General features: G+C 57.4%; 48 protein-coding genes and 5 pseudogenes (2 of these 53 cut by a window edge). 30 read left to right on the top strand and 23 right to left on the bottom strand.

The genetic code is table 11. The annotated features are described in order from the left end of the window. Both ACQQZ8_RS14905 and ACQQZ8_RS14910 read right to left on the bottom strand, forming a co-directional pair. Nucleotides 1-20, bottom strand: partial view of a 2-hydroxy-3-oxopropionate reductase gene (locus ACQQZ8_RS14905; RefSeq protein ID WP_431710586.1) — the beginning only. The gene continues 865 nt to the left of window position 1, outside the view; only the first 20 of its 885 coding nucleotides appear in the window; its start codon is at nt 18-20; the stop codon falls past the left edge of the window. A 48-nt stretch (nt 21-68) separates the two neighbouring features. Next, entirely contained in the window at nt 69-866 is a 798-nt protein-coding gene (locus tag ACQQZ8_RS14910; protein ID WP_431710587.1) for a hydroxypyruvate isomerase family protein, read from the bottom strand. A gap of 590 nt (nt 867-1,456) precedes the next feature. Between ACQQZ8_RS14910 and ACQQZ8_RS14915 the strand changes: the two genes are divergently transcribed. The 4 genes from ACQQZ8_RS14915 to ACQQZ8_RS14930 all read left to right on the top strand — a co-directional run bounded on the left by ACQQZ8_RS14915 (nt 1,457) and on the right by ACQQZ8_RS14930 (nt 5,318). Further along, nucleotides 1,457-2,449 carry a siderophore ABC transporter substrate-binding protein gene (locus ACQQZ8_RS14915; protein ID WP_431710588.1) on the top strand — a complete coding sequence of 331 codons (993 nt, stop codon included), beginning with the start codon at nt 1,457-1,459 and terminating at the stop codon, nt 2,447-2,449. A gap of 97 nt (nt 2,450-2,546) precedes the next feature. Then, nucleotides 2,547-3,527: an ABC transporter permease gene (locus tag ACQQZ8_RS14920; protein WP_431710589.1), complete on the top strand. Its 981-nt coding sequence runs from the start codon at nt 2,547-2,549 to the stop codon at nt 3,525-3,527. Between the two features lie 4 nt (nt 3,528-3,531). Further along, a complete protein-coding gene (locus ACQQZ8_RS14925; RefSeq protein WP_431710590.1) occupies nt 3,532-4,566 on the top strand; it encodes an iron chelate uptake ABC transporter family permease subunit in 1,035 nt (344 codons plus the stop codon). Next, a complete protein-coding gene (locus ACQQZ8_RS14930) occupies nt 4,563-5,318 on the top strand; it encodes an iron ABC transporter ATP-binding protein (protein ID WP_431710591.1) in 756 nt (251 codons plus the stop codon). Before ACQQZ8_RS14925 ends, ACQQZ8_RS14930 begins: the two co-directional genes overlap by 4 nt. A 169-nt stretch (nt 5,319-5,487) precedes the next feature. On the opposite strand, the gene ACQQZ8_RS14935 is transcribed toward ACQQZ8_RS14930, so the two are convergent. The 6 genes from ACQQZ8_RS14935 to ACQQZ8_RS14960 form a co-directional block, all read right to left on the bottom strand. Then, a complete protein-coding gene (locus ACQQZ8_RS14935) occupies nt 5,488-6,384 on the bottom strand; it encodes a dihydrodipicolinate synthase family protein (protein WP_431710592.1) in 897 nt (298 codons plus the stop codon). A 65-nt stretch (nt 6,385-6,449) separates the two neighbouring features. Continuing rightward, the gene (locus ACQQZ8_RS14940; protein ID WP_431710593.1) at nt 6,450-8,009 is read right to left on the bottom strand and encodes a nucleobase:cation symporter-2 family protein; all 1,560 of its coding nucleotides are present in this window, start codon (nt 8,007-8,009) and stop codon (nt 6,450-6,452) included. A gap of 111 nt (nt 8,010-8,120) precedes the next feature. Beyond that, on the bottom strand, nt 8,121-8,927 hold the full coding sequence (xdhC, locus tag ACQQZ8_RS14945) for a xanthine dehydrogenase accessory protein XdhC (RefSeq protein WP_431710594.1): 807 nt from the start codon (nt 8,925-8,927) through the stop codon (nt 8,121-8,123). Beyond that, entirely contained in the window at nt 8,924-11,266 is a 2,343-nt protein-coding gene (gene xdhB, locus ACQQZ8_RS14950; RefSeq protein ID WP_431710595.1) for a xanthine dehydrogenase molybdopterin binding subunit, read from the bottom strand. Before xdhB ends, xdhC begins: the two co-directional genes overlap by 4 nt. Further along, a complete protein-coding gene (locus ACQQZ8_RS14955; RefSeq protein WP_431710596.1) occupies nt 11,263-12,759 on the bottom strand; it encodes a xanthine dehydrogenase small subunit in 1,497 nt (498 codons plus the stop codon). The genes xdhB and ACQQZ8_RS14955 overlap by 4 nt, the downstream gene beginning before the upstream one ends. 341 nt (nt 12,760-13,100) lie before the next feature. Further along, on the bottom strand, nt 13,101-13,487 hold the full coding sequence (locus tag ACQQZ8_RS14960; RefSeq protein WP_431710597.1) for a DUF6069 family protein: 387 nt from the start codon (nt 13,485-13,487) through the stop codon (nt 13,101-13,103). 230 nt (nt 13,488-13,717) lie between these two features. On the opposite strand from ACQQZ8_RS14960, the gene ACQQZ8_RS14965 reads away from it, so the two are divergent. Then, nucleotides 13,718-15,100 (top strand): MFS transporter, encoded by a 1,383-nt coding sequence (locus ACQQZ8_RS14965; RefSeq protein WP_431710598.1) that lies wholly within the window; start codon nt 13,718-13,720, stop codon nt 15,098-15,100. A gap of 7 nt (nt 15,101-15,107) precedes the next feature. Here the strand turns inward: ACQQZ8_RS14965 and ACQQZ8_RS14970 are convergent, their stop codons facing one another. Next, the gene (locus ACQQZ8_RS14970; RefSeq protein ID WP_431710599.1) at nt 15,108-15,818 is read right to left on the bottom strand and encodes a GntR family transcriptional regulator; all 711 of its coding nucleotides are present in this window, start codon (nt 15,816-15,818) and stop codon (nt 15,108-15,110) included. 74 nt (nt 15,819-15,892) lie between these two features. Between ACQQZ8_RS14970 and ACQQZ8_RS14975 the strand changes: the two genes are divergently transcribed. The 5 genes from ACQQZ8_RS14975 (at nt 15,893) to ACQQZ8_RS14995 (ending at nt 20,990) form a co-directional block, all read left to right on the top strand. Continuing rightward, nucleotides 15,893-16,381, top strand: coding sequence for a tripartite tricarboxylate transporter TctB family protein (locus ACQQZ8_RS14975; protein WP_431710600.1), 489 nt, complete (start codon nt 15,893-15,895; stop codon nt 16,379-16,381). Nucleotides 16,382-16,383: 2 nt separating this feature from the next. Next, complete coding sequence (locus ACQQZ8_RS14980) at nt 16,384-18,006, top strand: tripartite tricarboxylate transporter permease (RefSeq protein ID WP_431710601.1); 1,623 nt, start codon at nt 16,384-16,386, stop codon at nt 18,004-18,006. Between the two features lie 48 nt (nt 18,007-18,054). Beyond that, on the top strand, nt 18,055-19,047 hold the full coding sequence (locus ACQQZ8_RS14985; RefSeq protein ID WP_431710602.1) for a Bug family tripartite tricarboxylate transporter substrate binding protein: 993 nt from the start codon (nt 18,055-18,057) through the stop codon (nt 19,045-19,047). A 13-nt stretch (nt 19,048-19,060) separates the two neighbouring features. Then, on the top strand, nt 19,061-19,828 hold the full coding sequence (locus ACQQZ8_RS14990) for an SDR family NAD(P)-dependent oxidoreductase (protein WP_431710603.1): 768 nt from the start codon (nt 19,061-19,063) through the stop codon (nt 19,826-19,828). 244 nt (nt 19,829-20,072) lie between these two features. Beyond that, nucleotides 20,073-20,990, top strand: a complete 918-nt coding sequence (locus ACQQZ8_RS14995; RefSeq protein WP_431710604.1) for an LLM class flavin-dependent oxidoreductase — start codon at nt 20,073-20,075, stop codon at nt 20,988-20,990. Nucleotides 20,991-21,296: 306 nt separating this feature from the next. On the opposite strand, the gene ACQQZ8_RS15000 is transcribed toward ACQQZ8_RS14995, so the two are convergent. Both ACQQZ8_RS15000 and ACQQZ8_RS15005 read right to left on the bottom strand, forming a co-directional pair. Beyond that, a complete protein-coding gene (locus ACQQZ8_RS15000; protein ID WP_431710605.1) occupies nt 21,297-22,535 on the bottom strand; it encodes an acyl-CoA dehydrogenase family protein in 1,239 nt (412 codons plus the stop codon). 79 nt (nt 22,536-22,614) lie between these two features. Then, the gene (locus ACQQZ8_RS15005) at nt 22,615-23,772 is read right to left on the bottom strand and encodes an acyl-CoA dehydrogenase family protein (protein ID WP_431710606.1); all 1,158 of its coding nucleotides are present in this window, start codon (nt 23,770-23,772) and stop codon (nt 22,615-22,617) included. On the opposite strand from ACQQZ8_RS15005, the pseudogene ACQQZ8_RS15010 reads away from it, so the two are divergent. The 7 genes and pseudogenes from ACQQZ8_RS15010 to ACQQZ8_RS15040 form a co-directional block, all read left to right on the top strand. Next, a pseudogene (locus tag ACQQZ8_RS15010) lies at nt 23,708-24,516 on the top strand (IS3-like element ISAar44 family transposase); the annotation flags it as partial. The gene ACQQZ8_RS15005 and the pseudogene ACQQZ8_RS15010 sit on opposite strands and share 65 nt — an antisense overlap. Before the next feature lie 144 nt (nt 24,517-24,660). Continuing rightward, nucleotides 24,661-25,875, top strand: a complete 1,215-nt coding sequence (locus ACQQZ8_RS15015) for a tyrosine-type recombinase/integrase (protein ID WP_431710607.1) — start codon at nt 24,661-24,663, stop codon at nt 25,873-25,875. Beyond that, entirely contained in the window at nt 25,872-26,819 is a 948-nt protein-coding gene (locus ACQQZ8_RS15020) for a tyrosine-type recombinase/integrase (RefSeq protein ID WP_431710608.1), read from the top strand. Before ACQQZ8_RS15015 ends, ACQQZ8_RS15020 begins: the two co-directional genes overlap by 4 nt. Next, on the top strand, nt 26,816-27,808 hold the full coding sequence (locus ACQQZ8_RS15025; RefSeq protein ID WP_431710609.1) for a tyrosine-type recombinase/integrase: 993 nt from the start codon (nt 26,816-26,818) through the stop codon (nt 27,806-27,808). The genes ACQQZ8_RS15020 and ACQQZ8_RS15025 overlap by 4 nt, the downstream gene beginning before the upstream one ends. 109 nt (nt 27,809-27,917) lie before the next feature. Further along, a pseudogene (locus ACQQZ8_RS15030) lies at nt 27,918-28,544 on the top strand (transposase); the annotation flags it as partial. 540 nt (nt 28,545-29,084) lie between these two features. After that, nucleotides 29,085-31,391 (top strand): response regulator transcription factor, encoded by a 2,307-nt coding sequence (locus ACQQZ8_RS15035; protein ID WP_431710610.1) that lies wholly within the window; start codon nt 29,085-29,087, stop codon nt 31,389-31,391. A 231-nt stretch (nt 31,392-31,622) separates the two neighbouring features. After that, the gene (locus tag ACQQZ8_RS15040; protein ID WP_431710611.1) at nt 31,623-33,122 is read left to right on the top strand and encodes a SulP family inorganic anion transporter; all 1,500 of its coding nucleotides are present in this window, start codon (nt 31,623-31,625) and stop codon (nt 33,120-33,122) included. A 64-nt stretch (nt 33,123-33,186) separates the two neighbouring features. Here ACQQZ8_RS15040 and ACQQZ8_RS15045 read toward each other — a convergent pair whose 3' ends face one another. Further along, complete coding sequence (locus ACQQZ8_RS15045; RefSeq protein ID WP_431710612.1) at nt 33,187-33,663, bottom strand: pyridoxamine 5'-phosphate oxidase family protein; 477 nt, start codon at nt 33,661-33,663, stop codon at nt 33,187-33,189. 204 nt (nt 33,664-33,867) lie between these two features. On the opposite strand from ACQQZ8_RS15045, the gene ACQQZ8_RS15050 reads away from it, so the two are divergent. The 3 genes from ACQQZ8_RS15050 (at nt 33,868) to ACQQZ8_RS15060 (ending at nt 36,468) form a co-directional block, all read left to right on the top strand. Continuing rightward, a complete protein-coding gene (locus ACQQZ8_RS15050; protein WP_431710613.1) occupies nt 33,868-35,220 on the top strand; it encodes an MFS transporter in 1,353 nt (450 codons plus the stop codon). A gap of 41 nt (nt 35,221-35,261) precedes the next feature. Beyond that, nucleotides 35,262-35,678, top strand: coding sequence for a DUF1801 domain-containing protein (locus tag ACQQZ8_RS15055; RefSeq protein ID WP_431710614.1), 417 nt, complete (start codon nt 35,262-35,264; stop codon nt 35,676-35,678). Between the two features lie 115 nt (nt 35,679-35,793). Continuing rightward, entirely contained in the window at nt 35,794-36,468 is a 675-nt protein-coding gene (locus tag ACQQZ8_RS15060) for a class I SAM-dependent methyltransferase (protein WP_431710615.1), read from the top strand. A 56-nt stretch (nt 36,469-36,524) separates the two neighbouring features. On the opposite strand, the gene ACQQZ8_RS15065 is transcribed toward ACQQZ8_RS15060, so the two are convergent. Next, entirely contained in the window at nt 36,525-36,842 is a 318-nt protein-coding gene (locus ACQQZ8_RS15065; protein WP_431710616.1) for a hypothetical protein, read from the bottom strand. A gap of 38 nt (nt 36,843-36,880) precedes the next feature. Between ACQQZ8_RS15065 and ACQQZ8_RS15070 the strand changes: the two are divergent. After that, nucleotides 36,881-37,063 (top strand): annotated as a pseudogene (locus ACQQZ8_RS15070) (integrase core domain-containing protein); the annotation flags it as partial. 745 nt (nt 37,064-37,808) lie between these two features. Here ACQQZ8_RS15070 and ACQQZ8_RS15075 read toward each other — a convergent pair. Continuing rightward, the gene (locus tag ACQQZ8_RS15075; protein WP_431710617.1) at nt 37,809-38,309 is read right to left on the bottom strand and encodes a hypothetical protein; all 501 of its coding nucleotides are present in this window, start codon (nt 38,307-38,309) and stop codon (nt 37,809-37,811) included. Between the two features lie 737 nt (nt 38,310-39,046). Next, the gene (locus ACQQZ8_RS15080) at nt 39,047-39,406 is read right to left on the bottom strand and encodes a hypothetical protein (RefSeq protein WP_431710618.1); all 360 of its coding nucleotides are present in this window, start codon (nt 39,404-39,406) and stop codon (nt 39,047-39,049) included. 182 nt (nt 39,407-39,588) lie between these two features. On the opposite strand from ACQQZ8_RS15080, the gene ACQQZ8_RS15085 reads away from it, so the two are divergent. The 4 genes and pseudogenes from ACQQZ8_RS15085 to ACQQZ8_RS15100 all read left to right on the top strand — a co-directional run. After that, on the top strand, nt 39,589-40,731 hold the full coding sequence (locus ACQQZ8_RS15085; RefSeq protein WP_431710619.1) for an ABC transporter permease: 1,143 nt from the start codon (nt 39,589-39,591) through the stop codon (nt 40,729-40,731). Beyond that, complete coding sequence (locus ACQQZ8_RS15090; RefSeq protein WP_431710620.1) at nt 40,728-41,441, top strand: ABC transporter ATP-binding protein; 714 nt, start codon at nt 40,728-40,730, stop codon at nt 41,439-41,441. The genes ACQQZ8_RS15085 and ACQQZ8_RS15090 overlap by 4 nt, the downstream gene beginning before the upstream one ends. 102 nt (nt 41,442-41,543) lie before the next feature. Continuing rightward, nucleotides 41,544-42,119 carry a TetR/AcrR family transcriptional regulator gene (locus ACQQZ8_RS15095; RefSeq protein WP_431710621.1) on the top strand — a complete coding sequence of 192 codons (576 nt, stop codon included), beginning with the start codon at nt 41,544-41,546 and terminating at the stop codon, nt 42,117-42,119. A 280-nt stretch (nt 42,120-42,399) separates the two neighbouring features. Beyond that, a pseudogene (locus tag ACQQZ8_RS15100) lies at nt 42,400-43,484 on the top strand (IS3 family transposase); the annotation flags it as partial. Nucleotides 43,485-43,509: 25 nt separating this feature from the next. On the opposite strand, the gene ACQQZ8_RS15105 reads toward ACQQZ8_RS15100, so the two are convergent. Beyond that, nucleotides 43,510-44,313 carry a transposase gene (locus ACQQZ8_RS15105; protein ID WP_431710622.1) on the bottom strand — a complete coding sequence of 268 codons (804 nt, stop codon included), beginning with the start codon at nt 44,311-44,313 and terminating at the stop codon, nt 43,510-43,512. 212 nt (nt 44,314-44,525) lie between these two features. Then, a complete protein-coding gene (locus tag ACQQZ8_RS15110) occupies nt 44,526-44,942 on the bottom strand; it encodes a hypothetical protein (RefSeq protein WP_431710623.1) in 417 nt (138 codons plus the stop codon). A gap of 117 nt (nt 44,943-45,059) precedes the next feature. Between ACQQZ8_RS15110 and ACQQZ8_RS15115 the strand changes: the two are divergent. After that, nucleotides 45,060-45,197, top strand: a pseudogene (locus ACQQZ8_RS15115) (IS3 family transposase); the annotation flags it as partial. 282 nt (nt 45,198-45,479) lie between these two features. On the opposite strand, the gene ACQQZ8_RS15120 reads toward ACQQZ8_RS15115, so the two are convergent. The 5 genes from ACQQZ8_RS15120 to ACQQZ8_RS15140 are packed head-to-tail and all read right to left on the bottom strand — an operon-like array spanning nt 45,480 to nt 51,875. Then, on the bottom strand, nt 45,480-46,955 hold the full coding sequence (locus ACQQZ8_RS15120; protein ID WP_431710624.1) for a rhamnulokinase: 1,476 nt from the start codon (nt 46,953-46,955) through the stop codon (nt 45,480-45,482). After that, entirely contained in the window at nt 46,952-49,000 is a 2,049-nt protein-coding gene (locus ACQQZ8_RS15125) for a bifunctional aldolase/short-chain dehydrogenase (protein ID WP_431710625.1), read from the bottom strand. Before ACQQZ8_RS15125 ends, ACQQZ8_RS15120 begins: the two co-directional genes overlap by 4 nt. Before the next feature lie 8 nt (nt 49,001-49,008). Beyond that, nucleotides 49,009-50,316, bottom strand: coding sequence for an MFS transporter (locus tag ACQQZ8_RS15130; protein WP_431710626.1), 1,308 nt, complete (start codon nt 50,314-50,316; stop codon nt 49,009-49,011). Between the two features lies 1 nt (nt 50,317). After that, nucleotides 50,318-51,490, bottom strand: a complete 1,173-nt coding sequence (gene rhaI, locus ACQQZ8_RS15135) for an L-rhamnose isomerase (RefSeq protein ID WP_431710627.1) — start codon at nt 51,488-51,490, stop codon at nt 50,318-50,320. Nucleotides 51,491-51,539: 49 nt separating this feature from the next. Beyond that, nucleotides 51,540-51,875: an L-rhamnose mutarotase gene (locus ACQQZ8_RS15140; protein WP_431710628.1), complete on the bottom strand. Its 336-nt coding sequence runs from the start codon at nt 51,873-51,875 to the stop codon at nt 51,540-51,542. Between the two features lie 242 nt (nt 51,876-52,117). Between ACQQZ8_RS15140 and ACQQZ8_RS15145 the strand changes: the two genes are divergently transcribed. Next, nucleotides 52,118-53,137, top strand: a complete 1,020-nt coding sequence (locus ACQQZ8_RS15145) for a LacI family DNA-binding transcriptional regulator (protein WP_431710629.1) — start codon at nt 52,118-52,120, stop codon at nt 53,135-53,137. 55 nt (nt 53,138-53,192) lie between these two features. Here the strand turns inward: ACQQZ8_RS15145 and ACQQZ8_RS15150 are convergent, their stop codons facing one another. Further along, complete coding sequence (locus tag ACQQZ8_RS15150; RefSeq protein WP_431710630.1) at nt 53,193-54,905, bottom strand: plasmid pRiA4b ORF-3 family protein; 1,713 nt, start codon at nt 54,903-54,905, stop codon at nt 53,193-53,195. A gap of 173 nt (nt 54,906-55,078) precedes the next feature. Between ACQQZ8_RS15150 and ACQQZ8_RS15155 the strand changes: the two genes are divergently transcribed. The 3 genes in view from ACQQZ8_RS15155 to ACQQZ8_RS15165 are tightly spaced (each overlapping or abutting the next) and all read left to right on the top strand, a layout consistent with a single transcriptional unit that may run on beyond the window. Continuing rightward, nucleotides 55,079-56,524, top strand: a complete 1,446-nt coding sequence (locus ACQQZ8_RS15155; protein ID WP_431710631.1) for a DUF3375 domain-containing protein — start codon at nt 55,079-55,081, stop codon at nt 56,522-56,524. After that, entirely contained in the window at nt 56,524-57,204 is a 681-nt protein-coding gene (locus ACQQZ8_RS15160) for a DUF4194 domain-containing protein (RefSeq protein ID WP_431710632.1), read from the top strand. Before ACQQZ8_RS15155 ends, ACQQZ8_RS15160 begins: the two co-directional genes overlap by 1 nt. Beyond that, nucleotides 57,201-57,671, top strand: the 5' end (the start) of a protein-coding gene (locus ACQQZ8_RS15165; protein ID WP_431710633.1) for an ATP-binding protein. 2,907 nt of this gene lie beyond the right edge of the window; 471 of the gene's 3,378 nt are visible here — the first part of the coding sequence; the start codon lies at nt 57,201-57,203; its stop codon lies beyond the right edge, outside the window. The genes ACQQZ8_RS15160 and ACQQZ8_RS15165 overlap by 4 nt, the downstream gene beginning before the upstream one ends.

Consider the following 57,671-nt stretch of genomic DNA (forward strand, 5'->3'; position numbering starts at 1 on the left):
AATGCGACGTTCTGCGACATGGTGGTTACTCCAGTTTGTTTAGTGGCCCGAGCCGGGCGGGAAATGACTTATGCGTGGGCGGCCGTGGCATTTAGCCACTGGAAGGCGGTGGCGGCTTCCTGCTTGTATTCCAGAGCCACCTTTCCGGTGTAGCCCAGCTCGCGGGAGCGTTCGATCCATGCGAGCAGAGGTAGCCGACCGGTGCCCGGTGCACCGCGACCCGGAGCATCGGCAATTTGAATGTGCCCGAAGTCTTTAGCATGGGATTCGATGACGGCGGGAACATCATCCCCGTTGACGAACAAGTGGTAGAAGTCAGCCAGCAGGGCGATATTGTTCTGACCTGCGGCCTTGACCTTGGCAACCACGTCCAAGGCATCGTCCGCGGTCTTCAGCGGATAAGCTTCGGTACCCGATACCGGTTCGATGAGCACCGTGCCATCGATACGGGCTACCGCTTCGGTGGCGGCAACCAAGTTCTTCAACGCCAGTTCGTCTTGCTCGGCGGCGGTGTACTCGGCCATGCGGTTGCCATAGAGAGCATTAAAGGACTTGCAGCCGGTAGCTTCACCGATCGCGGCAACCACCTGGGCGTTGTCCTTGAACTCCGAGCAGCGTCCTTTCCATGACACCAACCCGCGGTCCCCTTCGGGCATGTTTCCGGCGAAGAAGTTCAGCCCATCAAGCTGCACTCCGGCATCGCGCAGCGAGTTGACGAACTGATCTACCTGCTTATCACCCGGAACAGCCTCAGCGAAAGGCCACCAGAATTCCACGCTGTCAAAGCCTGCGGCCTTAGCGGCTGCGGCGCGTTCCAGCAGTGGCAGTTCGGTCAAGAGAATCGAGCAGTTCAGGGTGTAAGTCATTTTTGGTCACCTTCACAAGCTTTTTTATATTCCATATTGTGGAATTTGGGTTTTGCTTTATGAAAACTCTAAGAGGAGACGTGGATCACTGTCAAGGCTTCAGCGGCCAGCACCCCACAACCCTGAGCCCGACACTACGAGATTGGCGCCCGAGGCCGAGGTGAAGGTCGGCAAGAAGCGGGGCATAAGTTGGCAACACTAAAGCCATAGAGATGCCTCGACGAATTCCGCCACAGGAAAATAGGGCCCCTCATCGGGGCGCACCCTAAGTTCGGGCTATTGCTCGGTCGCACAACCTACCCCGCTACTTCCAGGGCCGTAACCGCACGACGACCGTTCACACCAGTACGCCCGCGACCCCAGTCCCCGCGCGAGATAATTTAGTTAACAATTACGTCGCGAATTAGCCCAGCCATACCTGCCCTCAGCGCAGAACGCCCAAGAAAACACAGTTCTTCACGAAAATCTAAGGCCGGGGTGACTTGAATTACACAAATCTGACAATGCCTTTCGGACGCAGCTTAGGTTAGGCTAAGACTAGATCAAACTGGCTGGCGGCTATGAAAGCTGCCCAGAACGATAAGGAAATCATGGCTTCCATGAAATTGCGCGCCGCTGCGCTGCTGAGCATCGCCGCTCTGTCCCTGACCGCCTGTGGTTCGAACGCTAGCGGAACTTCCGAGTCTTCAGCCCCTGCTGCCGAAGCAACCACCGTCACCGTGACCGACAGTGTCGGCGAAGTTACCGTTCCAACCGACCCCAAGTCCGTGGTCGCCACCGATAACAACAGTTTCGAAACCTTGGATTCCTGGGGCGTTGAGCTGACCGCTGGCGCGGTTTCGCTGATGCCAAGCACCGTGAGCTACAAGGACAATGCGGACATTATCGACCTGGGTAGCCACCGCGAGCCAAACCTGGAAGCCGTTGTTGCTGCAGAACCAGATCTGATCATCACTGGTAGCCGTTACACCCAGTACAGCGAAGACTTCAAGAAGCTCGCACCGGAAGCAGCAGTTGTTCAGGTTGACCGGGATGCCGAGAAGCCACTGGATGAAGAGCTCAAGCGCACCACCACCGTTCTGGGTGAGGTCTTCGGCAAGCAGGACGAAGCCACCAAGCTGAACGAAGAGCTGGATGGCGCCATCGGGCGCGCCAAGGCCGCCTACAACTCGGACCAGAAGGTCATGGCCGTGATCACCTCCGGTGGCGAAATCAACTACGCCGCACCAGGTGCCGGCCGTACCCTAGGCCCACTGTTCGGCCTGCTGGGCTTGACCCCTGCCCTTGAGGTCGACGGTGCTTCGACCGATCACCAGGGTGATGACATTTCGGTTGAAGCTATCGCCGATTCCAACCCAGACTGGATCCTGGTCATGGACCGTGACGCAGCAGTAGCCGCTTCGGCCGAAGATGGCTACAAGCCAGCTAACGAACTGCTGGCCAACTCGGCAGCTCTGCAGAACGTCAACGCAGTGAAGGAAGGCAACATCATCTACATGCCAGCCGACACCTACACCAACGAAGGCATCCAGACCTACACCGAGTTCCTCAACTCCATCGCTGACGCTTTCGAAGCCAAGTAGGCCTCGAGTTTCAGTACCGCGTGCAGTGGTAGAACCAAGGGTATTTGGTTTTACCACTGTTCGTGCGTTTAGCACCGATTGAAATTGTGACCACACCATGCACACCGTAGTGACCAAAGCCGCCAGCAAAGGTAAGCTCTTCGACCCCAAGCTTCTCATTGGGTTCCTCGTTGTGGCGATCTTGCTAGTGGTTTCTCTTTTTACCGGGGTTTACGACATCTTCGGCGCCGAGGACGGCGGCGAGATGTTCGCAATCACCCGCATCCCTCGAACCATCGCACTAGTTCTGGCCGGAGCAGCCATGAGTATGTGTGGTCTGGTCATGCAGCTGTTGACGCAGAACCGGTTCGTAGAACCAACCACCACCGGCACCACCGAATGGGCTGGCTTGGGCTTGCTGACGGTGATGATCCTGGCTCCACAGGCCGGGTTGCTTACCAAGATGACGGTGGCGGTGGTCTTTGCCTTCATCGGCACCATGATCTTCTTCCTCTTCCTGCAGCGAGTCTCGCTAAAGGCCTCGCTGACCGTTCCGATTGTCGGCATCATGCTCGGCGCGGTGGTTGGCGCGGTGTCCACTTTCCTAGCCCTGCAGACCGACATGCTGCAATCATTGGGTATCTGGTTTGCCGGATCCTTCACCTCGGTACTGCGCGGCCAGTACGAAATTCTGTGGGTGGTCGCCCTGGTGGGTATCGCAATCTTCATCGTCGCGGACCGTTTCACCGTGGCCGGGCTGGGCGAAGAAATTGCTACCAACGTCGGTTTGAACTACCGCCAGGTCATGCTGCTGGGAACCGGGTTGATCGCCATCGCCACCGGTGTAGTCACCGTGGTAGTTGGCAACCTACCCTTCCTCGGGTTGATCGTGCCAAATATTGTCTCCATGTTCCGCGGCGATGACCTACGCAGCAACCTGCCGTGGGTGGTGCTGCTCGGAGTGGGCGTAGTGACCGTCTGCGACCTGATCGGACGCACCATCATCATGCCGTTCGAAATCCCCGTTTCTCTGGTGCTAGGCATTCTGGGCGCGGCGATCTTTATTCTCCTGCTCCTAAGGCAGCGTAAGATTGGCTGAGCTCATGACGAAGAACAACATTGCCCTTCCCGCGCCATCGCGTCGTTCTGGCGCTTTGCCGAATAAGAAGGTTGCCGTCCGCTACTGGGTGACACTCGGTGCGTTGATTATTGCCTCATTGGGCTTCGCCTACGGTTTCCTGGCACTGGATAACCCCATGCCGCCGGGTTCCGATGGCTTCTGGCGCATTGCCGAACTTCGCGGCACCGCGGTGCTCACCATGGCCATTGTGGCGGTCGCCCAGACGGTGGCAACCGTATCGTTCCAGACGGTGACCAATAACCGAATCATCACGCCGTCGATTATGGGGTTTGATTCGCTCTTCGTTGCGGTACAGACCGCTTCGGTATTCCTCTTGGGTGCCGGCGGCGTAGTGGCGATGCAGGGTGTACCGCAGTTTATTTTCCAGGTCATCATTATGGTGGCGCTGTCGGTGGCTCTCTATGGTTGGCTACTGTCGGGCAAATTGGGCAATATTCAAATCATGCTGCTGGTGGGCATCATCATCGGTGCCGGACTAGGTTCGGTCTCCTCTTTCATGCAGCGCATGCTCACCCCCAGTGAGTTCGATATTCTCACCGCACGGCTTTTCGGTTCGGTCTCGAATGCCGATGCCAGCTACTTCCCGATTGCCATCCCGCTGGTGATTGTCGCCTCGGCATTCCTGATTGGGTCGTCCAAACGATTGAACGTGGTGGCTTTGGGCCGCGACACCACCATGAACCTGGGGATCAATCACCGCCGCGAGGTGATGAAGACACTGTTCTTCGTCTCGATCCTGATCGCCGTGTCCACCGCATTGATCGGCCCACTGACATTCTTCGGGTTCCTGGCTGCGATGCTCTCCTACCAGCTGGCCGACACCTATGATCACCGCTACGTGTTCCCAATGTCGATCCTGACCGGGTTCGTGGTGCTCAGCGGCGCCTACTTCATCATGAAGCACGTCTTCTACGCCCAGGGCGTGGTGGGCATCATTATCGAACTTGTCGGCGGTACCGCCTTCCTCATCTTCGTTCTCAGAAAGGGTCGACTGTGATTACGCTCAAGGACGTACGCAAGAAATACTCCTCCGAGGTCCTGATCGGCCCGGTGACCCTGCAAATCCCAGCCGGTGGTATCACCGCCCTTGTGGGCCCCAACGGTGCAGGCAAGTCCACCATGCTCACCATGGTGGGGCGCCTACTCGGTCTGGACGAAGGAAGCATTGAAGTGGCCGGCTACGATGTTGCCTCCACTGCGTCGAAGGACTTGGCCAAGATCGTCTCGATCCTGCGTCAGGAGAACCACTTCGTCACCCGCCTGACCGTGCGTCAGCTGGTGGGCTTTGGTCGGTTCCCTTACTCTAAGGGCCGTTTGACCGCGGAAGATGAACGCATCATCTCCCAGTCGATCGATTTCTTGGACCTGAACGGACTAGAACACCGGTACCTTGATCAGCTTTCCGGCGGTCAGCGCCAGCGCGCCTACGTGGCCATGGTGCTGGCTCAGGACACCGAATATGTGCTGTTGGATGAACCCCTGAACAACCTGGACATGAAGCACTCGGTACAGATGATGAAGCATCTGTCCCAGGCGGCTCGTGAACTGGGGCGCACCATCGTGGTGGTACTGCATGATATTAACTTTGCCGGACACTACGCGGACTACATCTGCGCCATGAAGCAGGGCAAGGTCGTCGAGTTTGGTACCCCCGAACATATCTTGCGTGATGAGGTGCTCAGCGCGGTCTTCGACACCCCGGTGCGCGTCATCGACGGCCCTAACGGACCGTTGGCAGTCTATTACTGAGAATTTCTCGCGCGGCCCCACCTTTGCAGGTAAGGAATGACTACCTGCACCGGTGGGGCTTCGGCGTTAACCTTGCCGGTCATCCCAAGGCTCGCCCAGGGAAACTGACCCGCCCTGACGCGGCTTGAGCGAGAATTCCGCACCCCTGATCCGATGGTTCCAGCTGTGCTCAGCTAGCTTCGTCAAACAGGCCGGCCCGTTCCATGGCAGAACGTAATACCGTACGTGTTGCTTCATCCACCCCCTGCAATGGCAGCGGAAGAGTGTCCTGAGATATCAACCGGAGTTCCTCGGCGAGCGCGCTAACCACGCGTAAACTGCCGTGACTACGGAATAGTTCCCACACCTCATCGAGTCGCGCCGAAGCATGTTGCGCTGCGCTGTTCTCGTTGCTCAGTGCTCGTTGCGTCAGCTCTAATGCCCAGGCCGGAAGCACACCAGCAATCGCCGAATACCAGACATCGCAGCCGGCGCTGAGCGCTTCGGCTGCCATCCAGTCACCGCTGATACCGATACTGTGTTCTACCGGCAATAGGGCGCGGAGATCCGTGATGCGTTCTACCGCGGTGCCCCGAGCTGGCGGTGGGATCTTCACCCCGGTGACATGATCGAGGTGCGCGATCCGTGCGTGCAGTTCATCGGAGAAAGTGAATCCGGTGGTTCCCGGGTTGTCGTAGACAATGACCGGTACCGAACTCTGCTCGGCCACGTGTCGGTAGAGTTCAAAAACTTCCTGTTCGGTCAGTCGCTGATAAGACATCGGGGCCAGCAGCAGTGCCTTGGCCCCGACCTCCTGAGCGTCTTCGACAGCGAGCAGTACATCCCGAACCCGTAACGCACCTACACCGGCCAAAACGGGGGTAGTGCCCGCGGCCTGGACACTGATCTGCAGAACCTGACGCCGTTCGGCACGACTCAGGTACGCATAGTTGCCAGTGGAACCTAACGCACCGATGGACTGCACACCCGCATGGCAGGCACGAGCGACCAGTTGCTCCACCGCGTCCAAGTCAATGCTTTCGCCGACCAGCGGCGTTAGGGGGAAGGCACACAGTCCCTTGAACATCTGCTCTGCTCCTTTGCACGCGTGCCGAGATCTGTCCACCACGCTACCTCAACGACCGCGGGTCTCTAGCTACGTTGCTCCCCTTCCCGGTATGGAGGCAGGTCGGCAAGGTCAATCTGTCCGGTCTGGATTTGTTCGAACTCTTCCTCACTGACCACCGGGACTTCCTGGCCCTCACCATCGATGAGTTTGCCGTCCTGATAGCGATCACCCTCGAGTACACCGCAAATCTGCTCACGCTTCACGATTCGGGGCGGGGCTGCAGCGAAGACCGAAGCATTCTTGCCCGGGCTGCCGAACTTTATTTCGTTGAACAGAATATTCAAGAGCACGGCCATCAGTGCGCCCGATGAAATTCCGGAAGAGAAGATGGTGGCGAACCAGTTTGGGAAGTTGTTGTAGATCCCTTCACTGACGATCGGTAAACATCCAAAGGCAAGGGAAGCGGCCACGATCACCAGATTCATGCCATCGTATTTCACACCGGCTAGGGTGCGGATACCGGAGGCCGCCACCGTCCCGAAAAGCACGATCCCGGCACCACCGAGAACCGGGGCGGGCACCGCAGCAACTACACGGCCCAGGACCGGCAGGAGTCCCAACACCACCAGAATCCCGCCACCAGCGGCAACCACAAACCGGCTGGTAATACCGGTAATCGCCACCAACCCAACGTTCTGGGCGAAGGCCGTTTGGGTGAAGGTATTGAATACCGGGGCCAATACGGAGGAGGCCATATCCGCCCGTAAACCATCGGCGATGCGTTTGGAGTCGACTTTGGTCTTGGCGATCTGACCGACTGCAAGAATATCTGCCGTGGTTTCGGTCAGCGTCACTAACACCACGATCGTCATCGAGATAATGCCACCGATTTCAAATACTGGCCAGCCAAACGCAAACGGGGTGGGGATCGCGAAGAACGATCCGTCGAAGACCGTGGAGAAGTCGGCCATACCGGTCAGCGCGGCAAACACGGTCCCAGCAACAATCGCTAAGAGAATCGACAGCCGGGACAGCGCCGGGTTACCTACTTTGGAGAGCAAGAGGACGATCGCTAAGGTCGCTGCGGCTAGCCCAATATTCTGCAACGATCCGTAGTCCTCCGCAGCAGCGTCCCCGCCCATCGCCCAGTTCGCGGCTACCGGAGTCAGCGATAGCCCAATCATGGTGATCACCACCCCGGTCACTACCGAAGGAAAGAATCTGATGATTCGAGCGAAGAAGGGCGCAATGAGAAATCCAATCAGCGAAGCGACCAGCACCGCGCCGAAAACCGCAGGCATACCACCGCCGCCATTGACGATCGCCACGAGCGTGGCCACCGAGGCAAAGGAAACACCTTGAACCAATGGAAGCTGTGCACCAAAGAACGGGATACCAATGGTTTGCAAGATGGTGGCCAGTCCACCAATGAATAGGCAACTGGCCACGAGCATCCCCTGATCGGCGGGGCTTAGCCCGGCGGCGCCTCCCACGATCAGGGGTGGGGCAATAATTCCTCCATACATCGTCAGCACATGTTGTAATCCATAGGCCAAAGATCGACCCAGCGGTAATTTCTCGTCTTCCGGCCGGCCTTTAAAAGCAGGTGTTGTATTCGCACTCACGGATGACCTCCTTGTCATTTTGGGTGCACGAATTCCTCCGGTTGGGTTCAGACGAACCCTCTGGTGGTTTTCGACGGTGATTGATTGGGTACTGGTACTGTGCTCCGCTGCAGGTTCAGCGAAGCGTGCTTAGCGCTGCGGAACTGTCACCCGAGCCATTTTCTTGAACAGCTCGGCAGCCACACTTAGCGCGATTACGGCTGGTTCCTTGCCGATGATGTCAGGATCACCGATGGGGCAATCGATGCGTTCGATCGCTTCCGGTTCGTGGCCCGAGGCCGCCAAGTTCTTGCGAAACCTCTGCCATTTGGCGTTGGAACCAATCAGACCGACCGAACCGAGGTTGGGGTGGCGCAGCGCGGCATCACACAGGTGAAAGTCTTCGGCGTGATCATGGGTCATGATTAGCACGTGTGTGTCAGCCGGTAACCGGCTGAGTACCTCCTCACCGACTATGGCCTGGCGGGTGTGGATTTGCGCCACCGCCGGCTGGAGCAGCTGGGCTGCACTGAGTTGCTCTTCTCGCGAATCACTGAGGTATAGCTCCAGATCGTGGCGAGACAGGATTCTGGCTAATTCCATCCCCACATGCCCGACCCCAAAAATGGCGACCGTTGGGGCCACGGGCAATGGTTCACACAGGATCGTCACTTCTCCCCCACAACATTGCCGACCATATTCTGCCGGGGCTTTCTCATTGAGCCGCAACTGCAGGCTCTGCGGCTCAGCGGCGGCCGAGATGAGCATTTCCCGTGCCCGATTGATCGCGGTCATTTCTAGGTTGCCGCCACCGATGGTTTCAAAGACCTCGTTGGGGCTGACCACCATTTTGGTTCCGGCCCGGCGCGGGGCGTGACCGCGTACTTCCGTCACGGTGATCAGAACGGCGGGGATGCGTTGCATCCTGAGCCATTGCACCGTATCGATCCACGTCATAGCCGTCCACCCCCGGCACGCGCTTGCTCGATTGCCCAGTAAACCGCTTCGGGTGTTGCCGGGGAGTTCAACTCCACGCTCGTACCATGGGCGCCAAAGGCGGCCACCGCCTGACGTAGGGCCTCACGTACCGAGAACGCGAGCATCAACGGCGGCTCACCCACCGCTTTCGAACCATAGACGGCGCCCTCCTCGTGGGCCTTATCCAACAGGGTGACGTTGAACTGTTCTGGCATCTCGGAGAAGCTGGGGATCTTATAGGTACTCGCCGCTTGGGTGAGCACCCTTCCCCTCGTGGGTTTGTCACTGGTGTCCCAGCGCAGGTCTTCCAAGGTCATCCAGCCAGCGCCTTGCACGAACCCGCCCTCGATCTGTCCCACATCGATCAGTGGGGAGAGTGAATCTCCCACATCGTGGACGATATCCACCCGGCGTAACGTATAGGAGCCGTCGAACCGACTGACTTCCACTTCACTGGCAGCGACTCCATAAGCAAAATATTTGAAAGGGGAACCGGTCATGCGCGACAGGTCCCAGTGCAAACCCTCGGTGCGATAGAATCCCGCCGCTGAGAGTTGCACTCGTTGAAAATAGGCGGCGTTGACCAGCTCAGACCAACCAATCTGCTGCCGGCCACTCAGGTCACTGACCACCCCGCGGCTGAACCGCACCTCATGAGCGGGCACTGCCAATTTACCCGCGGCGACTTGTGCCAAGCGGGCCCGGATTTGTTCGCAGGCATCCTTCACCGCCCCACCGTTGAGGTCGCTACCGGAGCTGGCTGCGGTAGCCGAAGTGTTCGGCACCTTATCGGTACGGGTCGGGGCGATCCGCACGGTGCTCATCTCCACGCCCAGCGTGGTTGCCGCGACTTGCAACATCTTGGTGTGCAGCCCCTGCCCCATCTCGGTGCCACCGTGGTTGACCAGCACCGAACCATCCTTGTAGACCATGACCAAGGCCCCACCCTGGTTAAACGCGGTGAGGTTAAAGGAGATCCCGAATTTTACTGGAGTGAGCGCCAACGCCCGCTTGCAATAGTCCTGTGCGGCATTGAACTCCTCGATTTGTGCTTCGCGGTGTGGAACGTCCGCTTGGTCCAGTACCTGCTGCCACGCTGCCGCCAAACGGTCAGCATGTCGCACCGGCTGGTAATACGGGGTGTCTTGCCCCCGAGTGTAAAAGTTACGGCGGCGCAGCTCGCGCGCGCTGATTCCCAGTTTCGGTGCCACCCGGCCGAGAATGTCCTCCATCACCAGCATCCCCTGTGGTCCGCCGAATCCACGGAATGCGGTCTGAGAGGTCTTATGGCATTTGGCGACCCGCCCCTGCACTTTAATATTGGGGATCCAGTATCCGTTATCGATGTGGCACAGCGCCCGGGTTAAGACTGGTTCGGACAGGTCTAAACTCCACCCGCCATCTGCGGTCAGGGTCGCCTCCAACGCCAGGATCCTGCCGTGCTCATCAAACCCAATTTGCCACTTGGCGTGGAATCCATGGCGTTTACCGGTCATGGTCATATCTAGGGTTCGATCAAGTCGCACTCTTACCGGTCGACCGGTGAGTAACGCACCCAGTCCGGCCACAGCCGCATAACCATGAGATTGCATTTCTTTTCCGCCAAAGGCTCCGCCCATGCGCAGTACTTGGACGGTAATTTGATGGGCAGGAATCCCTAAAACCTGGGCAACAATATCTTGGGTCTCGGTGGGATGTTGGGTCGAGGAGTGGATCAGCAGCTGACCGCTTTCATCCAGCATCGCCAGCGAATTCTGAGTTTCTAGATAGAAGTGTTCTTGTCCAGAGAATTCGAATTCCCCGGTAAAGACCTGTGTGGCATCGGCAAAGGCGCTAGCGCAATCTCCCTTGTCGATTACTGGCTGAATGCCGTGAAAACTTTCTGCGGCGATAGCTTCGGTCAAGGTAATCAGCGAGTCGAGCGGCTCATAATCCACCTCGATCGCCGCGGCACCAGCTTTGGCTGCTTCGAGGCTCTCGCCAAGTACCCAGGCCACCGGCTGCCCATAGAACATGACTTCGTCCTCGGGCAGCATCGGTTCGTCGTGTTTGGCCCCCTGATCATTAATGCCGGGAATGTCGGTAGCTGTCAGCACCTTGACTACCCCGGGCATTCGGTATGCGGCCGAGGTCTGCATCCGCATGATGCGTGCGTGGGCGTGGGTTGCTTGTAATGGGTAGGCGTGCAGCACTCCACGCATCTGTAAGTACAGGTCGTCGGTATACCGGGCGCTACCGGTCACATGGGCCACGGCAGATTCATGCGGTTGTGGTTTTCCCACCACAGCGTGGGCCGGGCGTTGGGACAGCGTACTCATTTGGTCTCCGCCTTCATCCATTCTGGGGGTGTTAATTGCTCGGCGTAGAAACGCTCTAATGAGGAGGCGAGCATGGCCTGACGGTAGCGCGCACTAGCCCGGTGATCATCCATCGGTGTTCCCTCATCGGCCATCACCGCGGCGGCGTCACGGACTGTTGAAAGATTCCATTCCTTACCGGCCAGCGCCGCCTCGGTAGCCAACGCGCGAATCGGGGTGGCGGCGACCCCGCCTAGTCCGATTCGAGCTTGGGTGATGTGCCCGTCGTGAACAGTGACCGCATAGCCAATGGCCACGCTAGAGATGTCATCGAAGCGTCGTTTGGCAATTTTTTGGAAAGAAGTCAGTTTCGCCAGCGGGAGTGGAATGCGAATCGCAGCGATGAGTTCATCGGGTTGCCTGACGGTTTGCCGGTACCCGGTGAAGTACTCGGATAGCCGAACATAGCGAGACCCCGAGTTTGAGGCGAGTAGCAGTTCGGCGTCCAAGGCCAAAAGCGCTGGAGGGGTATCTCCAATGGGGGAGCCGGTGCCAAGGTTGCCACCGATGGTGGCACTATTGCGAATGAGCCGTGAGGCAAATTGGCCAAAGAGTTTGCCCAGCAAAGGTATCCGTCCAGCAAGATTCCGTTCAAGTTCGCTCAACGTGCACGCCGCACCGATCTCAATGTGAGTGTCTGTGTTGTGCAGCTGCCGCAGTTCGCTCAACCGGTCGATCGCTAGCACCGATTTAGCCCGCGCGCCCTTGAGGTTGACATCCACTCCCCAGTCGGTGCTCCCGGAAAGCAGCACCACCTCGGGTTCTGTCTCCAAAATACGCAAAGCCTCGCTCAGGTTCGCCGGCCTCCGGTACCGACCGATCTCTCCATTAGGAGTATCGGGCCGGGTAATGTCGGTAGCCACCGCCTGCGGTGCGGGTTGCTCGCGGCGCGCGGCCAGCGGATCTTCGGTCGCAGGGTCGCCCAGGGCAAAAGCAGCATCACGGATCGGCCGGTAGCCGGTGCAGCGACACAGGTTCCCGGACAACGAATGTAAGTCGAAACCGTTGGGACCGCACTGGTGATCGGCTTCTGCTTTGCCAGCGCTTGGGGCAGTGCGTTCGGGTCGATAGTATTCGGCGGCCATACTGCAGATGAACCCGGGCGTGCAGTAGCCACATTGCGATCCCCCACCTGCAGCCATTTGTTCTTGGACCGCGTGCAGTTCAGCATCGTGCCCCAACCCTTCGGCAGTGATAACTTCTTGACCGTCGAGCGCAGCAGCGGGTAGCAGACAAGAGTTCAGCGCGGTCCAGCGTGTACCGTTGGCATCTTCACGCGCCACTAAGATCGAGCAAGCGCCACATTCCCCCTCAGCGCAGCCTTCCTTGCTTGCGGTTAGTCCGGAACTGCGCAAAAAGTCCAGGGCGTTGGTGTGGGGCGGGCCGGTAAATTCACGTTGCGTGCCATTAACACTGATAAGGCAGCGGGGTTCCGGGGTATTGGTGGCTTCCATGCCGGGGGCCTCCTACTTCCCTGTCACCAGGGAAGCCAGATGAGAAATGAACGGTCGACGGCGGCACACCGAAAGAAGGCGGCCGAGCATGCTGCAGAAGAAGACCAGCAACCGCTGGCCAGCGCACTGCGCGGGCCAGCCTAAGCTCCGTGGGCGATCTGCCCCTTGGCCCATGCAACCGAACCACCCACGAGATCCTCCGGTAGCGTCAAACGAACAATATTCTCGGTGGGCACACAACCTCACTCACCGAGAGCTTCCTCAGAGACTAACAGCGAAAGTGAACCATGTCACTAGATGGATGGTATTAAACTCCCACGATACGGATATTCAGTTACTTCTTAGGTTTGCGATTCAGCCATGTCGTGATATTTGCGGTTCGAATAGTTCACCGCCAGATACCACGAGGCACCCACGATCAGGTGCATGAGTGCTAAGGCGATTCCGCTGGCAAGGTCTGTGGCAAATATGATCGGGTTGATAATCGACAGCACCACCACAGCCACACCGAACCACTGAGCAATTTTGCAGAATCCCGGGCGGGCCCGGCCAATCACCCAGGTCAGCAAACCGAGCAAGGCAATCGGTGCGACCGTGAATCTGATGACCTGAATGAAGTCCAGATGCCGGAACAATCCCCCGGAGAAGTCCATCGAGGCACCGGCGGCACCGGCAACGAAGTAGATAAATGTACAAATCGACGCTGCTCCGAATGCAGCAATGAGCACTTGCACATAATTGAACGGCATTCTGAATCTGGTGTCAGCACCCATGGCTGACCATCTCCTCAATCGAACGATTCGGATAATCCACCCCAGACCTTCAGAGTACGCCCCTTGTACCGTCTTGGGCAGTAGTCATGGGAAATTTTCGGTACAGCAAAGCTGCGGTTTGCCACCATCGAGCCAAGCGGCGTTTTTCACGGGCAAGTCATAGAATTTCGCCCGACCGCGCACGCGTGAAAACCTTAGTCTCGGTAGCGGAAAAACCTGTGCTGAAGGACGAATATATGCGGGACGTAGCGGCGATGGGAAAGATGCAAAATCGTGGCACCACCCCGAAGATCCATCGGGCATGGTTGGTTGCCGCAGTGACGGCCATGGCCCTAATCGCCACCGCAGCGTTCCGCTCCACCACCGGCGCCTTTTTCGCGCCACTGGAAAACGAATTTTCCTGGGACCGGACCGGGCTATCTGCCGCAGTAATGATCAACCTGGCGATCTACGGGTTGGTCGCCCCCTTCGCCGCAACGTTGATCGAAAGATTCTCCATGCGCAAGGTGGCCATCGGTGCCCTACTGCTGGTTTCGACCGGTGCCGGATTAGCCGTACTGATCACCGAGCTGTGGCACTTGTGGTTGCTGTGGGGTGGACTGGTCGGTCTTGGCACCGGTGCGATGGCCTTAGTATTCGGAGCAGCCGTAGCCAATCGCTGGTTTACCAAGCATCGTGGGCTGGTGATGGGGCTCTTCTCCGGAGCAAACGCGGCTGGCCAACTGGTCTTCCTACCGAGTATCGTCTTCATCATTGAGGCCACCGAGTGGCGGGTTGCTTCGCTCACCGTGGCGGCCTGTGCCCTGCTGGTGATCCCGTTACTCATTTGGCCTTTTTCCAACTCTCCGCAGGAAGCTAAGACCACGCCCTTCGGTGCAACCCTCACCGAAGAGGCACCGGCTCCGGTCAATTTCAAACCTACTCAGGGTGCCATCGCAGCAACCCTTTCATCGCTCATCCGAGCTATGCGCTACCCCGCTTTTTGGGTCTTAGCCATGACCTTTTGGGTGTGCGGTTGGTCCACCAACGGCTTGATCCAAACTCACTTCATCCCCGCAGCACATGACCACGGGATGCCCGCTACAACGGCTTCAGGCCTACTGGCTTTGATCGGAATTTTCGACATTATCGGGACCATGGCCTCGGGCTGGCTCACCGATCGGGTTCGCCCTTGGATTCTCTTAGCTGTGTATTACGCACTGCGCGGGATGTCGCTACTGACCCTGCACACGCTACTGGGTCCGGATATTCAACCGATGATGTGGATCTTTATTATTTTTTACGGGCTAGATTGGGTGGCTACAGTCCCGCCGACGGTGGCCCTATGTAATCAGTACTTCGGCCCACAGCAAGCCACCGTCATCTTCGGCTGGGTTTTCGCCTTCCATATGATCGGGGCTGGTACCGGAGCGTTGACCGCAGGGCTCTTCCGCGACATGTCTGGAAGTTACTTAGTCGCCTGGATCGTGGCGGCTGTCCTCTGCTTTGCAGCAGCAATCAGTTTAATTTTCCTTCCACGCATGCGGCGCTCTCACATGCACACGCCACTGGTAGATACTGCCGCGTAGCCGCTAGCTAGTCACCGCTTTTGCTCTTTGTTGGGTCGATCGCTTCAGGCCGCAATCCAGCCTGCAGAATGAGATCCACCGAAGAATTGTAGTGCTCGGCCAATAGCCGTACCGCGGTATCAGCATCGCGGGCGATGACCGCCTCCACGATCGGATCATGCTCATCCACCAAATACTGGGTTTCGTGATCCGGCATCGTATTCGACCACAGTCGATAGAGTGACGTGGCGTCTTCAAGGGCGTCAGCCAGCTTTTCTAAGACCGGGATGCCCGCAGCGGAAATCAATAGTCGGTGGAATTCCTTTGCCCCCTCCAGCCAGGTATCGGATATCCCTCGCTGGTCTCCCGGCCCGAAACGTTCGGTGTGCTTGAGCCGGTGCTGCGCAGCCACCACGGTGGACTCCCACATCAGATCCCCGCGCTCAAGGGACAAACGTAACGCCAGCTCTTCGGAATGGCAACGCACCCGATTGAGATCTGATAGTTCGGGCAACGATAAATAAGGCACCGAAAACCCCTGCTTAGCCTCGTTGATCACCAGAAAATCACTGGACATCTGCATTAGCGACTCACGTACCACCGTAGTGCTCGTTTCATAGCGCTTAGCCAATGGAACCAGCGGTAGGCGTTCACCAGGCTTCCACTGGCCAGTGAGGATATCGCGTCTAATCGCAGCGATCGTCGAGTCAACCAACGAGCTCTTATTGTCATGAGGCATGAATTTATCCTACAGAACACTTCCGTTACATTATTCAGTTGACGTTGTAATGAATTAATAATAATGTGTCACCCATGTCACATAACAATGCAATGGGGCGAAGGTTTGCGACGTACAAGATCTCCACCATGGCGATCGCGTTACTCGGCGCAGGCTGCACCTTTTACGGCTTCAGCCTCGGTTTAGGAACTATGGCTCAGCCGCGTGCTGGGGCATGGCCATTCTTGGTGGGTCTTGGTCTCTGTCTTGCCGCAGTCGCTTTGTTCTTCACTGAACGCGTCGGCACCGATTATGAGCCCTTTAGCAAACGCAGCTGGATCATCGTGGCCGGTTTCGGGCTGATGATCGCCTACATCCTGCTTTTCGAGTCAGTCGGATTTAGTCTGGCGACACTGCTGGTAAGCATCGCTTGGCTGCGTTGGATGGCCAAGGAACCATGGCGTTTCACGCTCTGGTATTCGCTGGCGCAGACCGCACTTTTCGTCACCATATTCAGCATCCTGCTGGCCGTCCCAATGCCATATGACCCAGTGGTCAATTTGCTTTCCGGAAAGGGTCTCTAGACATGGATTTCTCTGCCGTATTCGACGGGTTCATGGTCGCTTTGGACCCATTGAACCTGCTCTACGTTTTCATCGGCGTAGTTGTGGGCATGATTGTGGGTATTTTGCCCGGCTTGGGGCCGGCCCCAACGATCGCCTTGATGCTCCCGCTGACTTATGTGATTCCGACTGAGTCCGCCATCGTGATGCTGGCTGGTATTTACTATGGTGCGTACTACGGTGGCACTATCACCTCGGTGCTATTGCGGCTTCCGGGCGAAGCAGCCAGTGTTGTGACCGTCTATGACGGCCATCAAATGGCGTTGCGTGGACGGGCCGGACCGGCACTGGGAATCTCTGCTATCGGGTCCTTTGCCGGTGGTGTGGTTGCCACCTTCGGATTGATTTTCCTCTCCCCCATTGTCGCGGCATTCGCAGTGAAGCTCGGCCCACCGGAATACACCTTGTTCGCTTTAGTCGGACTGTTAATGGTCGCTACCTTGGGCGAATCCAACCGGCTGAAGAACCTAATCGTGGTGTGCTTCGGATTGCTGGTCGCCACCGTTGGTATCGACGCGGTCACCGGGGTAGCACGCTTCACCGGCGGTAATCCGGAGCTGCTGCGCGGGATCGACTTTGTGGCGGTAGCCATGGGCTTGTACGGTATCGGCGATGTGCTCTATGACCTGGAGCAAAAGGCAACCGGAGCCAAGATCAAGGGAAAGATTGGTCGGGTGTTGCCCACCAAGAAGGATCTCAAGGATTCCAGTGGTGCTATCGCCCGAGGGTCGGTTATAGGCTTCTTTCTGGGGCTTCTACCTGGCGGTGGTGGCGTAGTCTCCTCACTGGCTTCTTACGCCACCGAGAAGAAGCTGTCCAAACATCCCGAAGAATTCGGCAAGGGCGCAATTGCCGGTGTGGCGGGCCCCGAGACCGCCAACAATGCCGGCTCCACCTCTTCGTTCCTACCGCTGCTGTCCTTGGGTATCCCGTCAAACGTGGTGCTAGCCCTGATCTACGGCGCCCTATTGATTCAAGGTGTTACCCCCGGCCCTTCCTTGGTCAACGAGCATCCGGGAGTCTTCTGGGGTGTGCTGGCCTCGATGCTGGTAGGGAACCTGATGTTGCTGGTGCTGAGCATGCCGTTGGTGGGTGTCTTCGTAAACCTGGTCAAGGTTCGCATTGGAATTCTCTCCAGTGTCATCTTGATCGTCACCATGGTCGGCGTGTACTCGGTGTCCAATAGCACCTTCGATATGTGGACCATGCTGGTCTTCGGAATCATCGGTTATCTGATGCGCAAGGCAGGTTTCGACCCGGGGCCGATGGCCTTGGCCATCGTGCTAGGACCAACGCTAGAAACTTCCTTCCGACAGTCCATGCTGATGAGCCAAGGTTCAGCCACGATTTTCGTAGATCGTCCAGTCTCATTGATCTTAGTGATCGTGTTGGCATTGATCGTCCTGCTGCCACTGCTGCTACGACTTCGCAAGAACAATAGTGGCGTGCTGACCGGTCAGGGGCTGGATCCTAACTCCACCGCCGCAGACCTTGCCGAAGCTCAGGAAGTGACCACACAGAACCCCGCAGCCGCCACTGCGGAAGGGGCCAAGGACACCCCACAGAAGTCCGATACTTCACGCTAGTTTCTGCCTCCGTATTTTTGTTCCACTCTCTTAACCATTAGGAATCTCATGAAAAAGAACATCATTCGCTGGGCTGCGGCCCTCGGCTCATTGACATTGGCCACGACTCTGGCTGCCTGTGGCGGTTCCAGCTCCGCAGGCGGCGCTGACGCTGACTTCCCCACTCGTGATATCACCATGCTGGTGCCCTATGCGGCCGGCGGCCCCACCGACATTTCCGCCCGTGCCCTAGCCACGGAAATGGAAAAAGAACTGGATACCACGGTCATCGTGGAAAACCGGCCTGGTGCCTCAGGGATCACCGGACTATCCGAGGCCGCCAGCGCTAAAGCCGATGGCTACACCATGGTCTTCTCCACCGACGATTCTTTCGTGCAATCAGTCAAGCGCACCACCCCGTACAGCTTCGAAAGCTTTGACGCAGTTGGTGGCGTGTTCACCCAGCCGTATTTGATCGTGGTCCCTTCCAGCTCCGAAATTACCAACGTCGAGGGCCTGAGGAAGGCCGGCAAGCTGAACTACGCGGTGACCGGCTGGGCTAATCCAACCCATGTAAATCAGGCAGCGATCTTTGGTGATCTGGGTCTAGACGCCACCGCCATTCCCTTCGACGGTGCCGCACCGGCAGCTCAAGCCATGATCGGCGGGCAGACCGATGTTGCCATGCTCGATGCGCAGGCCGTTATGCCGTACATCAAGAATGATGATCTGCGCGTGCTGGCCGTGCTCACCGCCGACGGTGAGCGCCTTGATTATCTACCGGATGCACCCACCTTTGAAGAAGCCGGTCTTCCGGTAGATAACCAGACCCTGACCATGTATGGCATCGCGGTTCCTACCGGAACCGATGAAGCTATTGTCTCCACTTTGAAGGAGGCCACCAACACCGCACGTGTATCCGAAAGCTTCACCAAGCTGTCCGAAGATAACTACATGCCGCTGCTTTCCGAGGAAGACGCAGCAAACTGGTACACCCTGTTGCAAGAGAAGTCCGCTTCCACGGTGCAGGTCATGAAGCAGTACAACATCACCGTCGAATAAGTCAGGACTTGGAATGGATTCATTGAACGAACGCACGATCTTTGTCACCGGTGCAGGAAGTGGCATCGGTGCCGCGCTGGCCACGGGTCTAGCTGAACATGGGGCCCGTGTGGGTGTGGCAGATATTAATCTGCAATCCGCACAACAGGTCGTAGAGAAAATTCGACAAGCTGGCGGGCAAGCCCATCCAGCCCAGATTGATGTAACTGACCGAGCAAGTGTCGCTCATGCAATCGCCGAGGTTGTCGAAGTGTTCGGTCCGTTACATACGATCGTGAATAATGCTGGCGTCTCCGGAGAGGTGCCTTTCTTGGAGGCAACCGAGGCCGATTGGAACCGAACGATGACCGTTAACGGTCTGGGTGTACTGATCTGCATGCAGGAGGCAGCGAAGGTTTTTATCGCCCAGGGTGCTGGTGGACGCATTATCAATACCACCTCGATCACGGCCAAGAACGCGAGCCCGAACTTCGCCCCGTATGCGGCCAGTAAATCAGCGGTCTCTTCGCTGATCCAGTCAGGAGCCCGCGCGTTGGCTCCGCATAATATTCGAGTCACCGGTTTCGCTCCGGGAATCGTCGACACCCAGCTGTGGGAAGGTATCCAGCAGGATGATGCCAGCCGACAGCTGAAAATGCAGAACTATGCGAAGCAGATTCTGGTCGGCCGCGTAGCGGTACCGCAGGATTTAGTTCCTACCGTTCTGTTTTTGGCTAGCAGCGGCGCTGACTACCTGACCGGTCAAGTCATCACGGTAGATGGTGGCATGGTTTTGAGTTAAGGAGCCAAATCAATGGCCTAGGTTCTACGCAGATAACTCTGCGTAGAACCCAGGCCATCGTGGTTAATGACGGCGCGCAGTGCACCTAGTCTCGGAGCGATGCGGGGCCGGGTCATCTGCCCGAACGGATGCGGTTGGACTGCAGCCCGGCAGGTAAACTCGGCCACGAACCCCATCTTCTGTGAAAGGACCTCACCATGCGCTGCTGGCTTCCCGGGCACTTATCTGTAGCGGAGCAGTCGGCATGAGAGTATCCATCCTTGATCAGGTTCCACTCACCGAGCATGCCCCCACCCGGGCCGCCGCACTGTCCAGTGGTCTGTCCTTGGCACAGCAAGCCGACGAGCTTGGATACCACCGGATTTGGTACGCCGAACACCACCATTCACGGTCTTTCGCCAGCCCCGCTCCTGAGATGATGACGGCTCTGGCGCTCGAGCGCACCCAGCGCATCCGTATTGGTACCGGCGCCATTCTGCTGCCTTACTATTCGGCGCAGAAGGTTTTGGAGGTAATGGGGCTGCTCGCCATGGTCCATCCTGACCGGGTGGACACCGGGCTGGGACGAGCTTCGCTCAATGACCCCGACTACGCGACAAAGGTCGCTTCCTTGGTGCAAGAGCTAGGCACGGTACATGAAGCGTCAGCAAACGAACCCGCCGGGCGGGTGTGGGTGCTGGGTGCGGGTGGTTCCTCGGCCCCGCTGCCGGGAACCTTGGGCGCCGGATACGTACACGGCCACTTCTTGCGTCCTAGCGGTGGTGAAGCTGCCACCGCTGCTTATCGCGAAGCGGCCACACGCAGCGGGCACACCCCGCACACCGTATTAGCAGTTCGTTTTGTCACCGCCCCTACCGAGGAACACGCCCAAGCGTTGGCGCAGGCATTACTGCTCTGGCGGGTCCGCAAGGACTTTGGAGATGACGGCCCGGTTCCATCGGTCACTACGGCGGCTAACTACCGGTGGAGTCCGCAGGAAATCGCCCGCGCTCAAGAACGGAGTCGGGCTCTGATTGTCGGAACTCCGTCACAGGTCCATGCTCAGCTAGTCACCTTGGCCGAAGCCCACGGAGCCGATGAGTTGATGCTCAATACGTTGGTGAGCAATCCCGAGGACAGGTTAGAGGCTTACCAACTGTTAGCTGAACGGTTCATCGCGTAGCACCCCAACTCGCCTTGAAACACAGGATTGATGCACCTGATCGTGATAACTAGGCTGATCGCGATTCGGGTTGTTGCATTCACGGGAGAGACAACTCTGCTGGAACGCAGGGTCAGCCTCGCGCCCCACACCACATAGGAAACTTAGATTATTTTCCTCCACGGGATACGGCATCTCTCAGCGACAATTACTCGCGAAATTCTGATCTCAAGAGGGTGTGAGAGTGCGGTGGCGCTGGTCAAAGCGCCACCGCAGCTTTTCACCATCCCCACTTCTCGTCACTTAGGCACGGGCTGAGCGCCCAAACTACTTAGCGGCCCCGATCGCCCACACACGCGGCAGCTCGGTGCCGTTGACCGCTAAATCCCCAATTAGCCGAGCCTTGAACACCCACGGGTTATGGTTCCCGGCAGTGCGGGCGTTACGCCAATGCCGATCCAGATTCTTGGTGCTGCTAGTGGCTGAGGCAGCCAAAGCGTCAAAGGCATGGGTAATGGCCGAGAGTACCAGCGGGGTCAGCGTTACCTGTGCCTGCGCCGAAGCTAGCTCGGCCGCATCGTTTGCCGCTTCATCTTGGGCCGCTGTGTACTGCCCATTGTGCTGCCCCAAAGCTGTTTGGAAAGCGTATTCTAGGGCCCCGGAGACCCGTTGGACAGCAGCACTGGCAACAAAGGCAGCCGAAGCAACCTCGCCGATCACCTGCAATAGCTGCGGATCCTCGCTGGCCACATTGGCCGCGGCATGGCTAAAGGTTCGTTTACGTTCTTTGAGCTCGGCGGCAAAGTCGCGTTCTGCAGCACGGGCACTGCCGGCAAGCACCGTGAGCAGAACCTGTTGGTAGAACGCAGTTTGATATTTGAAACGAGTGTCGAAATCGATCAAATGCTGGGCGTGCACCACCGCATCGGTGAAGGTGGAGGTTCCGGTGCCAGTGGTGCGCTGCCCGAAACCATCCCAATCATCGGCCAGCTCAACCCCGGGCTGGTGGCGGCTCACTGCGGCAATGATCCGCTGTCCGGTATCGGTGCGTTCGGCGTAGGTGTCCAGCCAGTCGGCAAAGATTGAGCCGGTGGAATAGTATTTGGTGCCGTTGATCCGAAAGCCACCGGATCCATCGGGGCTGACCTTGGTAATCACCTCACCTACCTTCACCGATCCCACTTCGGTCCACGAGTTACCGACCAACTCACCGCGGGCAAAACGTTCTAACCACAGATCCCGATCGGCCCCGGAAGCTGCCACCAATCGGTCTTCTACGAAGGCGAAGTGTGCGCGCAAGGCTTGTGCAATACTGCTATCGGCGGTCGCCAGGTCGGTTAGCAGCTCGAAAAGTTCGGTCAAGTTGAGGCCGGCTCCGCCGTGGGATTCCGGGACGCGCAGTGCCCCGAATCCGGCTTCGGCCAGCTGGCGAATTTCGTTATAGGGCAGTTGTCCGCTGCGATCGCGTTCGACCGAACCGGCGGCAATGCTATGGAAGATGGGTGCGAAACGGGCCCGGGCCGTAGCCAAACGGTCTGCGGGCACGGTCTGAATCTGGGTACTCATCGGTTGTCCTCGGAAGGTCGAAGTTGGGACGTGGGAGCCGCTCAATGAACGGTATAGCGACTCCCACGAGTTTGTCGGTTTAGGTGTACAGCGAGATCGGCTGCGGTTCACCGTGCAAGTAGTACTGGCCGACCTCGATTTTCTTGTAATCCACTGGGTCATGCAGGGTGTGCGTGCGCACATTGCGCCAGTACAGGTCGAGTCCCACCTCGTTATTGGTTGAGGAGGATCCAGTTATTTCGAAGATACGATGAGCGGTTTCAAGCCCCACTTCCGTGGACACAACTTTTAGTTCCGCGATCGCTACCGCCACGTCGGCGCGGAGCGCGGAAGTGACCTCCCCGCCCAAGGAAATCACCGCGTCATAGCGACGAGCCAGTTTGTCAGCCAAGGCTTCGGCCGCGGCAACGCGAGCCTTCAGCTCACCGATGGTGCGTTGAAAAATTACGTCTCGCGAGTAGCTGTCGACCCCGGCAAGGAACCATGAGTTCTGTCTGTTCAGCAAGATGTCACGGCCCTTGGCCAAGGCACCTTGGGCGATTCCCACATATAGGTGGGCGAAGGCCAACTGTAGGCCCGGAATCAGCAAGGTGGAGATCGGTTCCTCGCTCAGCTCACCGAGAATATCCTCCGCATTTACTCGAACCTGCGAATAGCGCACCGATCCGGACGCGGTCAGTCGCTGACCCAGATGGTTCCAATCATCAACAAGCTCAATACCTTTCCGGTCTGTTTCAAGCACAAAAGCTAGGACTTTACCCGCCTGCTCACCATCCGCGACCACCGCGTTGACAATGATCACCTCCCCAACTCCCGAACCGGTAGAGAATCGTTTGTACCTGTTGAGTCGGTATCCCCCGTCAGGGTCGGTGGTCAAAGTGAGTGTGGGATCCACCGGATTCACTGAATCACCCCACAGCCAGCCACCTGATACGCTTCGACGCCACCAGTGCTCTTGCTGCTGCGCTGGCGCGTAGAACGCGATGCCAGTCTGATTGAAGTAGTGATAGGCCAAAAGTTGGGCGATCGATCCCCTGTCTGTCAGGATGGGGTGAGACCAGCTCTTCACAGCAACTTCACCCCGTGACAGGGCGAGAATCAGGGATGAATCCCCAGTGATGACCAGTACCCAGACCCGTTCTTCAGCCGCCCCGGTGACCGCGTTGCGTCCGATGGCCGAGAATGGATCTATGACCCAGGAACCGCGCCCCGAAGCCCCGAAGCGTCGGGTGATCACCCCGGCCCAGAAGCTTGAGTTTCTCGCCGGCTACGAGCAAGCCATTCAGTCCAATGAAGGCGGCGCGTATCTGCGATCCAACGGGTTGTATTCCTCGCAGATCACCGAATGGCGCAAGCTACGTGACGCCGGAGTCCTGGAAGGCAAACCGGCCGGACAGAAGATCGGCCGGCTGAGTCGGGAACAGGCGGAGATCGCCCGGCTCAAGCGCGAGCTGGCGAACCGTGAGCAGCAGTTGGAAACCACCCAGACCGCCTTGGAAATCATGGGAAAAGCGCACGCGCTCTTGGAGCAGATCTCCAAGAGCGCGGAATCGGACGAATCGAAGCGCAAGAAACGTTGAGACGTGCCTACCGGCAGTTGGTGGACGCGAAGGTCCCGGCCCGTCGGGCAGCGGTGCTGACGGGTATCAGCCGGGCCAGCATGCACCGTGCCAGGCAAGTGGCAGAGCGTGGTAGCAGTGGGCAGCAGCAGCTGGCCGCCCGACCGGTACCGGTGAACAAGCTCAGCCACGCCGAACGGGAAGCGATCCTTGAGGTGCTGAACAGTGACCGGTTCGTGGACCAAGCGCCGCCGCAGGTGTACGCCACGCTGCTGAGCGAGGGTGAGTACGTGGGTTCGGTGTCGAGCATGTACCGGGTGTTGCGGGAGAACCGGCAGGTCACCGAGCGGCGGCGGCAGGCCAGGCATCCGGCGCGGAAGGTCCCGGAACTGGTGGCCCGCCAACCCTGCGAGGTGTTCAGCTGTTATGCCGAGGTTGGTGTTATGCCGACATGGGTGGTCTTTGCCTGTGTTTATCCGGACGTTCCGCTCCGATCCTCGGCATAATCAGCTTGCCGTGTTCAACTTGTTTTCCTCGAATCCCTGGAAGCAAGGAGAACCCCTATCATGGTCGTCATCGGCGCGGATAGCCGTGTACACGTCGCTGGCTCGCTGGAACCCTACGTTCATCAGTTCGAGACTGAGCTGAACAGGCTAAACTACACATACTTCTCAGCAGCAGCGCAAATGCGGCTGATGGCGCATTTGAGTCGCTGGCTCTGGAACAGGAACCTTCTTGCCGGCGATCTAAGACGGGAACTGATTGAAGAATTCTGCAAGGAACGTCGTTCTGCGTACACATCCCTGCTGACTCCCCAAGCATTGCGACCACTGTTGAACCTCCTCGCAGGCTTGGGCGTTATCACGGAAGACGCGATGGTGCCTGATCACGATCCTGATCCTCCAGTGCTGGAACGATTCGAGACGTACTTGCGTACCGAACGCCGTCTTCGAGAAATTTCGATCCAAGCCCAGACCTCTCGCATACGCCGATTCCTTCAGCGATACACACCGCCTGCGGGTTTGAAGGCGTTGGGTGCCGCCGAGGTAGTCCAAGCCTCGCTGGATGAAGGCAAAAGTCGTCAACCGGTATCGGTGAAGAAGTTCGGATACGTGCTTCGCTCCTTCCTCAGATATTGCTTCACCGCCGGTGAACTGGACAGTGACCTGACAGGTGCGACGCTCATCGTCAGGCTACCGGTACCTTCGCTGCTGCCTAGAGGCGTCGAAGCAGAGCAGATTCGGAGCCTGCTTGGTGCTTGCGACCAAAATACACTTGCCGGGAAACGTGACTTCGCGTTGCTGTTGCTGCTTGCGCGTTTGGGATTACGTGCAGGTGAAGTCGCAGGTCTGCGGCTTGCAGACATTGACTGGCGCCACGGGGAAATACTGGTGCGCGGCAAAGGATCCAAACCGGAGCTCCTACCCATGAGTACGGAAATCGGTGAGGCATTGGTGAACTATCTGCAGCACCGTCCTGCGGGGATACACCTGCCGGAGGTTTTTTGCACGCTTAAGGCGCCCTATCGTATTCTTAGTTCTCCTGCAGTCTGGGCGGTCGTCGTTCGGGGTTGCAAGAAAGCGAACGTGGAACCGTTTGGCCCGCATAAGCTCCGGCATTCATTGGCAGAATCCATGGTCAATGCCCAAGTTCCCTTGGACGCTATCAGCCAGGTGCTCAGACACGAGAACCCAGTAACGACGGTGAATTACGCACGAGTCGATCTGCCCAGACTTCGAGCTCTTTGCCAAGCATGGCCGAATGAAAAGAGTCAGCCATGAGCCATTGGGAGGCATTGGTCGATGACTATCTGCGATTGCGGCGGCAATTGGGTGCCACGCTGGCTTGGAACGAACACCTACTGGTCCAATATGCTGCGTACTTGACGCAGTCGGGTTCACCAACGATCACCGTGGAAAATGCGATTGCCTGGTCCCGGAGCCTATCCAATGCAGGGTTGGGTAACCCAGAAGCCCGCGCAGCCCGCCGGTTCCAAGTCATCCGAGGATTCGCCACTTACATGCACGCAGTGGATCCTGCCCATCAGATCCCGCCGAGAGGGATCTTCACCCACCGGCCCCTGCGCGTCACACCATACATTTACTCTGATGAGGAGATATTCGCCTTACTTCAAGCAGCTGAACAGCTGTCTCATGGCGTTCGCTCTCATCTTTACACGACATTGTTCGGGTTGCTGGCTGCGACCGGTCTGAGGGTCGGAGAGGCCTTGGGATTGGACCGTGAACACGTTGACCTGAGTACAGGAACATTACTGGTCAGCAGCGGTAAATCCCGCAACCCTCGCTTGGTTCCGATGCATCCTACGGTCATGGAGGCCTTGGAACGCTACACGGTATGGCGCCAGGGCTATCAGTTCCGTCCGGGCGGCGACAAAGCCGCCTTCTTCATCAACGCTGCTGAAGGGCGCTTGAGTTATGACAGCGCATTGAAAGCCTTCTGGCAAGTCAATGCTGCGGCTGGAATTAAAACACACAGGAAACATCCAAAAATGCACGACCTGCGGCACACCTTCAGTGTGAAAACGCTACTGGGCTGGTATGAGCAAGGCGAAGACGTGGCGGCGATGATGCCTACGCTATCAACCTACCTTGGACACAGCGACCCAGCGAACACCTACTGGTACTTGAGCGCCGTACCCGAACTGCTCGCTCAAGCCTCCAAGAGACTGGCTACTTCTCTAACCGATGGGCAGGAACGATCATGACAGCTCTGGCTCCGCTATTGCAATCCTTCTTTTCTGACAGGCTAATGACGCAGAAGCACGCAAGTTCCAATACGATCAGTTCCTACCGGGATACATTCAAGCTATTGCTGAATTTCGCGCGCGAGCAGACAGGCAAGAGCCCCTCGCAATTGGACATCAGTGACTTGGACGCTTCGGTGGTCACCGCCTTTCTGATCTATCTGGAAACGACACGAGGCAACAGTCCGCGCACCAGCAATTCACGGTTGGCAGCCATTCATTCGCTCTTTTCCTACGCGGCACTTCACCACCCCGAACATTCGGCAGATATCCAACGCGTTTTGGCGATCCCCACAGCAAGAACGAACCGAAGTATTGTGGCATGGCTTGATCACGCGGAAGCAGCGGCCCTGCTGGAATCCTGTGACCAGAACACCAGAACAGGACGCCGTGACTACGCGATGTTCACCCTGACAAGTCAAACCGGTCTACGTGTGAGTGAATTGATCGGACTGAACGTCAAGGATCTTCACCTAGACGCCGGCGCACACGTGCATTGCGAAGGGAAGGGCCGGAAGGAACGATGTACACCGTTGCTGCCGGAAACCGTGGAAGTCATGAAAAATTGGATCGAAGAACGGGCTGGAATAGCCGGTGATCCGCTTTTCACGACCCATTCCGGCAGCCGTCTGAGTAGAGACGCGGTCGAACAACGATTGCGAGTCACCAGTGCCAAGGCCGCACTTGTCTGCCCTAGCCTCAAAGACAAAGCGGTCACCCCTCACGTGCTACGTCACACGGCAGCGATGAGACTGCTGCAGGCAGGTGTCGACTCCACGGTTATTGCCCTCTGGCTTGGCCATGAGCAGGTCTCCACAACGAACGTTTACATTCATGCCGATATGACTTTGAAAGAGAGTGCCATAGCCAAGGTGGCGCCTACTGGATTGGCCAAGCAGGCGCGCTATCAGCCCACTGATACGGTGATGGCGTTCTTGGAGTCGTTGTGATTATGCCGAGGATCGGAGCGGAACGTCCGGATAAACACAGGCAAAGACCACCCATGTCGGCATAACACCAACCTCGGCATAACAGCTATTATGCGGATATCCGCATAACAGCTGGGATATCACCAAGTTGGCCGGCCCGGCCAAGGGCACCTACTTTGACGCGTACGTGATGATCGATATCTATTCGCGGTTCATCGTCGGCTGCGAGGTCCATGCCCGTGAGTCCGGGACAATGGCCGAGCAGTTCATGCAGCAGATCTTCGGGATGCACGGGATCCCCAAGGTAGTCCATTCGGATCGTGGGCCGGCGATGACCTCGAAACCGGTCACCGCGTTGCTCTCGGATCTGGAGGTCCTCAAATCCCATTCCAGACCCAAGGTATCGAATGACAACCCCTACTCGGAGGCCCTGTTCAAGACCTTGAAGTACTTGCCGGTGTTCCCCGAACGCTTCGGCTCGCTGCAGGACGCCAGGGTGTTCATGGAGGAATTCGTTCAGGCGTATAACCATCACCACCGGCATTCGGGGATCGGGTTCCATACCCCGGCGGATGTGCATTTCGGGCTTACCGACGAGGTGGATCAGGCCCGGCTGCAGGCGCTGGAAGCAGCGTGGCAGGCGCATCCGGAACGGTTTGGTCGCCCCCGGTTGCCCAAGGCGTTGCGGCTGCCCGAAGCCGCGTGGATCAACGAACCGATCGAAGAAGAGAGCAATGACGAACAACTAGCCGCGTAATGACACGCTGGTCTCACTCACCTTGAAAATTTCCGGGAGAGTCTTCGTTTAAATGGTTTATTCTTTTCCTCGACTAAGAAACTGGATCCCACACACAATCACCGGCGTATACGCGGGTTCTACCCAGCCCAATCACAGCCAAGGTCACTAATGTTGGTAACAACCTCCTTGAGGGTGCGAGTGATGATCGTGAGAACCCCGTCGTTAGCGACGGGGTTCTTTCATTTCCCAAGAAAGTTTCCGGGTCACACCCCAAGGGCCGCTTCCTAGGTTCAGTGCCTATTTCGCTCAAATCTTTCCCCCCAAAGAATTACGAATATGAGAACCAGATTGCCATCCGAGTTCTGTAATGTAATCTATTCACCTCGGACCAAACACCATTCTCTAGCACGGTCCCATCGATTTTCTTCGCGGAATTCATAACACCAAGTATGATGATCCCATAGTCATTTGGGGACAATGAGCTAGTCGGTAGCCACAAAGAATTACGTGGGATTTCCGACGATCTTGGGGGGATTAAGTAGTTTGCTTGAATATACGATGGAACCGTCATCCGTTGACGAACCACAATTAGCATTTCACCCCAGTATCAAACGCTTTCATGAAGTCTTTAACGCCCAATCGCGTCTTTTATTTATCACTGCTGCCCGCGGCACCGAACGGCATTTGTTTGCGCAAAGTTGGTTCGCGGATCATCCCGGTGAAATTCTCGATCTTTCCGCCCCAAACTTCGACTTGCAGCGGGAGTTAAGCCAGGTTGAGGAACGAATGGACGCAGACCCCGCAGCCCGCTTTGCGGTTCTGATCGGGCCAACGGAATCAGCATGGTTACTGTCCAGCCGGTTTGACTGCGTGGTCGCAAGACAGTGCGATCTGTTGATGACCTATGACGAGCTGCAGGAAACGCTGGGTTCCACCGCAGAAGATACCACCAAGATTTTCGAGCAAACTGGTGGATGGTCTAGCGCATCGCTAAGCATGCGCAACAACCCCGAGGATACGACGAACGCGTACCACATCATCCGCACCGGACTCGCTCGGTGGCTGGCAGTACATCCCCAGGCCGAAGCCATCCGACAAGCCGGATTCCTACCCATTATGGATGAACCTTGCGTCGAAGAATTCTATAATCAGCTGGGTAATCTCAGCTTCGGTTTTGCGGAATTGCAGGATCTCGGATTTGTACAGGCCGGTCCCTCTAGGGGGTGGATCATGCCCCATCTAGTCCGCCGTGCCCTAGTTGAACAACAGCGCGATATTGACCCCGTGGTGGCTCAGGAACTTGAACTTCTCGGTTTGCGCACCGTGGCGAATACACACAGTGTCCAGCGTGCTGTGGATAACGCCTCGCAACGACGCAACTGGAAGGCGCTTGATCACGTCCTCGTTGAGCGTTGGATTGACTTATTCATCACTAACCCCAGAGGTTTACGGAAGTATCTAAGCCAGGTTCCGGAGTTCGTCATGAACCGAACCAGCTATATGTGGGTAGCTGTCCGGATTGTGGCAGCGATCGGTACTGACCGGATGGTTTTGCCGTTCCCGTCGATCGTCCCGAACTACGAATCCGATCGTGCTGCTCAAAGGATGCGCGAACTGACGACAAGTCTCTACCGGCGTCCCAGCCCCCGCGCCCTCACGGCAGGATTACTGGAGATTAGCTATCTACGCCTCGCGGGCCTCTATAGCGAATCGGCAGATGCAGCCGAACGTCTGCGTTCTGTGGCCCAAGCCGTCAGTAGCGTGCGCCGGGTTAACCCCAAACTACTTTCCGCGGTGGAACTTCACTGCGGCATTTCCCTCGAGTTGGAAGGACGCGATGTCCAAGCCAAATGGGCTTACACCGCAGCATACCAAGCAGCACAGGTCGGCAACACGGCTTTCCAGATTGCCGATGCCACCGGGCGTTTAGCGCTGCTTTGCGCCAAACAGAAGGATCCTACTGCGGCCGACCATTGGCTCGCATTGCATGATGAAGTTATCGCCGAGGTCGCATGGGGACGGGAGATGGTTGGGCGGGGTGCCACGCTAGCCCGAGGTTGTCTTGCACTACAAGATCTTGATCCTGTCGAACTAGATCGGGTTATGGGCAACCTGCCCAAGGATCCGGATAGCGATGAGTTCTGGGCTTCGCACGTCCTGTTTCTCGCATTTCAAGCCGCTCTTTCCGGGCAGGTACAGGAACATGGTCTACTTTTACGGCGTCTGGCGGACGAACGCGTCTACGCGCTTTCTGATCTATCGGCCGAACACCTTGAGCAAGCCCGCCAAGTTTTGGCGCTTACCGGCCACTGGGAAGAATCTGAACCAGCAGAGGACTATCATGCCGCTGAGTTCCGGGCATTGGCAGCGCTGCGTGCTGGCCGCTTCGACCGCGCGCTGAGCCTTCTAGAAGCGGCCAAGACGAAGCCGTTATCGCAGCGCTATGCCGGACTTCACCTGTATCTAGAGATGGCTACACGACATCAGCATGGCCCCTCCGATCAGCAGATCGAGGAACTAAAGAGACTGTACGCCACGCAAAACCGGCTCGTGGATCTTGCGATGCTTTCTACAATCCCCGGTTGGGAAGCGGTACCCGAGCTCATGGAGCTAGACTCAGAATCCATGGACCGGATTCGTTTGCTCCAGCAAGCTTTCCCCGCCCCCAAGACCCTGCCCAAACTTACCGAACGCGAAAACGAACTCTTAGCACTCTTGCGTGAAGGACTGACCCGCAAGCAAATCGCGGCGACGACGTATCGATCGGAAAATACCATTAAGACTCAATTGCGCGGCCTCTATCGAAAACTTGATGTCGCCGATGGAGTTGACGCTTTGGATCGCGCCCGCGAGCTCGGCCTCTAACCGCGCACAGTTTTCAACAAGTAATCCACAGTTATTGTGGATAACCTCGTTCAACCTGTGTGTAACCCCGTCAACGTCAGCTCCTCCACCGGAGCTGACTGTTGATTGCAGGGCGAGAGAACGGCTCATACCCCGCAGAAATATTTCTCCGTGCAGGATCTGCGCTAGCGTAGATCCTGCACCCCTTTTAGATCGCCGAAATTTTCTGTGCCGGCAGTGATCGGAGAATTCATGTCAGCCACCGACCTCACCCCGGTAGAACGCCAGTCAGTACTGCGCACCCTACGCTCCCCCCGCCTACTGAAAACCGAGTTGCTTGCCGGATTAGTCGTCTCCCTGGCTCTCATCCCGGAAGTAATCGCGTTCTCAATCATCGCCGGAGTAGATCCGCGAGTCGGGATTTTCGCCTCATTCACCATGTCTATCGTGATCGCTTTCACCGGTGGGCGCCCGGCAATGATTTCCGCAGCAGCAGGCGCAGTGGCCTTGGTAGTGGCGCCATTGGTGCGCAGCCACGGAGTGGACTATCTCCTAGCCGCGGTGATTCTTGCCGGTATCTTGCAGGTACTGCTGGCGGTCCTGGGCGTAGCCAAGCTCATGCGTTTCATCCCCCGTCAGGTGATGATCGGGTTCGTCAACGCGCTCGCGATCCTCATTTTCCTCTCCCAAATGCCAGAGCTGATCGACGTTCCTTGGGCGGTGTATCCGCTGACAGCACTCGGGTTGGCGATCATTTATTTCTTCCCTAAACTGACCAGAGCAATCCCTGCACCGCTGGTAGCCATCGTGGTACTCACCCTCATTACGGTCCTTGTCAAAGTCGCCGTACCCACTGTTGGGGACAAAGGCGAGCTACCAGATTCCTTGCCGACTTTCCTGATTCCCGATATCCCGTGGACCTTCGAGACCCTGCAAGTGATCTTCCCTTATGCTCTCGCGGTCGCCTTCGTGGGCTTACTCGAATCACTGTTGACCGCTAAGTTGGTTGATGACATCACCGACACCGGGTCGAATAAGACCCGTGAATCCTGGGGCCAAGGCGCCGCAAATATTGTCACCGGGTTTTTCGGTGGAATCTGTGGTTGCGCGATGATTGGTCAGACCATGATCGGGGTGAAGGCTTCAGGTGGCAGAACCCGAATTTCAACCGCCTTCGCCGGAATCTTCATGTTGCTTTTGTCTGTGGTACTGGGCGACGTGGTGGCGCAAATCCCTATGGCAGCGTTGGTCGCCGTCATGATTTTTGTGTCCCTGACAACCTTTAACTGGCATAGTATCCGCCCTTCCACCCTGAAGATGATGCCTCAGAGCGAAACAACCGTCATGGCGGTGACCGTGATCTTCACGGTGGCAACCAATAACCTTGCCATCGGTGTCGGTCTAGGGGTGCTGAGCGCGATGGTGCTCTTCGCCAACCGGGTGGCGCATTTCGTCACCGTGACGCGCAGTGTCACTGGCGGAGTCGATGGGCAAGTAGCGATCTATACGGTGAACGGGCAGCTGTTCTTTGCCTCTTCAAATGATCTGTATACCCAGTTCGATTACGCGCAGGATCCAAAGCAGATCATTATCGATATGTCCGGTTCGCATGTATGGGATGCCTCTACCAGCGCAGCCCTAGACTCCGTGATCGATAAATATGCCAAATACGGCAAACAGGTTTCCATCCGCGGACTGAACGAAACGAGTTTGGTAATGCGCGATCGACTCGGCGGTAAGCTCGGCGACTAGCTAACCGCAACGCAGACCGGCCACCGATGGATCCTTCTCCGGTAGCCGGTCTGCGTTATCTCGGCTAAAGCTCAACCGTGTTCGAGGTTCCGGGCCGCTGAGGCTCGCCACCAATTTTCTCTTGCACCCAACTCATCACAAAACTGGCCACCCCGCCGGGGTTTTCCCAATATTCAGCGGAGTCGGCAGCCACATGAATTAGCACCGTATTCGGTGACTCTGGACCATCCGTGGCAAAAGCCTCCACTACCGGATTCCAGAGCTCTTTCTTCTTCGCTACCTCGCGAACGATCTGGGCCTGTCCGCTCAACGAAACCCAAGACTTTTTCTGCGCAAAGGAAACATTCACCTCAGAGTCGGTTTCAACTTCTCGCACCACATCCGAGCTTTGCGTGGAGAAAAACCAGAGATCCCCATCCTCGGTAACTTCGATGACCGTCAATGGTCTGCTCAGTAAGCTGCCATCCCCGTGGCTGGTGAGCATCCCCACCCGGGCATCCTGGATCAGCTGCACTACTTGTCGGACTTCTTCGTTAGCCATCCGTGGCCTCCTATAGAGTCTGTACTTTTTCGGCGATTCTCACGCTACGCAACCCAAAAACTCAACGGAAATGGTAGCTCCAAATACACAGCGCGCGTGCAGGTTCTCTCTGTGGCAATTTCTCATACACAATCCGATGACTTCAGCCCAAGCACCCAGTAGTCTTTTGCATACGCATTTTCGCAAGACAAGATCGGTAGAGCCATGAGCGGATCAGCCCCGATTCACGATGCGGCAGCAGCCGGCCGCAGCTCCTTCCTCAACATATTAATCAACACCGCGGTAGCTAACTTAACCACGAGCTACCTGTGGTTTGCCCTTACCTTCTGGGTCTACCTCGAAACCGAAAATGTGATGGCCACCGGCATCATAGGGGGCTCCTATATGTTGCTGATTGCGTTCTTCTCGATGGTGTTCGGAACCTTGATCGACCGCTACCGAAAGAAGCAAATATTCGTTTTCTCTTCCGTATCCACAACCCTCGCCTTCGGCGTGGCCGGATTGATTTTCCTTTGGCTTCCCACCGAAGACATCCTGAACATAGGAGGTCCACAATTCTGGCTCTTTAGCGGTGTGGTTCTCCTCGGTGCCGTGGTCGAGCAAATGCGTAGCATCGCCTTGTCCACCACGGTCACCCTGTTAGTTCCGGTAGAACGCCACGCGAACGCCAACGGTCTGGTTGGTACCGTACAAGGCATCGCTTTTATCGTCACATCCGTGTTTTCCGGGCTGTCTATCGGTTTGCTCGGCATGGGATGGACATTAGCCTTAGCGCTGATTCTGATTAGCGCGACCCTGCTGCACGTGCTGTTCATCAAGTTGCCCGAAGCCACCCCCGAACCGCTGCCAGGTGAGCAAAAGATTTTCGACCTCCGGAACAGCTACCTTGCAGTAATCGCCATCCCGGGTCTGATCGCCTTGATCTTTTTCTCAATGTTTAACAACTTCATCGGCGGGGTATATATGGCATTGATGGATCCCTACGGGCTAAGCATTATGTCGGTGGAAGCGTGGGGCATCACTTTTGGTTTAGCTTCGACAGGGTTTATTCTGGGCGGTGCGCTCATCGCTAAATTCGGTTTAGGAAGCAACCCGATCCGAACTTTGCTGATCTGCGTCGTCTTCATGGGTGCACTCGGTGCGCTCTTCACCATTCGCGAATGGGTCTGGCTCTACATTCTGGGTATCTGGCTCTATATGGCACTGATACCTGCCGTCGAAGCTGCCGAACAAACCGTAATCCAAAAGGTTGTCCCTTACCGCAGGCAAGGGCGTGTCTTTGGCTTCGCCCAAATGCTTGAAGCCTCAGCTGCGCCACTTACCGCTTTCATTATTGCGCCCATCGCTCAGTACGGAATCATCCCGTATCTGCGCAGCCCCGAAGGAGAAGCAAACTTTCGATGGTTACTCGGTCAGGGTGATGCCCGCGGGATCGCCTTGGTTTTCTTAGCCGGCGGGTTGACGATGGTGCTGGTCGCGCTGGTGGCTATGAGCACTAAACAATATCGCCGGCTCAGTACAACGTTCATGAGCACCCCACCAAATACGGTCAGCTAAGCCATCTTGCCACGGATCACCTCAGCGTTCAGAATAGCTCCATGAGCACCCAGAAAACCTTGCCCACCACGGCCAGCGTGGCCGATTTCATCGCCTCGGCCACCCCATTGAAACGGCGCACAGATGGTCAGCAACTTGAGCACATTTTCCGTGAGGCCACCGGCGAAAGCCCAGTAATGTGGGGAGCCTCGATCGTGGGGTATGGCCAGTACCGTTATGTCTCACCTGCGAATCCGCGAACACGCGGCATCTGGCCGAAGTCTGGGTTTTCTCCTCGCAAAACGCAACTGTCCTTGTACGGGTTGAAGGACAGCGGCCAAGCTACCGCTTTGCTACCTCGTTTGGGTCAATACACCGAAGGTGCCGGGTGCCTGTACGTCAAGAAACTCGAAGACATCGATCTTGATGTACTTCGCGAGCTGATCACCTTGGCAAACCAGCGTGCCGATCAATGGTGAGCTCACCCGAGCGTGTCCTGCCTCTAGTTATTGCGCGAACGGCAAAACGTGGGTGGTTTGACTCTCTGAGCGCTTAGGCTCGGAAGAGCGAGCGTATCTGATTGGGGAGGAAACCGTGGACTCATCCGCCGAAACACAATTGCAGGGCAAAGAATTTTGGGAAAACCATTACGGCCAGGCCGACCAAGTGTGGTCAGGCAAAGTGAATTCGACGTTGGAAACCATTCTGGAACCTTTGCCGGTCGGTCGCTCTTTAGACTTGGGATGCGGTGAGGGCGGCGATGTGCTCTGGCTCGCCTCGCGTGGCTGGCATGCCACCGGGGTGGATATTTCACAGACCGCCATTACGCGTGCCCGCAGCACAGCAACGCATTTGCCCGAGGGGTCAGGGGTTGCTGAGTTCCTCGTGGCCGATCTGGAATCTTGGGATGATCAGCGAGACTTCGATCTTGTCACGCTTAGTTTCTTCCATGCACCCTTCGAGTTCCAACGGGATCGAATTCTTCGTGGGGCTTTGAATCGCGTAGCTGTCGGCGGACACTTGGTTCTGCTCTCGCATGGTAGCCACCCCGCATCAGCCAAAGCACCCAAACATCAAACGGGGCATGAGCATGCGCAAGGCCACGGGCCTAACCTAGTCACGGTGGACGGGGAATTGAAATCCCTCGGAGTTCCGGTCACCGGCTTCGAAATTCTGCAAGCCTATACCCTGCAGCGCACGGTGACCGGTCCGGAGGGGCAGCCGACCACGATCGATGACGTGGTAGTGATGCTCCGCCGCACCGCGTAAATAGAGAACCCACCGAGGAATCCGGCAGCTCTCCTAGCGTCGCGACATCCATATACTCAGCGCGGACTGTCACCACGTGCTGCGGCATGGTCACTGACTTCAAGCAGTTTGCCCGGAAAGAATTCCTTCAAACCGCTCAAAAGTCGTGGAGCCCACCAGGCCCAATCGTGCCCACCGGATACTGGCTGAAAATGTATCCGCCCCAATGCCTCACGACTTTCCAGCATGCGCAACGTACGTTCGCACGCGTCAAAGATTGCAGTTTCATAGCGTCCTGCTTGCATCCTGAGCTGTACTCGCGGATCAATCTCACACAGTTCCTCAGTGAGATCGGTGTGCCACAGGGAAGGTGACTGGGCGAGCGCCTTGGCCATGAGATCGGGGTGGTGGATAACGGCGTGCAGGGCGGCCAGCCCACCAAAGGACGAGCCAGCTCTCAGGGGAAATCATGGACACCATGGTGGAGGCGAAGTATTTGGCTGATGAATGGAAGGACATTTACAATCAGGAACGTCCCCATGGTTCCTTGGATGGGTTGACGCCGTCCCGGTTTTGGGATGAATGGGTTTTAGAGAATCAGTTAGCTATCGCATAGCTGCTGGACTGCTCAAAAGGACCCAACCAAGACCCCTACGGGACGGTGTGACTGTTGCAGGTGCGAAAGAAAACGCTTGTAGGTTCGAATAAAGCGCGGGGCGCGCTTCAGCGATTACCATGATTCGGACTGTGCCATACTGGCGAAATGGACACGCCATGCATCCCCGTATCATCGATCATGGCGCGATGGAACTCCGCTGATCAAGCCGTGGACCTTGTCATCGACGGGACCGCGGTCATCGATATAGTCGATATTCAACGACAATGGGGGGGGGTTCTCCGTTTGCACGCCGTTTCTCGCGCGCAGCGGTACACCAATGGTTGACTTATTATCGCGGGGCGTGCGGCGATATGGATTGCGGCAATCTTGCGATCGATGTCGAGATGGCAGCCGACACAGTCACCTGGAGACGACCTCACTGGGCCGGAGATACCGATGAAAACGACGACGAGCCCGATGCTAACGATCCAGAATCACTCTTCCCTCAGCTATTGGTATTCAACCGTGTCCAGTACGATACCGCGCTAATAGACGCGGAAAGGTTCATCGCGCGATCCAGGTGGCGTCGGCAGGAACCCGAGGCCGCAATATGGCTTGATCGACTACGCAACCGGTTCATGAGACTGTGGAATAAATAGGTACGTGCGCGCTGGTGGTAGAGGTCTGCTAACGCGATCCCAGATAGGGTTCCGCTGGCGGTCATCCGATCTCAGTGGAGACGACTTTGGAAAACGACAATTGCTCAGCCGGAAATTGCATCAGCCTCTGCAACGGCAGCTAAAGCTGTATCTTCTACGCTCAGCATCACAGTGCTGTCCCGACGGTTAAAGAGGTGCGTAGTGATCGTCCGGCCGTTGGCCTCCCAAATGCAGGGTGGCGTCTCTTCGTTCTCCCACGGGTGTTCTGGTTTTCCAAAGAGTTCGGTGAGTTGGATACGTAGTTCGTTGAATCCGCTTTGAACTGCTGGTGCACCGGATTCTTGAGTGCTGTAGAGGTGGATTGTTACACCTAGGAACTCACGGTTATACGTGTCCCATGAACCAAGCACTTGTCCACCGACACATATATCCAGCTCATTCATCTGGTGGGGTGATTCTTCGTTCTCTAGCTCGTACCGGCCCCCTGATATGAATCCAAGACGCGCGAATAGATTTTCGCGTTCTTGATCAGACCGTGGCCAAGGCTCGTCGACCATTTTTTTGACTAGCTCCACCACGGTGCCAGGCGCGGGATTCAATTCCAACTAGAGGTCAGTCTCGGACATAGTGTGAGTTTACCTCGCAAGAATTGAGACATGGCCCTTAGAGGTTCCTCATTCGGGACACCAAAAACGGTCGTTTATGACACAGTCGCCCGATGGCTTGATCGGATAACGCCGACAGTTGAAAACTCAACAGACTTCCACGGCCATTTCGTCGCAAAACTCCGTGCCTCAAACTATGCGTCGAAACAATGACCAAGCTACGAGAATTAATACATTTTGGCCCATGGGAAACCTCCTCGGACATGCAGAGTCTCCACCCGCAGCTAAGTGCTCAAATCCGACAGGATGAACTCACTAAAAAGGGTGGCATCGGTCATATGAAATGGCTGTAATGACTGGGGATCAGACTCGAAAACCCCGCTCTAAAACAGCAACACCAGCTTCTCGGGAAGCGGGATCGAAACAAGCAACGAGCCATGACGGTTGCTAAGATCGATGAAAAGCTTGACGTGCACCCCAGTACGTCGACCAGGCACTAAGAGATACGCCCGCAGTCCACCTCAGCCATTACTTGAGCAGAATTTGCTACACGGCTTCCACCAACCAGTACACAATCAGCTCGGAACACCACTTCGCCATCAGGCAGTGTTCCGAGCTGATTCAGGATGATATTTTCGAGAGCTTTAAGAGCGACGCGTTAGAGCTCGTGACTTCCAAGGTCTTCACCTCGCATCTCCAACGAGCTAATTGTTGAATTCGCCTACAGCCCTACATGTTTACCAGAAAACGGCCAGGGCAACATTGACCAACGTGAGGCCCCCAACAGCATGCGCAAGGCCAACAGAAGCGGATCCTTCTCGCTTGGTCTTTCGGCGGCCAATCACAGCCGACACGATGATGGCCAGAAGAACCACCAGCTTCACTCCAATTTTCATATGGTTGATGCCTGAGCCGTCGTCGGCGGCGGTCATTTCCGCCAAGCCGACCAGCAATACACCCGTCGTTAGCTGGATCCACGCTCCAGCATGCTGCCAGAAACCGACCATGGGAGTCTTGAAATTCGCAAGCCACCCACCCAAGAGAGCTGCGGCACCGAAGATGTGAAGAAAGACAAGTAGAGAATGAAGAATATCCATACTACAAATCGTATAACATTTTCTCGACAGCCTGTCAGGACAGGTATCGGATCACATCAATGGGAGATCTGGCACAATCCACCGTTGGAGATTGCCTCAACCGATCTCATTATGACAGACTGTCAGCATGTTTCTGACACATGTCAGTAAATTTCTGATTCTATACTTAAGGTCTAACTAGCATGTTTCTCGCGCTAAGAGAGCTGTCCTTCGCCAGGGGGCGTTTCAGTCTCATGGGAGCGGTCATCGCGCTCATTGCAGTACTCACTGTCATTCTTTCCGGTCTTTCTTCAGGTCTCGTCAACGATGGCGTTTCGGGCTTGAAGTCCATGCCGGTTTCCGCGTTCGCTTTTGACGAGGGAACCAAAACGGACAATGCTTTCTCACGCTCTGTCGTTGAACAAGAGCAGGTGGATGCTTGGTCCGAACAGCCAGGGATTGAACAGGCCACCCCCATGGGAAGCTCCATGATGAACGCCATTACCGATGACGGAACCCAGGTGGACATTGCAGTATTTGGTGTTGCACCCGACTCGTTCCTCGCTCCGGATGTCTCTGATGGCAAGCAATTAGGAGACATCGACGGCATCGTCGTGTCCGAAACCATGCGTGAAGACGGAGTGGAAATCGGCACCGTCCTGACTTTGGACCGCGTAGATACCGAACTCACTGTCATCGGGTTCACCGAAGGCCAGGCGACCTTCGGGCACGTTGACGTTGCTTATGCACCATTGGGAACCTGGCAGTTGCTGGCCGCTGGGCAAGCACCTGCAGGCAAACCTACGCAGCAGGATCTCGACAGACTCGACTTTGATTACAGCAGCGTCGTTGCGCTGAAATACGCCGATGGAGCTTCCGTGGATCTGGTCGCCGGCGACGCCGCAGCCGACACCAGCAGCAAGACCCTGGCCGAGTCCTTCAATGCCTCTCCGGGATACGAGGCTGAAACCATGACGTTGAGCATGATCCAGGTCTTCCTCTACGCCATCTGCGCCCTGGTTGTCGGTGCGTTCTTCTCGGTGTGGACCATCCAGCGCAAACAGGAAATCGCGGTGCTGCGCGCCATTGGCGCTCCCGTGCGCTACCTACTGCGTGACGGAGTTACTCAGGCGGCCTTGTTGCTGGTGCTCTTCACTGCCATCGGAATCGGCGCAGGCCTCGGATTGGGTGCCGCAATGCCCGCTGGGATGCCTTTTGCCTTAGAAGGTGGGCCAATCGCCATCGCCGCCATGCTGACCATCATTCTGGGTCTGATCGGTGCCGTCATCTCCATTATCCGCATCGCCCGCATTGACCCACTGACCGCACTCGGAGGAAACCGATGAGCCAGCAAACCCAAGATATCCCTGCCAACAATATTTCGAACCAGGGCTCAGGCCTTGCTCTCACCGACGTCAATCTGGAGCTCGGGGATGGTGCGCAAAAGGTACGAGTCCTCGACCATGTCAACCTCCACGTAGAAGATGGTGAATTCGTAGCGATCGTCGGGCCTTCCGGATCAGGAAAGTCCTCCCTGCTCGCCGTCGCCGGAGCACTATCCCTACCCGATACCGGCTCCGTTCGTCTGCGTGGCCAAGAACTCACAACCCTCACTGCTAAGCAGCGAGCAAAGCACCGTCTGCAGGATGTCGGCTTTGTTTTCCAGTCCGGCAACCTCATTCCCTCACTGAATGCCGCAGACCAGTTACGCATGGTCAACTTGCTGGCCAAGGGGCCACGCAACTTCGACCCCATACCTCTGCTGGATGCCGTAGGCATGTCCCACCGGGCCAAGCACCGCCCGGGCCAGCTCTCCGGCGGTGAGCGACAGCGCGTGGGCATAGCCCGCGCCTTGGTTACCAAGCCAGCGGTGATGCTCCTGGACGAACCGACCGCAGCCTTGGACAGCGCACGCAGTCACGAAGTAGTTAGTCTCCTGGCTCAGCGCGCGCGCGACATGGGAGTCGCCACGGTCATGGTTACCCATGATCACGGAATGCTCGATCACTGCGATGCCATTTACAAAATGAATGACGGAAAATTGACCAGAGGCTAGATTTTTCTGCACCGAAGGCGGTGGGCGTGAAACGTGCCTACCGCCTTCAGAGTTTTCCGATAACCTGAGAGTCGAACCCGTATTGGAGTGAGAAAAGAAAATATGCCACGAATTAACGCTCCTACCGTCGCGGAGCATAGGGCACAACAAGAACGCGGCATCATGGAGGCCACCTTCGCACTCCTGCATGAGACCCAAGCTCCCCCCACCCTTGCAGAGGTCGCCAAGCGGGCTGGCATATCCCGAACCGCAATCTACCAGTACTACAAGTCGCCACAGGAACTCCTACGCGCCGCTGCCCGGGAAGTTTACCCCCGGTGGATTGCCCGCATCACCGAAGCGGTCAACAGCGCAGCAACCCCTCAGGATGCTGTACTCGCCTACGCCTATGCGTGTGTCGATCAAGTAGCCGAGGGCGGTCACGCTGTGGGCACCGCTCTGGCATCGTTCACCCCCGATGGACCACTGGATGACCAAGCCGAGCAAATGCACATTTCAGCGCAACTACCCTTGCTGGGCGCGCTCGAAGCATTGGAAGTCGAAGATCCGCCGGCAATCGCCAATCTGGTCATGTCGGTCATCCACGCCGCAGGGCAAATGGCCGATCAAGGCGCAGACCTCGATGCCGTGCACCGTCATCTCAATGTGATGCTCCGCCATATCGGAAACAAGTCCTAACAAACACTTTCCCCCTTAAACTACCCGCAAGCTTTCTCGGCAGACTGGGCAAAATTTAATGACTATCACGTATGCGACCTGCCGCTTGAAGGTGTAAATTTAAGTGACAGAGTGTCAGAAAAATATTCGGCTCAAGATCCGCCCAGAAAGGCTCACTTCATGTTTGTCATTACTAATCGAATCGATGTCACCAAAGACACTGCACAGGCCTTCGAAGCAGCCTTTACCGACATGAGCTGTCATGATGTTGTGAGACACGCGCTCGTAGGAGAATGAGTGCATGTCCAAACTTCAGAAGTTCACCCCGGAGTTCCGCGCCGAAGCAGTCGAACTAGTGATCTCCTCCCAGAAGAGCCTGGTCGAGGTCGCAGCCTCTCTGGGTATCAACGAAGGGACCCTGGGCAACTGGGTCCGCGCTTACCGCACCGAGCACCCCGAAGCGGAAACCGAGGAACGCGGACCAGTGGAATGGGCCCAGTACGAGAAGCTGCGTCAGGAACTGCTGGAGGTGAAACGGGAAAACGACTTTTTAAAAGATGTCAGCGCCTATTTCGCCTCGAACAGCAAGAAAGAAGCGCAATCTTCAACTTCATCAAAGCCCATACCGGCCAGTACCCGGTGAACTGGATGTGCCAGAAACTGCAGGTATCCAGGGCATCCTATTACAGGTGGCTGAACCCTTGCGAGGAGCTGAGCGAGGCCAAAGCACTGCGCATGCGCCGCACCGAACTGGTCCATACCGAGTTCGAAGCATCCAACCAGGTTGCTGGGGCCGGCCAACTGGTGGACCTGCTCCGCAACAACCAGAACATGCAGATCCCGAAGTCCACGGTGCTCTCGATCATGAAAGACCTGGGAATTTAGGCAGAGCGGATGAGCGCGTTCAAGACCACGACAGTGCGTGACCACCAGGCCCGGACGGCGCATATCAAGAACCACATGGTCGATAAGCTCGGCCGGCGCGACTTCCGCTCTTGCCGTCCTGGGGCGAAACTGGTTGGCGATATCACCTACCTGCGCACCGGCGAAGGCTGGTTGTATTTAGCGACGGTCATCGATTTGTATTCGCGTCAGATCGTGGGCTGGTCAATGGGCGAGAACATGCAAACTCAGCTGGTCATTGACGCGATGGAGCTTTCCGCGTCGCGGGGCTTTATCCAGCCTGGCAGCGTGTTCCACTCGGACCGGGGCACGCAGTACACCTCGGACGCGTTCCAGGCATGGTGCGCTGCCCACCGCGTGCGGCAGTCGATGGGGCGCACCGGGGTGTGCTGGGATAATTCCGTCGCCGAGTCAACCTTCTCGACGATCAAGAACGAAATGTATCATCACCGAGCGTTCACCAGCAGGGTGGCAGCGCGGACGAAAAATGTCAAGCTGTGTGGAGTCACTAAGCAGCCTGCAACGCAGCCCTTGTATCTTCTGAGGGCAGGTTAATCCCCACGATTCCCGCAGGCGCAGGCGTCACCGGACGCTGGTGAAAACGTGCTGGATGCTTCCGGTAATAATCTTCCAAAGCCTGCTGCCGCACCTGCCAAACCTGCTCCCATGACCCATCATGGACCTGTTCCGGAGAGAACAAAGCAATCCCAGAATGCTTATGCTGCCGGTTGTACCACGGCACGTACCCATCTAAATAGGCTCGCGCATCCTCAAGAGTGGAGAACACTTTGGGATAACCAGGACGATACTTCATCGTCCGGAACCCGGACTCCGAAAATGGGTTGTCATTCGATACGTAGGGCCTGTTATGGCTTAGCTCAACGCCCTTGGCCTCCAACGTGTCTTTCATGGCATTGGATTTCATTGCCGCCCCCGAGTCGGCGTGTACCACTTGCGGCACGCCATAGCCTGTGAAGGCATCCTGGAACATGTCCACGGCCAGGTGATCCGCTTCGCGTTCTTCCACTCGGTACCCGACGATCTGTCGGGAGAAAGTATCAATGATCGAATACGCCTTAAACACCTTGTTCTTGTATGGCGAATACAAGTCGGTAATATCCCACGACCAGACCTGTCCCGGACCTGTAGCTTTTAGGACAGGCTTCTGCCCACGTAGTTGACGGTTCTGTTTACGCGTGGGCACCTTCGGTCGGAGCATCTGCTCTTCAATCTCGGCAGCGATACGCCACCACGCGCGTCGTGAAGCGAGCATCAGGCCTTCATCCCAAGCTGTGGCGAAGGCATGGTCCACCGAGTTACCTTCCGTCCAGCCGGCAAGAATACGCTCTTGGATGCTGTCCCGGTCAGCGGGACTGATCCTGGTGGAGTAGGCACGGTCGGCCTGGTGGATAGGGTTCGTGGTCTTGGGGCGTGGGTTACTGCGGTAGTGCCAAGTCGAACGGGAAAGACCAGTGATCTTCAGGGCGTGGCGTTGAGAACCGGTAAAACTAGTTAGTGCGTGGATCAGCTCGTTTTCCGTGGCGATGAATTCTTGTGCTCGTTCGTCATCGATGCGGCGGGCTCTTGTTCGTTCAGCTTGTGCAAGAGCCCGTTAGCTTTTCCCAAGGCTTCGTTGGTCCCTTCGAGCTGCTGGACGCGTTCACGTAGCGCTTTCAGCTCGGCTTCGTATGCTGCTTGTTCTTTGGCGCGTGCTTGTTCGAAAGCTGATCGCTGGCTCGGGCTGGTACTCATGCTTCCATGATCTCGTGGAACAAAGTTGCGGTCGAGGTCTCCTTCGAAGACCATCTTGTTCCATCGGTAGAACGTGGCTCTGGCGAAGGGCTGCTGTTGCAGCCACGCGGTCCGGGTGCCGTGAGGCTGCAGGTTGTATTGGTGGACGTATTCTCTGATTTCTTCACGGGTGATACCGACAGTACTCATGGTGTTTCCTTCTGGTCAGTGGTGGGTCCCTTAGTGACTCACTTACAGCCTGACCGAGAGGGCTTGAGAATATTTAGAAAAGATCAAAGATCGTGTCTCAAGAACTTGACCAGCTCAGCTGCGAGGACTGCGGTAATGGAGTTCATTGAGGTTTGGTACAACCGGAAGCGTCCGCATACGAGCAATGGTGGCTTGACGCCTCAGATGGCGTTAGACGCGTATGAGTTGAAGCATTCTGAAGCTGAAGCGGCTTGAGGATAGTTAGTAAAAATCAGATATTGTGTCTCAAAAACTTGACCGGCTCAAACCGCACCTCGCCAACCGCATCCTATTAATCCGTCGTGCTCAAGGCACCTCCACCCGTTGTCTTACACGACCGCTAGCGGATCCCGTGACCGCAAAACCGCGGTGCTACCGGTTGCAGGAGATGCAGAAGATTAAGGAAATCCGCCGCCTTTCGGATTACGAAAGACGGCGGATCTCTTCATCACCGTACCATCAAGACGGTGACATCAGCGCTAGACGCCCACAAGGTGACTAGGCCACACTATTAACTTTTTCAGGCTGGTAATGCGTCAAGGAAATCGAGTTGCGCACCATCTCGCGCAGTTTTCCGGTTTCCCAAGAGGCAGTGTCAACCGCACGAAGCTGAACCAACACATTGCCCAACGCGGTACATTCCACCGGTCCGGCGATCACCGGCACTCCAGCACGGTCCGCGGTGCGCTGGCATAGCAACTGTCCCTGCGAGCCGCCGCCGACCATGTGGATGGAATCTGGCTCGAAGCCAGCAAAGCGCGCCGCGGCGAAGCTCTGTTGCGCAAAACTTTCAGCCAACGACTCGATGGCCACCCGGACTACCTCGGCTTTACTGGCTGGGGCGGTTCCGCCGGCAGCGACGACCGCCTCGCTAACTCGCACCGGAAGATCACCCGGCGACAAATAGCGTTCATCCTGCGGGTCGATCAGCACCTTCGGCTCCGGTAATTGCTCGGCCTCGGCTAACAGTTCAGCCAGGGACACTTCATTACCCGGCTCCTGGGCGTTCCAGTAATTGATCGACTCGCTGAGCAACCATGTCCCGGTGACATTCTTCAAGAACCGCACCGTGGAATCGATCCCCAGCTCGTTGGTGAAACCGGTGATCCGGGCCTCCTCGGTCAGCACCGGAGTGGACAGCTCCACCCCCACCAGACCCCAGGTACCACAGGACACGTAGGCACTACGTGATGAGCTCAATGGTGCTGCGGCCACCGCACTAGCGGTGTCATGCGAAGCCACCGCGATCACCTGTACTTCCGATGAGGCGCCAAGCTCCGCGGCCAGTTCGGCACGCAGGGTGCCCACTTGCTCGCCGGGCTGAATCAGTGGTGGAAGCTTGCCATCCAGTTGGAAGTACTCCACCAGTTCGGCATTCCAGGTCCCCGTGGTTTGATCCAACATGCCGGTGGTGGACACGTTCGTCCATTCGCTACGCGCCTGACCGGTCAACAACCAGTTGATGTAGTCCGGAACTAGCAGCAGCGTGTCGGACTGCGACAAACGACTGTCGGCCAGCTCCGCTTGTAGCTGGTAGATGGTGTTGAAAGGCAGGTATTGCAAGCCATGGCGGGTATAGAGCTCTTCCCGACCGAACTTCTCCTCCAGTGCCGCAACCGCACGCTCATTGCGTGGATCGCGGTAATGCCGCACCTGACCCAATCGCTGATCGTTCTGCAACAGCGCATAGTCTACCGCCCACGAATCCACCCCAATGGAGGCGATCTGTGGGCACTGCGCGAAGGCCAACCGCAGTCCGTGACGAATCTCTGTCCACAACTGATCCAGATCCCAGGCTAATGCCTCGGAACTGGCGGATGCCTCAAATGTCTGCAGCGGGTGGGCGCCATTGGCGAAACGGTGCACCAAGCGCAATTCGAGTTTGCCTTGGGCCATTTCACCAATCATGACGCGCCCGCTGGTGGCGCCCAAGTCGATTGCTGCGACCGGGGCGCCGGAACCTGCCTTGCTCATCGCAGGAACGCCGCCGCAACGCCGGAGTCAACCGGGATGTGAAGGCCCGTGGTGCGGGTCAGCTCTGGACCGGTCAACACGTACACCGCGTCGGCCACGTTCTCTGGAACCACTTCACGCTTGAGGATGGTGCGGTTCGCATAGAACTGGCCGAGATCCTCTTCATCCACACCGTAGGTGGCGGCACGCTGTGCGCCCCAACCACCGGCGAAGATACCCGAACCGCGCACCACGCCGTCAGGGTTGATACCGTTCACGCGCACCCCGTGCTCGCCCAGTTCCACAGCCAGCAAGCGCACTTGGTGCGCCTGGTCGGCCTTGGTAGCCGAGTAAGCGATGTTGTTCGGACCAGCGAAGACCGAGTTCTTGGAAGAGATGTAGATGATATCTCCGCCCATCTGCTGCTCGATCAGCGCCTTAGCGGCGGCCTTGGAGACCAGGAAGGAGCCCTTAGCCATCACGTCATGCTGCAGGTTCCAGTCCGCTTCGGTGGTTTCCAGCAATGGCTTGGACAGCGAGAGGCCGGCGTTGTTCACCACGAGGTCCAGACCGCCGAAGGCCAGCACGGCCTCGTCGATGGCGGACTGTACCGCGTCGGCATCGGCCACATTGGCGGCCACTCCGATAGCCACATCGGCATTACCCAGTTCGGCGGCGGCAGCCTGTGCCTTAGCTAGGTCCAGGTCGGCCACGACCACGCAGGCGCCTTCGGCGGCCAGACGGGTGGCGATCGCCTTACCAATACCGGAGGCGGCACCGGTCACCAGTGCGATGCGTCCGGCATGGCTCTTTGGCTTTGGCATGCGCTGCAGCTTGGCTTCTTCCAACGCCCAGTACTCGATACGGAACTTCTCCGCGTCAGAAATTGGGGTGTAGGTCGATAGGCCTTCGGCACCGCGCATCACGTTGATAGCGTTCAGGTAGAACTCACCGGCCACCCGGGCGGTCTGCTTGTTCGCACCGTAGGAGAACATGCCAACGCCCGGAATCAGGACGATCAATGGGTCCGCACCACGGATGGCTGGGGAGTTCTCATCCTTGTGCGCATCGTAGTAGGCCTGGTAGTCCGCCCGGTAGGCGACGTGCAGTTCCTTCAGGCGAGCTATCTGCTCTTCCGCGGTTGCGGTAGTTGGCAGGTCCAACACCATTGGCTTGACCTTGGTGCGCAGGAAGTGATCCGGGCAGCTGGTACCCAACTCAGCCAGCTGGCCAAGCTTCTCGCGCGAGAGGAAGTCCAGCACCCGCTCATCATCAATGAAGTGACCGACCATTGGCTTATCGTGCGAAGCCAGGCCACGAATGGTTGGAGCCAGTGCCGCGGCACGAGCCCGGCGCTCGGTCTGGCTCAAGGCCTCGAAACCGGCCACAACGGCACCGAAAGGCTCGGCGACCGAGTGCTCTTCAATGTACTTCGCGGCGGTGTCGATGATCCACAGCGAGTTCTTTTCCGATTCCTCCGAGGTTTCGCCCCAAGCGGTGATGCCGTGACCACCGAGGATGCAGCCCACGGCTTGTGGGTTAGCTTCCTTGATGGCGGAGATGTCTAGACCCAGCTGGAAGCCGGGACGGCGCCAAGGAACCCATACCACCTTGTCACCGAAGATTTTGCCGGTCAGTTCCTCGCCGTCCTTCGCGGTGGCGATGGCGATACCGGAATCTGGGTGCAGGTGATCAACGTGTGGAGCATTCACCAAGCCGTGCATGGCGGTGTCAATGGACGGGGCAGCCCCACCCTTGCCGTGCAGGCAGTAGTCGAAAGCGGCAACCATTTCGTCTTCGCGTTCGATGCCCGGGTAGACGTTGACTAGCGAACGCATGCGGTCCAGGCGCAGGGTGGACAGGCCCTTTTCGGTCAGCGTGCCTAAGTCTCCGCCGGATCCCTTGACCCAGAGCAATTCGATTTGCTCACCGGTCACCGGATCGGTGCTCAGTCCCTTAGCCGAGGTGTTGCCGCCGGCGAAGTTGGTGTTCTTCTTGTCGGAGCCCAAGCGATTGGATCGTTCGATGAGTTCCTGGGCAACGGTTTTGCTGATGGTTTCAGACATGTTCTTCCCTATGCGTTTTCTTTGGTTCCGTAGCGTTCAGCTTCAATTTCTTCCAGGCTCTTACCGCGAGTCTCCGGGGCCCAGATGGTGCCGATCAGAAGGGCCGCAACGAGCAGACCCAGGATGATCAGACCCAGCTTGGTCAGCCCGATGGAGCTGAGCAGGACTGGGAAGACCAGCGAGAGCAAGCCGACCATCACACGGGCGAGCATAAACAGCATGCCCTGCGCGCTGGCACGGTACTTGGTTGCAAACAGCTCGGCGGTCCACAGACCGTAGAAGGCCTGCGCACCCAGACCTGCGGAGATGCCCCAGCAGATGGCGAAGGTGAACAGCGAGAACATCCCTGGAGGGGCGAAGATCAGCACAACCCAGGCCACGACACCGAGCAGTGCGCCACCGAAGTAGAGCCAGCGACGCGAAACGCGATCACCGTAGCGCATGAAGCCGAAGTAGGTTGCAGCAGCGGTTAGGGTCCAGACCAGCACCTGCAGCAAGTTCTGCTGGGTAGCACTTTCCAGACCTGCAGCTTCGTAGACGCGCGGCTGGAAGATTCCGGACTGACCGGCCACGGTGTTCCACAGGCCGTAAACGCCCAGCAGGAAGGCTAGGGCGCCCCAATTCTTCCGCTCGGAGAGCAGACCGGCTACACCGGAGAAGAAGGACACCTTGGCACCGGTACGGATTTCCTCGGCGCGCTGTTCCTTCCACTTGGTGGATTCTGGCAGACCCCGGCGCACCCACCAGGTAATCGCAGCGATGACGAAGAGGTGGAAGAAGATAATGCGGCTACCGGTCACGCCCAGTGGGCCCACCAAAATAGCCAACGCGAAACCGATGGCTGGACCAATGGACCAGGCCAGCTGCGCGGTGCCCACGTGGGCGGCACGCTGCTCACTTGGCGCCTCTTCGGCAATGTAAGTCCACGAGGCCGGAACACCAGCACCCACGGCAATACCCATCAGGATGACACCGATCAGCAGCAAGGCAAGGTTGGTGCAGAAGGTGATCATCAGGGCACCGACCATAAAGACAATCAGGTCATAGGTGTAGATGAACTTACGGCCCAGACGGTCACACAGTGGACCACCGATCATCGCACCGATCGCGGCACCGAAGGCGTTGGCCGACAGTGCGGCGATGATGCCCACCATGCCATCGTCAAAGCCAAAGGCACCCTGCCACAGGCTCAAGCTGGTAGCCAGCGCGATAATCGCACCGGCTTCGATGTAGTTACTCATCGCCACCGCGATAGTGGCCTTCCACGCGCTCATTGGGCGGCGGGTTTTGGCAGGCTTCATAGCATTCACACTCATTCTAGGCACCCCAACCAGCCTGTACGCCACCCACGCGCTCGGCGGCGATCTTTTCGGCGTAGCCGGACTCACGGTAAGCAGCCATTGGGTCCGCTGGCAGCGAGCGAGTCTCGCGCCAAGCGGCCAGCTCTTCGCGCACATCGGTGTAGAAGGCGTTCATGAACACTTCCTGCGCACCGAGTACGTCGCCGGACTGCTGAGCCACGCGCAGCGCCTCGCGGTCCACCAGCAAGGCCCGAGCGGTCATTTCCTGAACGTTCAACACGCTGCGGATCTGACCAAGCACCTTGTCTTCCACGTTGTGGCACTGGTCGAGCATGAATGCGATCGGGGTGTCCGCGTCCAGACCGCCACCGCGCAGCACCTCGAACATGATGCGGAAGAGCTGGAACGGATCGGCCGAACCGACGATCAGGTCATCATCGGCGTAGAAGCGCGAGTTGAAGTCGAAAGATCCAAGCTTGCCTAGACGCTGCAGCTGCATCACGATGAATTCGATGTTGGTTCCCGGAGCGTGGTGCCCAGTGTCCAGGCAGACCATCGCGCGCTCGCCCAGAGCAGCAACCTGCGCATAAGCGGTGCCCCAGTCCGGCACATCGGTGTGGTAGAAAGCAGGTTCGAAGAACTTATATTCCAGTACCATGCGCTGGTCCCCCGAGAGGCGAGCGTAAATCTGCTCTAGCGACTCGGCCAGTCGGTCCTGTCGACCGCGCATATCGGCCTGTCCCGGGTAGTTCGAGCCATCAGCCAGCCAGATCTTCAGATCCTGGCTCCCGGTGGCGTCCATGACCTCGATGCACTCGAAGTGGTGTTCCACAGCCTGGCGGCGGATGGCTGGATCCTCGTGGGTCAGTGATCCGAACTTGTATTCATCGGCCTGGAAGGTGTTGGAGTTGATGGTGCCCAGCTCGACGCCCAGATCGTTCGCGTACTGGCGCAGCTTGGTGTAGTCCTCAACCTTATCCCAGGGGTAGTGCAGGGCAACCTTGGGAGCTAGACCGGTTAGCTTGTGCACCTGAGCGGCGTCGGCGATTTTTTCCCACGGGTCGCGTGGGGTGCCGGGGGTACCGAATACCTTGAAACGGGTACCGGAGTTGCCGTAAGCCCAGGAAGGGACTTCGATGGCCTGACGTTCTAAGACGGTTAGGATCTCTGGGGTCAGTTTGGCGCCCATGATCACTCCAATCAGTTGGGGTTGCAGTGCAGGAGAGGATCGCTACCGACTAATGCCGGGCGAGCTGGTCTTCGAGGTTGAATACTTCCTTCAGACGCAGTGCCGACTGATCGGCGCGTCCTTCAAGGGAGATGAAATATTCGGACATTTCCGCTTCCCAGCGGGCGGTACGTGGATCGTTATCCAGTGCCTGCTGCGCGGCAGCATCGTCATCGGTTTCGTAGTAGCCGATGAGTAGCCCGTCCGCGCGCATAAATAGCGAGTAATTACGGCGTCCGGCATCGGCGATCGCCTGAAGCATTTCGGGCCAGACGGCCGCGTGGCGTTCTTGGTACTCGGCGATGCGCTCGGGTTTGACTTGTAGCTGGAAACAGACTCTGGTCATAACGGGTTCCCTCCTTCTTCTTTGAAGTGCGTTTGGTGTAACTGAACGCTGAAAATGAATCGTTTCAATTAATAAGCTCCCCTGAGCATAAACCACCCTTTACAGAATTGACAAGCATCACAGATCAGGCAGATACGTGAACTGTTGAATCCTTTCAATTTTTGTTCTGGTTAATGCCTGCGCCCGCAAGATATACTCACAAGAGCTACACAGCAAAAAGAGTGTTGACCGGCGGGAGGGCCATGGCGATCAGCGTGCGCGACGTGGCCCGGGAGGCCGGGGTCTCGGTAGGCACCGTCTCGAATGTGCTCAACCGCCCACAGTTGGTGGCTCCCGCTACCGTTGCCAAGGTCAGTGAAGTCATTGAACGCCTCGGGTTCGTGCGCAATGATGCGGCACGGCAACTTCGCGCCGGACGCAGCCACAGCGTGGGGCTGGTGGTGTTAGATGCCCGCAACCCTTTCTTTATGGATGTCACGCACGGGGCACAGGAGCGCGCCCTGAAAAACGGATACAGCGTGTTGATGGGTGCCAGCGAAGATGCCAAGAGCACCGAAACCCAGCTACTGGAACTTTTTGATGAGCAGCGTGTGGCCGGAGTGCTGATCACCCCGGTGGACACCGACCTCAGTAGGTTAAGAAAAATCCAAGAATCCGGCACCCCGGTAGTTCTGGTGGACCGCAGCTCCGAGGACCGCTCCTTCTCCTCGGTCTCCGTGGATGACGTGGAAGGTGGCCGACTGGCCGCGCAGCATCTGGTGGAGATTGGCCGACGCCGCATCGCATTCGTTGGCGGACCCTTGGAAACCGAACAGGTTGCCCACCGCCTCAGCGGCGCACAAGCAATAATCGCGGCAACTTCCGATGCGGTATTGGAGGTCTACGAAACCAAAGCACTGAGTGTTCTAGAGGGCCGTCGGATCGGGACGAAGCTGGCGCTACTTCCGCCCGGCGAGCGCCCGGACGCTATCTTTGCCGCGAATGACTTGCTGGCCTTGGGAGTGTTGCAGGCCTTGGTGATGAACGGCGCCCTCAGCGTCCCGGAGGATGTAGCGCTGGTGGGCTATGACGATATTGCCTTTACCGAATCCGCGGTCGTTCCGATTACCTCGATTCGGCAGCCCGCCGAGGAGATTGGCCGCACCGCCATTGACCTGCTCTTACGTCAGGCCCAAGCCGGCCAGAACGCGCAACGCGAACAATTCGTATTTGCACCCAAGCTTGTAGTGCGAGCCTCAAGCGCTCAAACCGCGCAACGCTAAGTATGCGTCGGCTACCTAGTAGGGTAACCGACGCATCCGAGGTATCAGTCTTCGATTAGCGGGAGAGATACCCCTGGATCAGCTCGTTGACGTGCTCAATGTCGAAGTAGGCCGGGTCAAACTCCTCGCCGTCCTCCAACAAGAGCCACTCACGGTACTGTTGGTGATCCTCGTGGTTCGGGTCGGCCATCGCTTCGTGGATATGCTCCCAGCCGCCCAGGCCGCCGGAGTCTTCGACCGGAGCCATCCGCCGACCGCCGGTACACCGTGGAGTCCGGTCCTCGGGGTTCTCCAGCAGCTTCTCCACAGCAATACTCAGCGCCCACCCATCACCGAAGTCGTACATGTAGCTGATCTTGTCCTTTTCAGCCCGAAGCAGCCGCCCAATGGTGATGGCCTCCTCGTCCAGCGACGTACTGTACTCGTCAAAAGGGTCAGGAACCGTAGGTAGCCCCTGAGCCTGCACGTCACTGAGCTGGAACTCGTGCAGGTGATAGTCGGCCCATTCGAAGGCTCCTTGGATGACTTGGTGCAAGGCACGGAGGCTTAATTCGGCGGGCACCTGAACGCGCCGCCAAATCGGTGGTTTAGCGCCTTTCAGGTTGAGCTTCAGCTGCAGCATCGGCCCGGAGGTAGGCACCTGGAAGTCCGGCTCCGCTTCCTCAAGCTCATCCCCTTCTAGCCCGCTATCGAACTGGCTGAGCAATGCCCCAACGGCCAACGGCACCTCATAGTGAGTTCCCTTGGTCACCAGTCCTAGCTGTGCCAGCTCGGTGAGCTGGGCGTGCATCTGCTGCCAGTAATCTTCGGGGATCTTTTCCTCCCGTGGTAGATCCACGGGCACCGGGGTCTGATCCGCGGCCATCTCCAAAGTTTGCCGTACCAGGTATGAAACCTGTTGGTCAGTCACCGAGTCGGTTTCAGATTCAGCCAGAGTTTCCTCGAGGAAGGCGTGCACGAAGGCGAACAGCGAGCCGAAAGCCACTGAGGGGTCCTCGGAGAGGAAATCTTGTGCGGCGGCACTGGGCCGGACCTGGTGTTCTTCGATCTCAATGGCTTCGGCCAAGGCGAGCGCCAAGTAAAGGCGCATTAACAGATCATCCCCGGAACTGACCTGTGCCTCCAAGCTGTTTTCGAAGAGGCTGATCGCTTCCTTAGCCTCGGCGGCGGCAAGCTCACCACCGGCTTCGATGGCACGCCCCGGCCCAATCCAGCGCAAGAGTTCGCGGCCCAGCTGCACAACCTTCATCTGGTTAAGGTCACCCACCACCTGAGTTTCCAAGCTGGAGAGCTGGGCAGGCATATCGGGATCAATTTCTTGGCCGTCGAGCACCTGACCCACCAGTTCCCCTAGACGATACAGATCTTCCTCGCGACCAGTCCACACATCCGATTCGTTCAGGAAGTTCACGTAGCTATTCACCGCGTCTTTGACCATATTCAGCGACTCATCGTCGGCTGAAGTTTCGTCTTCCGCTTGAGAAAAGACGATTGCGTCGAATATCTCGGCGAAGGCCTGCGGATCAAAGTTGGTCAGGGACTGCGCGCCATACTCTTCAGCGGTAACCACAAAAATCTGACCAAGAATCATCAGATACGGCATCGCCAGGCCATCATCGTTGTAGGTTTTCTCGTACCAACGCAAATAGTGCGGGGTGATCTGATCCAAGGAACGTTGCACGGAAGCCTCAAGCGCGGATGTACCGTGCTGTGTAGCTTGTCGACCTGGATGACCCTGCCGTTGGTTCTTTTTCTTCTTCTGTGCCACGTCTTTAGCCTCAACTAACTGGTGAAATTGACTCAGCTTAAGGCTACTGCGCCTCATGGATCTCAAACAATCAGCCGCTGGAATCGCAGCGAAGCCCCCGCCGATGTCCCGTGATTTCCTGCCTAAAGCGAAAGCAGAAGAAACTGTCCGGTCGTGCTACTACGATGATTCGTATGTCCGCCGTTCATGCCGCCCTGACGGCACGCCGCTTACTGAGCGAAAGCCCAGCCTGGTCGCTACTGCGCGCCGCTAACGCCCCAGTGGCTTTGGCGGTACTGGGCAACCGGTTCTCCCGACAGCAACGCCAGGTGTCCGCCGCGGAACTCATCGAAGCCACCGAAGCGGATTTGGACGAGCTTCGTGACCGCGGATTTGAGCTACCCCAGAACGCAATTTCTTATGTCAGAAGCTGGTTAACCGAGGGGTATTTGGTTCGCCGTCCGGGTCAAGCCCGCGAAGAACTCTATGAGTTGAGTAACGGAGCGCTCACCGCACTACGATTCATTGAAGATTTAGCCGCCCCACGCACCTCGGTCACCGAATCTCGTTTGGCTACGATCGTCCAGCGGGTGCGCGCGTTAAATCTGGAAACCGACCCGGATGTCTCCCGTCGAGTGGCCGCCCTGCAGGCCGAGCGAGACCGTATCGATGCCCAAATCGACGCGTTGACACGTGGTGAGCTCACCGAAGTCGATGAACAACGTGCCATGGATTCGGCCACCGATATCCTCGCCCTCGCTTCACAGTTACCCGAAGATTTCGCCCGGGTGCGCGCCGAACTGGAGAAGATCAACCGCGGGCTTCGGTCTCAGCTAATCGAGGATCCGGCCTCCCGCGGCAGCGTACTTGACGATATTTTTCGTGGAGTGGATTTACTGGCCGAGTCGGATGCCGGGCGTTCTTTCTCCGCCTTCCACGCCCTATTGCTCGACCCGGAGCAGACCTTGGCAGTGGATGAAGACATCGACCAGATGCTCACCCGCGCTTTCGCCCGGAAACTCACCGATACCCAACGCGTGGCCCTACGCGACCTGTTGCCCGGGATGCAGGATTCCAGTGCAGAAGTGAGCACCGTGATGACTTCCTTGGGTCGCAGTTTGCGCCGTTTTGTGCAGTCCGAAGAATTGGCCGAGGACCGGGCTGTGTACAACCAGTTGCGCAGCACCATGGGCCGGGCATTAGCCGCTGCGCCGGCGCTCAAACCATATAGCAAATTGGAGTTGGCTCTGCCGCTGACCGGGGTGCAGCTAGCCTCCCCCAGCGCGATGACCCTGCATAATCCCACCGACTCGCAAACCGCCATCCCTTTGCTGGTTCACGAATCGGGGGTTGCGGATCTCGCCGCTCTGCGCGAAGCCGTGCGAGCCTCGGAAATCGACTTTGCTGAAATAACCGACAACGTTAACCGGGTTCTGGACGAGCGCGGTTCGTCCACCATCGCCGAGGTACTGGAAAGCTATCCGGCCACTCAAGGGATCGCCACCGTGGTCGGGTTGCTGGTTCTCGCCGAAACCCACGCTCACGCGGCCGGAGACATTCCGGAGCCGGTCAGCTGGTGCAGCGGTGAAATTACCCGTCAGGCTACCGTCCCCCGCTTCCTATTTCAGGAGAAAATCTGATGAGTGAATCCACCCAAACTTTCACCGATTCTGGGGTGGAGGACTCCATCAACCGCGATGCTCAGCTTTGGCCGGAGGACACCGGGCAGCTGACGGCCGCATCCCGCAAAGTGCTGGTGCATCTGGTCAAAGGGCCGTATCTTTCGGCCGAACGCCATAAAGAGGCCTGGCGGGTATTACTCAGCGACACTGTGGCGATTCGTTCCCGACTTGCGGATCTCTTCCTTGATTTGGTGCTGGATGAGGCCCAAGGGGTAGCCTTTGTCCGGAATGCTCCGGTGGAGGACGGTGTTGCGCCGCAGGTCGTCCGCACCATGGCGCTGACCTTCATAGATACCGCGCTCTTGCTCTTCCTGCGTCGTGAACTACTACGCGGCTCCGGCACCCAACGGGTGTTTATCGGCAAGGAGGAGGTCATTGAACATCTGAGCAGCTACAAAGCCAATGAATCCACCGACGAAGCCGGATTCATGAAGCGCATCAATTCCGCGTGGACAAAGATGGAAAAGCACAGCCTGCTGCTTTCGGGCGGTGCCGGTGAACGTTATGAGATTTCCCCGATCCTGCGACTGATCTTCTCACCGGAACAAATCCAAGCCGTAGAAGAGGAATACCAGCGCTTGGCCCGAACCGCCGAACCCTCGCCGACGGAGGCAGGAAAGGAAGGTAGTGGAGCATGAACAACCAACCATACCCGGGCCAATGGCGCCTAGCGCATATCGAGGTGGTTAACTGGGGCACCTTCTGCGGATTACACACGATCAGGGTTCCCCGCAAGGGGTTCTTGCTCACCGGGGTATCCGGATCCGGCAAGTCTTCAATTGTGGATGCGATCAGCGCGGTTCTCACCCCGCGCGGCAAGACAAGATTTAATGCCGCCGCCGCGGACAGCAACACCCGTGGAGCGGACCGTTCGATCCTCACCTACGTCCGCGGGGCTTGGCGGCGCAGCGCCGATGGAGAAACCGGCGAAATCACCAGCCAGTATCTGCGTCCCAAAGCTACCTGGTCCGGCATCCTGCTGCGTTACGCCAACGGTAAGGGTCAAAGCTGGACCCTGATCAAGCTGATGCATGTGAAAGCCGGGGATAACGCTCCAGCGGATGTCCGAGAAGTTTCGCTCCTCAGCCCCGCCACGTTGCAGCTC

The organism is Glutamicibacter uratoxydans (assembly GCF_050753455.1).
GTDB lineage: Bacteria > Actinomycetota > Actinomycetes > Actinomycetales > Micrococcaceae > Glutamicibacter > Glutamicibacter uratoxydans_A.

Bases quoted from the DNA above. Each gene is read 5' to 3' on its own strand.
- ACQQZ8_RS14910 (WP_431710587.1), bottom strand. From the start codon at position 866: ATGACTTACACCCTGAACTGCTCGATTCTCTTGACCGAACTGCCACTG.
- ACQQZ8_RS14915 (WP_431710588.1), top strand. From the start codon at position 1,457: ATGGCTTCCATGAAATTGCGCGCCGCTGCGCTGCTGAGCATCGCCGCT.
- ACQQZ8_RS14920 (WP_431710589.1), top strand. From the start codon at position 2,547: ATGCACACCGTAGTGACCAAAGCCGCCAGCAAAGGTAAGCTCTTCGAC.
- ACQQZ8_RS14925 (WP_431710590.1), top strand. From the start codon at position 3,532: ATGACGAAGAACAACATTGCCCTTCCCGCGCCATCGCGTCGTTCTGGC.
- ACQQZ8_RS14935 (WP_431710592.1), bottom strand. From the start codon at position 6,384: ATGTTCAAGGGACTGTGTGCCTTCCCCCTAACGCCGCTGGTCGGCGAA.
- ACQQZ8_RS14940 (WP_431710593.1), bottom strand. From the start codon at position 8,009: ATGACAAGGAGGTCATCCGTGAGTGCGAATACAACACCTGCTTTTAAA.
- xdhC (WP_431710594.1), bottom strand. From the start codon at position 8,927: ATGACGTGGATCGATACGGTGCAATGGCTCAGGATGCAACGCATCCCC.
- xdhB (WP_431710595.1), bottom strand. From the start codon at position 11,266: ATGAGTACGCTGTCCCAACGCCCGGCCCACGCTGTGGTGGGAAAACCA.
- ACQQZ8_RS14955 (WP_431710596.1), bottom strand. From the start codon at position 12,759: ATGGAAGCCACCAATACCCCGGAACCCCGCTGCCTTATCAGTGTTAAT.
- ACQQZ8_RS14970 (WP_431710599.1), bottom strand. From the start codon at position 15,818: ATGCCTCATGACAATAAGAGCTCGTTGGTTGACTCGACGATCGCTGCG.
- ACQQZ8_RS14975 (WP_431710600.1), top strand. From the start codon at position 15,893: ATGTCACATAACAATGCAATGGGGCGAAGGTTTGCGACGTACAAGATC.
- ACQQZ8_RS14980 (WP_431710601.1), top strand. From the start codon at position 16,384: ATGGATTTCTCTGCCGTATTCGACGGGTTCATGGTCGCTTTGGACCCA.
- ACQQZ8_RS14985 (WP_431710602.1), top strand. From the start codon at position 18,055: ATGAAAAAGAACATCATTCGCTGGGCTGCGGCCCTCGGCTCATTGACA.
- ACQQZ8_RS14990 (WP_431710603.1), top strand. From the start codon at position 19,061: ATGGATTCATTGAACGAACGCACGATCTTTGTCACCGGTGCAGGAAGT.
- ACQQZ8_RS14995 (WP_431710604.1), top strand. From the start codon at position 20,073: ATGAGAGTATCCATCCTTGATCAGGTTCCACTCACCGAGCATGCCCCC.
- ACQQZ8_RS15000 (WP_431710605.1), bottom strand. From the start codon at position 22,535: ATGAGTACCCAGATTCAGACCGTGCCCGCAGACCGTTTGGCTACGGCC.
- ACQQZ8_RS15015 (WP_431710607.1), top strand. From the start codon at position 24,661: ATGGTCGTCATCGGCGCGGATAGCCGTGTACACGTCGCTGGCTCGCTG.
- ACQQZ8_RS15020 (WP_431710608.1), top strand. From the start codon at position 25,872: ATGAGCCATTGGGAGGCATTGGTCGATGACTATCTGCGATTGCGGCGG.
- ACQQZ8_RS15025 (WP_431710609.1), top strand. From the start codon at position 26,816: ATGACAGCTCTGGCTCCGCTATTGCAATCCTTCTTTTCTGACAGGCTA.
- ACQQZ8_RS15035 (WP_431710610.1), top strand. From the start codon at position 29,085: ATGGAACCGTCATCCGTTGACGAACCACAATTAGCATTTCACCCCAGT.
- ACQQZ8_RS15040 (WP_431710611.1), top strand. From the start codon at position 31,623: ATGTCAGCCACCGACCTCACCCCGGTAGAACGCCAGTCAGTACTGCGC.
- ACQQZ8_RS15045 (WP_431710612.1), bottom strand. From the start codon at position 33,663: ATGGCTAACGAAGAAGTCCGACAAGTAGTGCAGCTGATCCAGGATGCC.
- ACQQZ8_RS15050 (WP_431710613.1), top strand. From the start codon at position 33,868: ATGAGCGGATCAGCCCCGATTCACGATGCGGCAGCAGCCGGCCGCAGC.
- ACQQZ8_RS15055 (WP_431710614.1), top strand. From the start codon at position 35,262: ATGAGCACCCAGAAAACCTTGCCCACCACGGCCAGCGTGGCCGATTTC.
- ACQQZ8_RS15065 (WP_431710616.1), bottom strand. From the start codon at position 36,842: ATGGCCAAGGCGCTCGCCCAGTCACCTTCCCTGTGGCACACCGATCTC.
- ACQQZ8_RS15080 (WP_431710618.1), bottom strand. From the start codon at position 39,406: ATGGATATTCTTCATTCTCTACTTGTCTTTCTTCACATCTTCGGTGCC.
- ACQQZ8_RS15085 (WP_431710619.1), top strand. From the start codon at position 39,589: ATGTTTCTCGCGCTAAGAGAGCTGTCCTTCGCCAGGGGGCGTTTCAGT.
- ACQQZ8_RS15090 (WP_431710620.1), top strand. From the start codon at position 40,728: ATGAGCCAGCAAACCCAAGATATCCCTGCCAACAATATTTCGAACCAG.
- ACQQZ8_RS15095 (WP_431710621.1), top strand. From the start codon at position 41,544: ATGCCACGAATTAACGCTCCTACCGTCGCGGAGCATAGGGCACAACAA.
- ACQQZ8_RS15110 (WP_431710623.1), bottom strand. From the start codon at position 44,942: ATGAGTACTGTCGGTATCACCCGTGAAGAAATCAGAGAATACGTCCAC.
- ACQQZ8_RS15120 (WP_431710624.1), bottom strand. From the start codon at position 46,955: ATGAGCAAGGCAGGTTCCGGCGCCCCGGTCGCAGCAATCGACTTGGGC.
- ACQQZ8_RS15125 (WP_431710625.1), bottom strand. From the start codon at position 49,000: ATGTCTGAAACCATCAGCAAAACCGTTGCCCAGGAACTCATCGAACGA.
- ACQQZ8_RS15130 (WP_431710626.1), bottom strand. From the start codon at position 50,316: ATGAGTGTGAATGCTATGAAGCCTGCCAAAACCCGCCGCCCAATGAGC.
- rhaI (WP_431710627.1), bottom strand. From the start codon at position 51,490: ATGGGCGCCAAACTGACCCCAGAGATCCTAACCGTCTTAGAACGTCAG.
- ACQQZ8_RS15140 (WP_431710628.1), bottom strand. From the start codon at position 51,875: ATGACCAGAGTCTGTTTCCAGCTACAAGTCAAACCCGAGCGCATCGCC.
- ACQQZ8_RS15145 (WP_431710629.1), top strand. From the start codon at position 52,118: ATGGCGATCAGCGTGCGCGACGTGGCCCGGGAGGCCGGGGTCTCGGTA.
- ACQQZ8_RS15155 (WP_431710631.1), top strand. From the start codon at position 55,079: ATGTCCGCCGTTCATGCCGCCCTGACGGCACGCCGCTTACTGAGCGAA.
- ACQQZ8_RS15160 (WP_431710632.1), top strand. From the start codon at position 56,524: ATGAGTGAATCCACCCAAACTTTCACCGATTCTGGGGTGGAGGACTCC.